Below are 57,671 nucleotides of genomic sequence, written 5' to 3'. Positions count from 1 at the left end.
ATTATAAATTATCATCTATTCAACCATGATCCAGCTGTTCTACTCAATCCCGACCGCTTCCCATCTTCGACTGATAGGGACTCTATTTTTTCTTATTTCCCTCCATTTATCGGCAAATGCTCAAACCGTCCGTTATGTATCTGCTACAGGTACCAACGCCGACCCGGTCACGGCGACCTCCTGGCCAACAGCGACGACTAATTTACAGGGAGCCATCAATGCCAGTGCAATCGGAGATCAGGTGTGGGTGGCTGTGGGCACTTATAACCCTACCAACTCGGCTGACCGCACTATCAGCTTCAGTATGAAGAATAACTTAGCCATTTATGGAGGCTTTCCAGCCGATGGTAGTGGTACACTTGAGAATCGTAACCCCACTAATTTTCCGACTATTCTATCAGGATCTGGCGCCAACAATTACCACGTTATAGCCAACAATGCGTTAAATAGTACAGCTGTATTAGATGGTATTGTTATAACAGGGGGCAATGCTAATGATTTCAATGTTAGTAATGGCTACACTGGAGGAGGCATTTTGAACCAGAGCAGTAGCCCTACTTTCATCAATTGCATTGTAAAGAATAATCATGGCAATACTGGGGGGGGAATAGCTAACTATACTAGCAACCCCACCTTCATTAACTGCATTATTCATAACAATACCTCGCTAACTGCCGGTGGACTATGCAATATTAGTAGCAATCCTACCTTGATCAACTGTGTGCTAGCAAATAATGTGACGAGTGGTCGAGGCTCTGAAATTTTCAATGATGCGCCCAGCGCCCCCAATCTAACTAATTGCATTATATGGCAGGGAATTAGCTCTCCTCCTGTCCCTCCAATTACCAACCTTGGCCCTGGCAGGGTCAAGGCTAATTATTGTTTGATAAGAACAGGTATACCGGATAATGGGCTATTTTATCAAGGCTCCCACAACATTATTTCTTCCCTCTTTCCCTTCGTATCCAATACTGACTTTCGGCTAAAAGACGGCTCATTAGCCATTGATGCCGGCGATAATGAAGCCTACAACAATGCTGTTGGCCCCCAGAAAGATCTTTATAATAATACGCGTATTCAGCATGAGACAATTGACATTGGCGTTTATGAGTCTACACCAGGCCCTGATCTAACACCCATACTTGTTTTGCCTCAGGCCAACTTTCCAGCTCCGGGTAGTGTAGGCGACTTCCTGATCAGCCTTGCCGAAGTCGCTGGCCTACCTACTTCGCTAGGGCTAGTGAATGTTACCGTCACAGCTCCGTTAGGGTATACGCTTACTTTTGATCCAACGTTGACGAGTATGAATGTGTCGGGCGGCACCGACAATCCAGTAACTGTAAGTAATGCCGACTGGTCAGTGAGCAGTAACCTTGACAACCGACAAATTACAGTCACCTTGACTACTGGGCAGTTTATTGATGCCAATGGTCAGTCAGCTTTGGGCTTTAGTATCACGCGCACTAATGCGAACTCAGGTAGCTCCTCCATTATAACCGTGAATGTAGCCGACGATGCTGCACACAACTATGATAGCAACCCTACGAATAATGTGTATGCCCGTGCTATTAGTAGTTTGTAAACAATAAGCCTTGACTCATACAACATCACCTAGTTATAATTCTATCTGGCAATTTATTAACCGCCAACTCAACAGCATAGATACAGTACCATTGGTTTTGTTTACAGAATAGTTGAGCAAGATTAATCTAGCATTAATTGTTGCGAAAAAATATATCCTTGTAGTCACATTGTTCACTTTGGCATGATAAAGCGAACTTAAACAACTATTGAGGCCATTAGTTAACCTTTATTATTAGACTAGCTTTATCCATTATGCGCCCCTATTTTTACTTTCTCTGCTACTTTTTGCTACCTGGTTGCCTCATAGCACAAAACAACTATGTTGCGAACATAACTAACTCCAGCACTCCTGGGGCTAACAATACATTAGTAGGTCCAGGGGCAGGGGTGGCTATAACATCAACAAGCGCTCAGAATACCTTTTTGGGCACATTGGCAGGCTATAAGAATACGACAGGATCCTCTAATACTTTTATGGGTTATCAGGCTGGATTCTCAAATATATCAGCAGAGTCCAATACATTTATAGGGCTTCAAGCTGGCTATAATACTACTACTGGATCATTTAATACTATCCTGGGTCGTGACGCTGGCTTTAACAATACTGTTGGCACCTCAAACACATTCTTAGGCATTCTTTCAGGATACAGTAACACATCTGGTTCGAATAATACATTTGTAGGACGTGAAGCGGGCTGGACAAACAATACGGGACAGGATAATGTATTTGTTGGTCTTCAAACTGCTTTTCAAAACACCACAGGGTCATCGAACGTTATGGTAGGTCGGGAGGCTGGCTTTTATAATACTACGGGTAGACTGAACGTATTTATGGGCACATTGGCAGGCTATAAGAATAATACAGGTCAGATGAACACTTATGTAGGGCATCAGAGTGGCTTTAATGGTACAAGTGCTGCGTCTAATGCATTTTTTGGTTATCAGTCTGGCTTCAACATTACCACCGGTGGCAACAACACATTTGTAGGGTATGAAGCAGGATTCACAAACTCGACTGGCCAGTACAATACTTTCTTAGGTGTAATAGCTGGTCGTACTAACACAACTGGAGATTATAATGTCTTTATAGGTAATTCAGCTGGTGGCAGTAATACTACAGGAGGTAGTAACTTATTTTTAGGTTCTTTTGCCGGGGGCGGTAATACCACAGGCAGTTTAAATCTATTTATGGGTAATTCCTCAGGGCAGAATAACTCCATAGGCGTTGGCAATACAGCTATTGGGGATGGCTCCGCTCTCCATAATACAACTGGACAACGCAACACCGCCATTGGTCAATATTCAGGGCTTAACAATCAGACGGGGACAGACAACGTATTCATTGGCTATGGAGCTAAAGCCGGCACTGTTAACCCCACAAATCTAACTAATGCCGCTGCCATAGGAGCCAATGCCGTTGTCAGTCAGAGTAATTCAATTGTATTGGGCAGTAATGCCAATGTAGGAATTGGCACTTCATCCCCAGCTAACAAGCTGGAAATCACGAAGGGAACTGTAAATCAGTCAGGTTTACGATTAACAAATCTAACTACTAGTTCTCCAGCTAGTGCACTGAATCAGACTAAGTTCCTTACTGTTAATGCGAATGGGGATGTAATTCTAGGAAGTGTGAACAGTTCAGCCCGTATTGGAGCAGATTCCAGCCTATGGATGACCTCAGGGATTCATATGCAAAATATTAATAATGGTGGTGTTATTATCGGGAATGGAATATCTCAAACGCCAACTGGCTATAAACTGTTTGTAGAGGATGGTATTCTAACAGAGAAAGTGAAGATAGCGGTGAAAAGCACAAATGATTGGTCAGATAGAGTGTTTGATTATGGCTATCCTCTGCGAACTTTAAGGTCGGTTGAAACCTATATTAATCGGGAAAAACACCTGCCAGGTGTACCTTCAGCCGATGAAGTAGTAAAAGAAGGTATCGATGTCGGAAAGATGCAGGCGAAATTACTTGAGAAAATCGAAGAACTGACACTATACAATATTGAGCTAAATAAGGTAAATCAAAAGCAACAACAAGAATTGCAGGTCATTAAACAGAATCAAATCAAGATGGAACGAGTTCTTCGTCGTCTACTTAAAGGCAAGTAATTCACTTATTTATGTTTAAGCAAACACACGTTATTACCAAAAAGCGCGGTGCATACTTAAAAATCGATTAATTTTAATGGGTAGTCGCTTGTACATTCGCCCGGCACGATAGCCAATATACTTAGCTATCGTGCGTATAAATTGGATAGGCAGCAGCCATACAACGCCGGTTTTAATTATATACTTGCACTCTTCAATTACATACCGCATACCTTCTGACTCTGCTCGAGTAAATGCGTAAAGAATATCGTATTGTTGTTTATGAAAAACCCCAATGTCAAAATAGCGTTTAAATTCTTCAACAATTGAATAATCATGAGAATGATACACCTGAGCATCAGCACAATAAGCTACTGAAAAATCTTGCAATATAAATTTCGCTGCAACGGTAACATCCTCACCTAATATAGTGTCTTGTGGGAATTGTCCAATTTGCAATAAGCATGATTTTTTGTAAGCTGCAAACGAATTTGAGCAAGAACAAGTTTTAATTCCCAAATGAGGTATCATCGACTTATCTTTTACAACACTATGAATTGGATAATTATTTAATCTAGCAAATTGGCCAAATACATCTGTATGGGGATAAGGCACCTGACGTCCATAAGCCATAGTAATCCGGTTACTTGCCTGTAAGCCAACAATTAATTTTTCAAAAGCATCGTCAGATGCGGGTAAGGCATCCTGTGTCATGAATATAATAGATTCATATTTTGCCAAAGAAACCCCCAGATTTCGAGTCTTACCATGATTAAACTCAGACTTAGGTATTGATATATATTGTATTCCGGCTTGACTTAATATTTGACAAGTAGTGTCTGTTGATTCAGAATCCAGTACAATAAGTTCGTGAGAAATGGTCTGATTATTTAAGGCCGATATTAAAGCAGGCAAATAAGATGCTGCATTATATGTTGGAATAATTACAGATACCATCAGGTTTTTTTATTTACGAAATTATACTAGCCCTCTTTTAAAAATATACCAGAGCATAGATAATCGATTTTGTAACTGCTTTAAAGTACTATAAGTTGTTTTCTCACCAGTAGGTGATGTGTTATGACCATGTCTTACATAACTCATTAAAGGTTTTTCCACGAATTTAATCCGTCCACGAGTTTCAACTAAAAGTCCAATCCACCAATCATGCATATGAATATTCTCTGGAATTGGTAAAACATAATTTAGCACTTCACGCCGAAATCCCATACAACATCCAATATAAGAGTTTTTATATAGATTAAACCAAAACCCCGGTCTACTACCTCTGAAATTAAAAAAAGAAGGAATCAAGATTTTTAGATCTTGATCAACTACCTCACAATTACTTAATACAAGATCATGATCAATAAGCAATTTACATATGGTTGAAATTTTATCCTGCGACCATATATCATCTTGATCAGCAAGAAATATAATATCACCCTTAGCATTGTTTAAAGCGTTCTGAAAATTTCCGACTGGACCAGACTTTAGTTTATTAATAATTATCTTAATTCGCTTATCATTAATAGCATATAACAAATCTAGAGTGCTATCAGTAGAATTATCATCTGAAATTATAATTTCATCATCATTACCGAGTTGAGGTATAATAGAATTTATCTGCCTAATAATATATTTACTACCATTATAAGTGGCCATACATACACTTATCATAATCAAGTTATTTTAAAAGAATATGTAAATTTATTGTCATCTGAAAAATATCCTATCGCAAAGAAGAAGAAGGCCATACACTTATAAGCCATGTGTATATCAATCATTATCATATTAATTGCTAACGTAATTACAATCATTTTCAAAGCTGAATGCATAGCACTCACTTTCATCAAAAACATAATGTATACAACTGATGCAAGAATTCCATTCTCAGTCAAAATTCTTATCCAGCCACCATCAAGCGCGAATCCCCATATACCGGGACCGAGGCCAATTATATATTCAACTCCGGAATTTAGCCAATACTTTATTGCAAAACTCCACTTAGATATTCTGTACAACCAACTCATATCGGAAGTTTCATCGAATGGGGTTTCAGGAAAATCAATAAATCGAGATTCAACTTTTATGCTTTTATAATAGTGTAAAAATTGATCAATATTACTATAGGAGAATAAATTTGCGGAGCGCTGAATGACAGGATTGTTAAACTGACTTATAAAAACTAATAGCAATGGCACAATAAAGAATACACATAATATTAAAAAAAGTTTATTTTTAGATTTGGAAAATAATAATGCACCAATTACAATAAAATAAGAGAGTGTTGGCAAACGGGCACCTGTAATTAAAAGCAAAATTAGCACCAATATAGAAAATAATATTTTTTTGTTGATATTAACTTCTACATATATAATTACGCATAAAGCAAACATTAGTATGGTTCCCACTTCCCAAGGTCCCCCCGTCAATCCTACTGGACGGGTCGACACATTATCAAAATATCCCTCAGATCTAAAGCCCCCAATTAGTGCAAATTTTTGCAAAAAAATAACAAACCCATTAATGAGTATATAGATGTATGAGACCTTTGTAATCGTGATTTTTGTACGGCTAAAATAGCCTATGTAAAAGAATACAAAATATTCAACATTTCGAAATGAGTATAAAAGGTTCGATTGACCATTAAATACTATATTTATAATATTTGAAAAAATACCTAAAAACACAAATATATAAAACAAGAGCTCTAAAGGCGAAAACTTTTTCTTGTATATTGTGCTAAATAACAGGAATGTTGTACCTGCAATACAGCTAATTATTATATCGTCAATACGGATCCCAGCTGATTGATCTGCAAAGGAAATTAAATTTACCTTAGGAGTAAACAACAAAATAATACCTAAATAACAAATAATGCTACTAAGGTTAACCTTAAAATCCCTAACCGGCAAATATCCAGTCATCATATTGAATTATTTAAAAGGGCCCATTCTATTCTGCCAATAGTCGCAAAAGGCTCTATATAATAAAAAAGCTCTATATTTTTTATTATTTTCAAAGGTTAGATTTTTAACTATTTCCTTTGTGAAATCTTTGGCAAAGATAATGAGATAGCCAATTGGTATAATCTTACGATATTTTGTTAGTACGTAAAGAGTGTTTCGAATCTTGTAATAAATACGTATTGGGTTATGTGAAGTCCAAAAAACAGAAACTCCCAAAAGTGAAATTTCTTTTCGGTTACCCAAGCGATGATTAATAGACAAATAATTAAGTTCAATAATTGAAAAATTGTGTTTTTTTAATCGCATACAGTATTCATGATCTACCCAGTCAATAAAGAGTTCTTCTAAAAACGGGCCGCATTGTAAATATGCATTAAGATCAAGTAAACTTCCAGATGTAATAACAAAGTATACATTTGTATAAGAATTCTCAACTAGATTAGGAATATGCTGTGGAGCAATTAATGCTATATTATCTTTTTTATGATTTTTCAAAAAAGACAACATAACATTAATCATATTTTGAGGAACCGATGTATCATCGTCCATGGTTAATAAATAAGAAAATCCATCACAAATTGCTAGATTAGCAGCAATATTTAATGCACAGGCAATCCCTCTATTTCCATTGTTTGAATAATATATAATTTTTTCAAATTGTTGCAATGTATTTATTAATTCTTTGTTCAGGGAGTCTGAATTATCTACAACATATAATACCTCAACTTGATCCATGTATGTATTAATATTATCAATTACATCAAAGTTACTATTATAAAGAATCACTGTACCAGCGATTCTTTCATATGTTGTTATTTGTTTTGTATCATCACATTTCATATTAATAATTAATTAAATACGATGCCCATATAAATAGTATCTAATTCTTTTCTGTGCATAATAAATAACTAAAGCTCCAGATAGAAAGGCACTTTTCCAAGGTGATTTTATATAGTGAGCTCGAATAGCATTGGTTTCTTTAAGAGATTTAGACAAATTGCTACTTGCGCCACCAATCTCGCATCTCGCAATAACTACAGGTATATATAAGTAGGGTTTCTTTTCTAAATATATTTTCAAATTCAGCTCGTAATCAGCTAAAATTCCCAGTTCAGTATTATAAAAAAAATTTAAAAAATTTGATTTATTATAAAAGGCACTTTGATGATGTACTGTATTTTGAAACAAAGTGCGTGCCCCAAAAAATGAGCGCATTCTGTGGCTATTGGTAAATAACACATCTCCAAATACTACAGAATATAGAGAATTTAAATAAGGTTTAATAGTACTAATTACCCCAGGCAATATTACATCATCGGCGCCCAGAAAAAGTATCCATTCCCCTTGCATATTTTTTATCCCTTTATTCATTGCGTCGTAAATACCATTATCTGGCTCACTTCGCCAACCAGCTAGCTGGTTTTCATATTTTTTTATTATATCGATCGACCCATCGGTACTACCACCATCTATAATCCAATATTCAACTAATTCTTTCTCTTGTTCTAGAACGCTACAAATGGTCGCTTCCAATGTTGAATGTGCATTGTAAACGACTGTTATAATAGATATTAATGCTTTTTTCAAAGTAAAGTGTAAGTACTGAGCGAAAATTTATATGTAAATCCTCATATTTTATTAATAGAACGAAACGAGGAAGTTAATTAGATTATTGATTGGTACAGATTAAGTGTTTTGTTTACAGTCCTTTGCCAAGAGAATATATTTAATCTCTCTTTGCCTTTTTGTATTAATGTCTGGCGCAAGTTTGAATTACCTATTATCTGTTCAATAGCAAATGTTATAGAATCGTACGAAGTAGGATCTATGTATAAAGCAGCTTCTCCGGCAACCTCTGAGAGAGAGCTTCCATTACTCACGATACAAGGGCACTCACAGGCAAAAGCTTCTAAAATAGGAATCCCAAAACCCTCATATAGTGAAGGAAAAACAAATGCAATAGCCTTTTGGTATAGCAAAGGTAAGGTTTGATCATTTATTGCACATTGTTCAACAAATGCATCAACTTTTAGTGAATGAATAAACAGTGTTTCGTCTTTAGTAAACCTTCCTCCGCCAGCGCATAAAAGTTTAATTTGATACCGTTTTAAGAGTGGATGAGTAGCTTCTAACAAGCCTTTAAAATTTTTATATGTATCTCGGTTACCAACAAACAGCAGGTAAGGGGGGTGAGAGAATGGGCTGTTTATAGAGATCGATTTTGCAGTTACTGAAGTACCTAAATAAATTACATTAATTTTAGATGGATTAATATCCAATAACTCAACTATATCATGTTTAGTACTTTCTGAGATGGCAATAATTCGATCAGCACGATTAGCTAACAAACGTTTCTGTCTTGTTATTTCACCATCATAAGCTAGCGCTTTAAATCTTTGACCAAATTTTTCATGTATCATATCCAAGAATGTAACCACGAAAGGGCGTCCTTTGAGATAAGGCAAAAAATAGGGATCATAATAAGTTGCATGAAACACGTCAAAAGCCTCTCGTTTTAATGAATTGATACTATAAAGTTTATTTATATAATTAATGAATTTTATTTTTTTTGCTGTTTCAGCCTTAGCAAAAAAAGGTCTCGCCGGTATACCTTTATCTTTTAAGTATATATTGTTTGAGAATATAATTGGTAAGTGAGCACTTGCATTTGAAGTACAGTTTATACCTGCAATCAATTCTGCATAATAGCGCGATATCCCTCCATATGTTTGCTGAGAAAAAGTTTGATGATCAAAAATAATTTTCATATTTTATATACTTTCTAAAAGGCCTGTTCTTGTATTAAAAACTGGAAGGCCTGAAATTTCCTTCATTCTGATTTCCTCTTTTGCAAATGTCAATTTACCCTGATAATCGCGAGCTTCCCTAAAACGAGAGGCTACGAAACCTTCCCTGAGAGACAATTCTGGTATAGGGCCAATTAAGTCTTTTTTAACGAAATAAGCGTTGTTACCAGCTTTATTACAGCCGACAAATGCATAACCTTTTGATTTTGCTAAATCGTAAAGTGCAGGTAGTGATGCCCCAAAATAAAGGCAGGAATAATGGGCGGTTCCCCTAAAAAAATCAGGTATATAGGGAACAGTGATTGCCCGTTCAATACCAAACAGGCTATTGTATTCAATAACTACTATATCAGCATCCGAAACCGTAATGGCTTGCCAAATCCAATAGTCGTTACCGTCGATGTCTATACTAAGTAACCCTATTTTTCCATCAAAACAATTAGCTTCTAAAATCTGATTAATATTTTCAACAGTGATAAATGAATTTACTGGAGTAAGATCATAACGCCAGAAAATCGGTGTTTTTTTTATATAGTCAATATTGGCCTTTGATCCATCAATAATTAACCCCTGCCAGTTGTCGTGCATTAATAGGAACCTAGTATTCGATTCCTTATAGGTCTCAACTCCAAACTCTACAAATTTATCAACCGTCGGCTCTAGGTTTCTAATTAAAAATTGAATAATTCCGTCGTCACCAAATTGTGAAAACACTTTAAATTCAGCATCTTTTATGGTTTTTACAGCACTAATATTTTGAGCGAACATAGAGCCTATTAATAGGCGAGTCTCGTCATTATCTGCTTTTAATCCTTCGATTTCTGCTATTATACTCTTTATTTTTTCAATTAACTTCATGTCATTTTTAGCTTATTTTGCCCAAATTCCTTTAGCACGCCCATTGCTTAATTTTTTTGCCTGTATTGTTCCAGTAACAGTGGCAGGTAATAGAGATAAGCAAGTTGCGATCATAACACTAGCACTACCTATTTCTAATTGTTGTGCTAGATAAATTGATAATGGAATATTAGTAAGTGCGGCAAATATTGAACATAATAATTGTACTTTGACCTTACCCAATCCATTAATTACAGAAACAGTAATATTATTCCAACAAATAATCAATATACTCATGCCCATTACGACGTTGATTACTGTGGGAACTACAACTCTATCCCCTATCCAAAAAGAATATACTATTTTAGCTATAAAAATCATTATTAAAACCGCGACAAATAAGCCTAACCAAAGTTTTTGCAAATAATCATATGAGCGTTTCATCCATTGTATATCATTATTTGCTGCAGCTTCAGTAAATGCAGACCAATAAGGAGTTATTATAATAGAGAATAATATATTAATCGCGTTGAAATAACGGAAAGCAACATTATAAGTGGTAACCTCAGATGGACCGAACAATTGGGCAATAACTAAATTGTCTGTATAAAAGAGAATAAGAACTGCTATTTGAATAAAAAAAAATTTGTAGCCAAGTGATAAGAGACTTCGCCCATATTTAACATTACCTAATCTTATTGAAGGGGTATATTCTTTCAATTGTCCTCCATACATTATAAAGCTACTAATTAACATAATCACAACAGGAATCAAAGAAGTGATCAGAGCTAAATAGACCAAATTTCCACTATTCAAGCGTGATAGCGCATATGTTCCGGCAAGTATGAGTATATTAGATAGAAATGAAATTAGCGCGACTTGACTAGGCTCTTGTAGAGCAAATAGAATATAAGTTAGAATATCAAGAATAAGTTTTATCGCCATCGCAACAATTATTAACCAAATAACTAACCGAAGCTGATCTAGCGGAAGTGTTGTATTAAAAATCTGTTGCCAAGGAATGTATTTTTCTAATAATGAAAATAATAAAATAACGGTTAGCTGTATAGTGCCAAAAATTACATAAGCCGTGCTAATATATGCTCGGGCCAGCATCTTATCCCCCTTTGAAACAGCTTCTGAAATCTTATTACGCAATCCATTGCCAATACCTATATCTAAAAAGCTCATCATAGTTACTACAGAACTAATTGTTAACCAGGTTCCATATGTGTCTTTTGATAAGTAATCTATTGTAAGTGGTAATAATAATAATGAAATAATCATTCCACCTCCTTTAAGAAACAGTCCAATAATAGTATTGAATTGTACCTTACGTGTACGTGGATGAACATTTCGCATTCGCTCCCGTATATAATTCAAAGTAAGAGCTCTCATAAAAATTCTATCTTCGGCTTTCTACGATCAAAAGCCGCTCTTGCACCATCAACTTTCCAACCTCCTCCATCTTATAACGCGCACTCCATCCTAATTGTCTATTAGCTTTAGTTGGATCAGCGTGACCTTCAGCAATGTCTGTCGGTCGAAAAAATGATGAATCTGTACGGACGTGATTCCGCCAATCAAGGCTAAGAGTCTCAAACACGACACGGATAAATTCTCGCAATTTATAGGTTTGGCCTGTAGCAATCACATAATCGTCTTGGTGATCTTGCTGAAGCATAAGCCACATAGCCTCAACATAATCAGGTGCCCAGCCCCAATCACGAGCGATGTCAATGTTACCTAATATTAATGTTTCTGTACCCCCATTAGCAATTCGGCAAGCAGTTGCTACAATTTTCTGTGTTACGAAACGCTCTGGTCGAAGGGGAGATTCGTGATTAAATAAAATTCCTGTACTTGCCTTAAGATTGTAAGCTTCTCGATAATTAGCTACTTGCCAAAATGCTGCTGCTTTTGCTACTCCATAAGGGCTTCTTGGACGAAATGGCGTATTTTCGTTAGCATTTAAACTCCCAGTATCACCAAAACATTCGCTAGAGCCTGCGTTATAGAATTTGATCGGCAAATTACTAAAGCGAATAGCTTCCAATATATTGAGTGTACCTCCACTTATACTTTCAAGAGTCTCGACAGGTTGCTCAAATGACAGCCCTACGGAGCTTTGACCAGCTAAGTTATATACCTCATCTGGCCTAACTTTCAAAAGTGTTTGTAACACGCTCCTGAAATCATTAATACTAATAGAGACAAATTCAACTTTAGAACGGATTTTTAAACGTTCCAGATTACTAAAGGACGACATTTGAGCATCACGTGATCCACCAACTACATGATAGCCCTTTTCGAGTAGTAATTTAGCCAAATAGGCTCCGTCTTGACCCGATATACCACAAATCAAAGCTGTTTTCATGCAGTTTGTTTACTTTTAATATTCCATGGAATATACCTGATTAGTGCAATTATCACACTTATAACTATCCCTACCATACTAAATCCTAACATAATCATTGTTCGCTTCGGCCCACTTTTACGCAAGGGTACGGTTGGGGGCTCTAATATTTTAAAGACGGGTGTTTCATCTTGCACTTTAATTTTAGCTTGCTCTAACTGCTTTGATAATTCATTATATACAGACTGTTCAAGCAAATAATCAGCCTGAAGCCTTTGTTCATCTATCTTGGCTGTATTTAAGAATAAATTCCGATTCCGATCTCTATAATTAGACACGGCATATTCTGCCATCTGATAGCGGGCTTTAGCCTCACTTAAACGTTGTGATAAAAAGTTAACATGCTTGCTGGCTTTTTCAGTACGATAAGTTATTATATAATTTGTGAGGTATTCGAGTGATAAACGAGCTATTGTAGCAGCTACGACAGGATCTTGTTCTACAGCACTCAGTGTCAATATTCCTGTTTTCCTATCATACGCAGCTATTACATTCGCCTGAATTAATTTAATTAATTGTTCCTGTCTCCTTGTTAGCTGTATTGCTTGACTGAAATTTTTTGGATCAAGGTTTTCTACTCTGTCTACTCCATCATTATCGGAAGATAACCTCATCTTATTAATAAAGCTTTTACTTTCTATACGACCTACAAATTCTTGCAATGTCATCCTTTCTTGCAATTTTTGAGAATAAACCGGCTGCTTTAAGAGATGCAAGGCAAATGGAATACTTTGTAAAATATTTGGATACAAATCAGGGCGAATAACATCTTGAGCACCTGCATTATCAATGCCAATCCCAGCTAACCCTACTAATGAGCCTAGGTTCCCTAATCCTCCGGCTCCTATTGCCTGTATTTCAGGCATTACAGTCACCTGAGAGGTATACATATCAGCTTTAGAAAATGCATATAAAGCCCCAATTAACAGCCCTAACAAAGCACCTAACAAAAATTTTCGACGACCATTTTTCAGAAATTGTACAATATCGCTCAGCCGAATTTCAATTTCTTTCTCGTTAATGTCTTTGTTTTTTTTTGTTTCTATAAATGACATAATAAAGTGAGAAAGTATTTCTTAACGAAGTAGAATATTAGCAAGCGCAATAGATACTGTTGTCAACAAAGAAAGTATACCAAGACGCTCTGCAGTACTCAACCGGTTCGTATCTAATGGTTTAAAAGGAATAATTACTGTTGAACCAGGATAAACTTTAGGTCTTGACGAAAAAAAAAGTATTCGATGTGTCCGATCTTTTCGGCCATTCGGGTAAACCACATACGCTTTACTTTTCCGCGCATTATCCGTAAATCCGCCCGCTTCGCTGATGTAATCGTCAAACTTATAGGCCGCTTTGAAGCTAACAGACGATGGATTTAAGACTCCTCCCTGTACGTTAACAATCTCAGACCTCTTAGGAATGTACAATGTATCCTGATCACGAAGTAATAAGTTTTCTTCCGATCCAGAATCCGTAAGGATTTCACTCAGGTCATTAGCAATAATATCACCTTCCCGTTTAAATTGAGCACCTAGTATATATGCCTGAGGCTTTAAGCCACCCGCTCGTTTCAGTAAGTCGCTAATGCGCTCTTCCCGACTAAAAATGGAGTAGTTACCAGGTTGCATAACTTCTCCATACACATATACCTGTTGCTGGTTTTCATAATTTGGCGATGTATGAACATACACAATATCAAACGGTTGAAGTCGAAATTCGCCGGCACTCCCTGAATCACGTTTAACCGATGTAATTTGTAGATTTCGATCAATTGCAAATCGATATATTTCCAGTCTAGTAGCCCGCATACCCGATGAATCCTGACGAATTCGTCGAGATACTTCAATTAGATTTGGCTTAGCTCCCTCCTGGAATCCCCCCGCCTGCGCAATAAGATCTGCTACACTCATATTGGTAACGAAATCAACCGTATCAGGTCTGTTTACGGCTCCCTCAATAGTAACGTAATACTCCTCCCGAAGATCGCGAATCGATAAAACGGTCAGGCTATCCTGCCGCATCAGTGGAATATCGGCAATTTCATTCCGCATCAATTTGCCTAAATCAAAGGATAGGTTCTCTTTATCCATGTCGGGACGTTCACGGATAATAGATGCCCGATTGGTAAATGCGTCTTTGCGGAGACCATCGGCCCTTGTTATGAGTTGACGAACTGTTTCTAATCCAGGTTCGAGGGAATAATCGCCGGGGCGCATGACCGCTCCCGCTACCTGAACGCGGTTTTCATAACGTTCGAGTATTTTTCCTACTTCATATTTGTCTCCTCGCTGGGGTATGAAACTTGCTATTTGCTCTTCGGTAATGGTCACGATACGCCGTTCACGGCTCGTATTTCGCCGAAGGGTGATCGAAGCGCGATAAGCGTCATCAGCAAAACCGCCTGCAAAACCCAACACCGTTTTCAACGTTTCGCCGGGTAATACTTCAAAAATAGCTGGGCGTCGAACCTGTCCGGTCAACTCAACATGCGTTTCGTAGTCCGCTACACGGATCACATCCTGGTCACGCAACTGAATGTTATCGCGCTGATCTGCTCGAAGGATAAAATCGTATAGATCGATAGTACGGATTACCCGATTGCCTCTAATTACGCTGATTTTTCGGAATGACCCCGTTTCTGGATTTGGCCCTCCAGCCAGATACAGAGCATTAAAGGCAGACCCAAGAGAAGAAATGGTGTAGGTTCCCGGACGGACTACTTCCCCGACTAGTGTAACACGAATACTTCGAATATTGGTTAAGGCTATATTGGCACTTGTACCACTACCGGCTGCACCCAGGCCTTGGTAACCACCCTTTCGTAACCGATCAATAATGCGCTGCTCCGCCTGTTCAATGGTAAGACCACTAACAAAAATAGGGGCTAAATCAGGGATTTTTACGGTTCCATCAGGGCTTACTTTCAAGTTAAAGTCACCGGTGGATGCACCTGAAATATCGATTTTAATTTCATCATCTGGCCCCACAACATAATTTCGAGGGGTGGCAATGCGTAGGTTGGGTTCAAATGACAGATTGGCATTCTCAAATAGAGATGCCCCAAAAACACGAAGTTTCTTACTCGTATCTCGACGCATAGTCGTTGAGTCCGTTCTTCGGGAAAGATCAGAAGGCAATGTTCTGCCAGTTTGCTTATCAATTGCTGTCTGGCTTGAGGGGCGAGAGGCTTGTGAACGTAGTGCAGTAATCCGCTTACGCATTTTAGCAATATCATCCAGTGTGTATCCCTGCGACATAGCTGCCTGCTCGATCTGTGCTTCACTAAGACCACTGGCCTGGGCCCGTTGATAAAAGTTCTGAACGTCTTCGTCGCTCAATTGATCCACCCGGGAACGAGGTGTCGTCTGAGCTGATGCCTGATATGACCCTGTCAGTAACAATAGCAGGAAAACAGCTTGATAGGAGCGAATACGGTGGATAAAGTGTGACAATTTGTCCTTAGTACGCATGAACACTGGCGATTGGGCCAAAATTTGAACTGCAAAAGTAATAGATTCCTTTCAAAACTCCGTTCCCTTATAATAAGGCATCGCTGGCGGGCAGGCATTTACCTTGTAGTCCCGCTGTAATGCACTAAATTTGTAGGCAAAACAGTCAGTAGTCAATGGTAAACCTGGAGATTCCGATACGATTGACTGGTGACTAATGACTAAAAAGAAATGATTAATCTCATAGCTAAATTTTTCGGGACCAAATCGCAACGGGACATCAAAGAACTGCTCCCTTATGTCGAAAAAGTCAACACCGAATTTGTCCGATTAAAGGATTTATCCAACGATGAATTGCGGCAGGTTTCGGCCTCGCTTAAAGCTCAGATTGCGGATGAGTTGGCCGATATTGATAACCAGATCGCTGAGTTGAGCGAACAGGCTAGTCACCCTGATGTAGATGTCAACGAGAAAGAACACCTCTTCAATCAGATCGACAAACTAGAGGCCGACCGCAATACAGAGTTAGAGCGTGTCCTTCTTGATATTTTACCTCGTGCTTTCGCGGTTGTAAAAGAAACGGCTCGCCGGTTTACCGAAAATGACCAGTTAACAGTAACTGCTACAGACGTTGATCGTGAAATTGCCTCCCGCAAGAAACACATTACGATTGATGGCGAACAGGCTCATTGGGCTAACCGTTGGGATGCCGCCGGAACCCAGGTTAAATGGGACATGGTTCACTACGATGTTCAGATTATTGGGGGCGTTGTATTGCACCAGGGCAAAATTGCCGAAATGGCCACGGGTGAGGGTAAAACCCTCGTGGCTACTTTCCCAGCCTTCCTGAATGGTCTGGCGGGGCGAGGTGTGCATATTGTAACGGTCAATGATTACCTGGCCAAGCGTGACTCCGAATGGATGGCACCTCTGTTTGAGTTTCATGGCCTTCGGGTAGATTGTATCGACAAGCATCAGCCTAATTCTGACCAGCGGAAAAACGCCTATCTCGCCGATATTACCTATGGTACTAATAACGAGTTCGGTTTTGATTACCTCCGCGATAACATGGCCCGGGAACCAAGCGAACTGGTTCAACGGAAACACCATTATGCCATGGTGGATGAGGTTGACTCAGTCCTGATTGATGATGCCCGTACCCCGCTGATCATTAGCGGTCCTGTACCTCGTGGCGATGAGCAGGATTATATCGAATTGAAACCCCGTGTGGCACGCGTGGTGGAAGCACAACGTAAGTTAGTGTACGATTTCCTGAACGATGCCAAAAAGAAAATTGCGGCTGGTGATGAAAAAGAAGGTGGCCTGTCTTTGTTTAGGGCACATCGCGGTCTACCCAAACATAAGCCCCTTATTAAGTTTCTATCGGAAACAGGTAACAAAGCATTACTTCAAAAAACAGAATCGATTTATCTGGCCGAAAACCAGAAACTGATGCCCGAAGCGGATGCCCCGCTCTATTTTACCATTGATGAGCGCCATAATGGTATCGATTTAACCGAAAAAGGCATCGACTATATTACCGGCTCGGGCGAAGATCCTAACTTCTTCATTCTCCCGGATCTGTCAATCGACCTCAACGTCATTGAAAAAGACGCGGAATTTTCGGAGCAGGAGAAAATTCTCCATAAAGAAGCCGTTATCCGTGACTACGCCGTTAAAACGCAACGGATCAATACGGTTAACCAATTACTGAAAGCATTCACGTTGTTCGAGAAAGACACCGAGTACGTCATCATGGACGGCAAGGTGAAAATTGTTGATGAGCAAACAGGCCGGATTATGGAAGGCCGGCGTTGGTCGGACGGATTGCACCAGGCCGTTGAAGCCAAGGAAAATGTGAAGGTTGAAGATGCCACACAAACCTACGCGACGGTTACACTCCAGAACTACTTCCGTATGTATCACAAGCGGGCAGGTATGACGGGTACAGCTGAGACGGAAGCCTCGGAATTCTGGCAGATTTACAAAATGGACGTTGTCGTCATTCCAACGAACCGGGCTATTAGCCGGGCCGACGAAGAAGACAAAGTATATCGCTCAGTGCGCGAAAAATACAACGCAGTAGTTGACGAAATCGCCAGCCTGGTTGAGAAAGGACGCCCTGTACTCGTTGGTACAACATCGGTTGAAAACTCTGAATTACTGAGCCGTTTTCTGACCATGCGTAAGATACAGCACCAGGTTCTGAACGCGAAGTATCACCAGCGTGAAGCCGAAATTGTAGCCTCCGCAGGTTTTCCTGGCACGGTTACGATTGCAACCAACATGGCTGGCCGGGGTACAGATATTAAGTTAACGCCAGAATCACGTGCCGCTGGTGGCCTGGCCATTATCGGTACTGAACGCCACGAATCACGTCGGGTAGACCGGCAGTTGCGTGGCCGGGCAGGCCGTCAGGGTGACCCTGGGACATCGCAGTTCTTCGTTTCACTTGAAGATAGTCTGATGCGCTTGTTCGGGTCGGAGCGAATTGCCAAAGTGATGGACCGCATGGGTCTCGAAGAAGGCGAGGTTATTCAGCACTCGATGATTACGAAATCGATCGAACGGGCCCAGAAGAAAGTCGAAGAAAATAACTTCGGCATTCGGAAACGGCTGCTTGAATACGATGACGTCATGAATTATCAGCGTGAAGCCATCTACAAACGTCGTCGGAATGCGTTGTTTGGCGACCGTTTGCCACTCGACATTGCCAATACAATGTATGATGTGGTTGAAGAAACCGTCAACAATTCGGAAGGAAACTACGAAGAAGTAAAACTTCAGTTGTTAACCACACTGGGACTTTCACCGACGCTGACTGCTCAAGAGTTTGCTGCCAAGAAAAAACCGGATCAGATTCGGCATCTCTATAACGAAGCAGAAGCCAATTATCAGGCGAAGAATCACGCCATTGCCGATAAAGCGCTGCCGATTTTAACCCAGGTGCTGAATGAGCAGGGCCACCAGATTAAAAACATCGTCGTACCATTTTCGGATGGTATTCATGAATTAACGGTTGTGGCTGATCTGCAAAAGGCTGTTGAAAGTGGTGGTCGCGAAATCGTGACGGAAATGGAAAAAGCCGTAACGCTATCCGTTATTGACCAGGAGTGGAAGGAACACCTCCGCGAAATGGACGATCTGAAGCAATCGGTACAGAATGCCGTGTTTGAGCAGAAAGACCCCTTGCTGGTGTACAAGTTTGAGTCAGTAGAATTGTTCAAGCGATTCCTCAATAAGGTCAATTTTGATACCATCAACTTCCTGACCAAAGCCGACATTCCAGCACAGGAAGCCCAGGAAATACAGCAGGAAATCCGTCAGGCGCCAACGCAACGCCGTCCGCAGCCACAACCGAAGCTTCATACCAATATTGAAGACTTCGATGATGATCACCTGGCTACTGGTCCTGAGGAATACGCCCGTCGTATGGCCGAAAATGACGCGATGGGCGCTGGGGCACCACCAATGCCTGCTCAACGCCAGGCACCGGTACGCGTAGCAAAACTGGACCGCAATGCCCGTGTCAATGTGCAATACGGTGACGGCTCGGTAAAACGGGATGTGAAGTACAAAACAGTAGAAAACGACATACTGAGTGGCAAGGCAATGCTGATTGACTAGCCATATAAATACATTGATTCCCATCCCTCCCATTCGTATCTTAGCTGATACAAATTGGAGGGATAATTTTTTAAGGTAATGATAGCAGAACAACGACAATTCATTACGCAGGAAGCGTATCTGTCCATGGAGCGTGTTGCCCTTGAAAAAAGTGAATATTATCAGGGAGAAATTTTACCAATGGCAGGCGGATCTAAACAACACAATCGTATCAAAGAAAATGTATCGGGTGAAATTTATATTGCATTACGGGGAAGTGACTGTCAATCGTTCTCTTCGGACATGCGCGTTCATTTACCCGAAACGACCCTGTTTGCCTATCCTGATATTGTGATCGTGTGTGGAGAACCACAATTAATAGACGATGAATTCGATAACCTGCTTAATCCGGTCGTGCTCATTGAAGTTTTATCGGATGGGACAGAAGACTATGACCGAGGTCGAAAATTTCAACGATATCGAAAAATTCCTTCGTTTCAAGAGTATATCTTAATTAACTCACAGGCAGTTGAGATCGAGGTCTGGCGAAAAAATGAACTAGGTTTATGGACGCTCACTGAGCAGGTTTCCGAATCTACCGGAAGTTTTACGATCGGTACGATTAGCCTCACGATTTCGTTACTGAAGGTATATGACCGAACTATAGGTCTGTTGGCTTAATGCATTTTTCTCTCCGATTATTTTCGCTATTAATCGGCTTGCTGTTTCTATCGTTTCAGCAACCAGGCTCCTCCATTCGGCTGCGCTCTGAATCGTTGCCCTTTACTCCTAAAGAGTTTTACATTGCTACGATTACGGATCAACGTACAGAAGGAGGTCCCATTGCCCGCTTAGCTTTGGTCCCTAACCAACCTGTTTACCCCGTTGACTTAGAGCGAGGGGTAGCTGCTAGTTTCCAGCAATTTATTAACCAGGGGCTGAAACAAAATAAGAAGTTGCGCCCTATTGCTATGCGAATCCGCCAGTGCCGAGTGAGCGAGACGGCAAAAGGTACTCGTGTAACCGGTCAATTCACCTTTGCAGTTACATTTGAACTATTGGGCAAAGATGACGCAGGAACTGAAACCAGCACCCAGCTAACTGATTATAGAGGGAGTGCAAATTATACACGACCTATTGATCAGACATCGGTGATTGAACAAACTATTCGTCAAGCACTTGTTTCTTCCTTAAAGACCCTAAATGAGTACATGAATCGGGAAAGCGGGCGCAATGAGAAGTTAGCCCGCAGCCTCAAAATTAACTTTATCGATGATACGCGAATTACGGATGATGATACGGTACACTACAATCCTACCCGAAAATTAACCTGGGCCGATTTCCAGGCTGCACCGCGTAAAGGGAGCCATTATGCTGCCGAAGTCTTTACCAGTTTCTCCTACGAGGGTAAAAGCACGGTTAAGGATGGCGTTATTATTCTTAACCTGAATGCAAAAGCGTATATGCTGAAAACTTCATCCTGGGGGCGATCCGATGCCAGAACAGCTTATGCATTAAATCACGAGCAGCGCCATTTTGACATTACAAAAATTATTGTCGAGCGATTTAAACGCAGGCTTCATCCAGATAGTCTGACCCTGGAAGATTACAACAGCATTGCTCAATACCAATTCATTGAGTCCTACCGTGAACTGAACCGCATGCAGACTCAGTACGACGATGAAACGAATCACAGTATCAATCAGGCAGCTCAGGAGCGCTGGAATCAAAAGATTGACGAAGAACTGCGTACTTTTGGCATAATAAAATGATTAGGAGTCAGAATTGCCCCAGCAGTTATGGCCGTGTTTTATGAGAAAAGTTCGTGTTCTGCATGTTAGTACTGCTCACCAACCGCAAGACCCGCGAATAGTCTTCAAACAATGCCAGACCCTTTCTGAACAATACGAGGTATTTTGTGCCCTACCCAATGCTGATCCTACTATTGCTCCCGCAATTCATTTTATCCGGTTACCCTACTTCCGACGTGTTATCTGGCGAATTCTGTTGACCTGCCCGTTTATTCTACTTCGATGCCTATGGTTACGCCCGAAACTTGTGCATGTGTATGTACCCGAATTTCTGCCATTTGCCTATGTATTTCAACTGCTGGGAGCGAAAGTCATTTATGAAGTACAGGAAAATCTACACAAAAAAATGCATCTTAAAACCATCAATAATGGTTTTTTGCTGACAACTGTATTCGCTTGGTTTGACCATCTCGCTCGAAAACAATTCTACCTGATTTTTACTGAACATGGCTATCTGAATACCTATACAACGCTGGCCAAGCCTCACGAAGTGATCTACAATTATCCATTACTTCCCTTTCTTGAACCATTTCAACAGCCCTATAGCCCTAACCTTGCGCAGCCATCGTTTTTCTATATTGGCTGGCTCAGTTTCGAGCGGGCGTTCGATACGCTTGTCGAAGCGCTGGCTCAACTCAAGACAACTTATCCAAATTTCAATCTGCATTTGTTCGGTCAACGTAGGTTTACTGAACGTGATCTGGCTACGCTTCCTTTTTTTAGTGATGTTCAGGATAATATACACTTCTATGGCTATACCGATCAACGGATCGCTTTCAAACAGGCCGTTGGTGCAACAGTGGGGCTAGCATTACTTAAACCCGTAGGTGACTATCCTGAATCGTACCCTACCAAGTTATTTGAATATATGGCCCTGGGTTTACCTGTTATTACCTCAGATTTTACTTTGTATCAGGATATAGTCGAACGTCATCAATGCGGATTCTGTGTTTCGCCTTATAAGCCAGCTCAACTTGCAGAAGCACTCATCTACCTAGCGGATCATCCAGATGCAGCGCGACTCATGGGTCAGCGGGGTTTTAGGGCTGTAGAGCAATTTTACAACTGGACTAGTGAGGCTCGTAAGCTGCTTATTTTTTATGAACGCATACTTTCTGGTGTTTAACAAGCCTGGTATTAGGACAAAAACAAGACATATTGAATAGTTTGTGGTATTGTTCCAATGTTCAATACTACGTTTTCCCGGAAGGATTTAACTTTAGACATTAATTAAGGGTTATCTGAGTGATAGCCCAACTTATTTGGCCTGATGTACATTCACGCAGTAAGCCATTACCTACCAACCCAGGTAGTTGGCAACGAACATTTTACCCAGCTCAATGGCCTGTCCAGCGACTGGATTATCGAACGCACTGGAATTGTGGAGCGACGAAAAGCTGCTCCCGGCGAGAATACGAATACCATGACCATTGAGGTTGTTAAGCAACTTCAGGATAAAGCCGATCTCTCCAAAGTTGATTTGATTGTAGGCGGAACCTATACGCCTTACGATACAATTGTTTCCATTGCTCATGAAGCCCAGCATTATCTCGGTATAGCCGATATTCCAGCGGTTTCAATTTCATCTGCCTGCTCGTCACTTCTTAATGCAATTGAGGTCGTTGAAGGTTACTTTGCCTTAAACAAAGCTAGTTATGCGCTCGTCATCGTATCGGAGCATAATACGCTTTACTATAATGAACAGGATACTATTTCCGGGCATTTATGGGGAGATGGTGCAGCAGCCCTACTGATTACGAAGGAACGGCAGAGCGAAGGGGATTTTTCCATTAAAGGCCTCTTGACAGGTGGAGCTGCACATACACCCAAAGCGACTACGGGTGTGATGATGAAACCTGCCGATGGTGGTGTTACTATGCCCCACGGACGCGATGTCTTTATCAACGCCTGTCAATACATGCCTAAGGCTAGCCTACAAGTGCTTGAACGATGCGGACTGACCCTGGCCGATGTAGATTACATTTTGCCCCACCAGGCTAATCTACGGATATCCAGGAACGTAATGAACACCCTTGGCTTACCAGAAGAGAAACTGATTTCTAATATTCAACGCTACGGAAATACGGGCTGTGCCGGTTGTGCCATCGCACTGTCTGAAAAGTGGGATACATTTCAAAAGGGCCAACGGATCGTCATCACCGTGTTCGGGGGCGGTTATTCGTATGGAGCTATGTTGGTAGAAGTATAAATGGAGGAAGGGGAGGAGAGGGAGTAAAGGGAAAAGGAGCTTTTCACGCCAACCTTTTTTCCTTTACTCCTTCTCTTCCCCTTCCTCCATTTATACTCTCCTACTGCGCTTCTGCCCGCCAAACGTTGTTCTTTTCATTGACATCCGGCAGTTTTTCGTCGGGGTCAATAACAACCGTTTTCAGGGGTGAGGTCGAATTGTATTTAAACGTCCAGGAACCACCCCGCTGCCAGACTTCTACAGGCAGATTCACGCGACCTTTCTTACCGTTGGATTCTGTCACTTCAATAGTAACGGGCATGGCCATTTTTTCGAGGTTTTCAATCGAGATCAGTGATCCTTTATCAGCCGCACCGTCAACGTATTTCACTTCTTTAACGCTTTGGTCTAGTTTCCAGGTCTCGTAGAAGAATCCTCGCCAGAACCAGCCTAAATCTTCACCAGCGCCATCTTCAATGCTGCGGAAGAAATCATAGGGAGTCGGGTGTTTGAACGCCCAGCGATTCACGTAATTTCGGAAGGCAAAGTCGAAGCGATCAGGACCGAGAATTACATCACGTAGAAGTTTCAGCCCCATACCTGGCTTGTAATAGGCCAGAATACCCAAAGCCCTTGCCTGCTGAACATCAGGGATGGTCATGATTGGCTCGGCAGGGTAGAATAAGGCGGGTGCCAGATCGTGCATCGTGCCGCGCTCGCGGTTGTATTCGCCCTTATTGAAATTAGCCGTCGAAAGAGTATTGATAAAGGTATTAAAACCTTCGTCCATCCAGGGAAACTTACGCTCGTTGTTTCCCACAATCATCGGGAACCAGTTATGGCCAAACTCGTGGTCTGTTACTCCCCAAAGTGCATCTTTCTTGTCTTTATGATCACAGAAAATAATTCCGGGATACTCCATACCACCCACTATACCCGCCACATTCGTCGCTACAGGGTAGCTGAATTCGTACAGATACTTGGAATAGAACTCAACGCATCCTTTCACATATTCCGTTGAGCGATTCCAGGAATCATTGGTTGCACTTTCGGCTGGGTAAACTGATTGGGCGAGGGCCGCTTTACCACTTGGCAGATTCATTTTGGCAGCATCCCATACAAAGGCGCGTGACGAAGCCCAGGCTACGTCGCGCGTATTCAGGCAACGGAATTTCCAGGTCAGCGTACCAGACTTTTTCGGGCGGCTATTCGCATTCGTCACCTCATCTTTTCCCCGAATAATCACGGTTTGATCACTTTTACGGGCCTGATCCAGTCGTTTAATCTGTTCGGCAGTCAGCACGTCGTTTGGATTCAGTAATTCACCGGAGCCTACCACAATATGATCCCAGGGAGCCGTAACGGTGTATTCATAATCGCCGTAGTCGAGGTAGAACTCACCTGCACCCAGATAAGGAAGCACGTTCCAGCCTTCGATGTCATCATATACACACATACGTGGGTACCATTGGGCAATCTCATAGATTATTCCATCCTTACGCTGAAGCTGACCCATCCGGTCGGAGCCGTATTCTGGAATTTTGAAGCTATAGGCCACTTTGACCTTTACAACGTCACCCTTTGGTTTTACGGGTTCGGTCAGGCGCACCTGCATACGGGTATCCGTAATTTCGTAAGGAGTTGCCACAAACTTGCCCTTGCCCTCATCGACGGTTACGCTTGAGATAGTCAGTCCACCCGCAAAGCCCAGATTCCCAAATCGGCCACCCGAAACAGGTGTCGTTTTAGCCGCCCGTGAGGTATCGCTAAAGGCATTCTGATCCAATTGAAGCCACAAGTAGGCTAGGGACTCGGGGGAGTTATTTTTGTAGGTAATCGTCACTTCGCCCGTAATGGTATTTTTCTGATCATCGAGCGTAACGTTGATCTGATAATCTGACCGATTCTGCCAGTAATTAGGCCCAGGTGCACCACTACCGGTACGATAGTCATTCCCAGGCTGCATGTTAAATAACGGGTGGAATAGCGCAAGAGGGTCATATTTTGAACCCGGCGCGGGTGTTGATGAAGACGTTTGAGCGAAGGATGGTAAGCTTAACAACCACAATCCAGCCCAGAGAATGATTCTTTTCATGAAGTTCTGGTACGTAACAACTGTATTATTTACTACAAATAACGCGATAAAGCCCTAAAATCAGCTAGTTGCTATAAAGACAGGTGCCAATTGATGCCATGATGAACAAGCAGAAAAAGAAACAAGCCGATCCAAAGGATGTCGACAAAATGCCAATAAAGCGTAATTAGTTTGATTTTAAGCCGGTTTGGTGGATTTACACTATATACAAATGAGTCGATATAGGGTCGGCGGAGTAGGGCTTCTCCCAAAATAATCCCAAGGAAAATCAGACCAACCAGAATGTGAAGCAAATGAATTCCGGATATAATGTAGATGAATCCGCCAGCGGGGTTGCTCTTTAGTCCAATACCAGCCAGAACCATTTGCCGCCAACCCCAGCCTTGTAATAGCATAAAGAGAATCCCCAATCCAAGTGTAGTGGCTAAATTAGTTCGGTAGCTTGCGAAGCGTTCGTGCCGGAATGCCAATGTGGCGTTGTTGAGTGTAAAACTGCTCAACATGATCACGACGGTACTGATTAAAAAGACAGTAGGCAGCTTTATTGTGGCCCACCCTGATCCAGTCCGACGAACTACATAGGCCACCAACAACATCGTGAAAATCATTACACTACTGGCAATACCCATCCAGACCATAAAACGGAACGGCTCTCGCCGTTTGGTCACGAAATTGCTCATAGAGTGCTTAATAGTTGGTAATGCGCTGTTGGTAGTTCCACAAGGCAGCCCGTTTCAGGCTTAGTAGTCCGACATACACTACGAACCACAAACTACAAACTTTTTTTATAATTCTCCTTTCCAAACGCGATAGGCCGAAAATTGGTTTGGGGTAACAATAGGGGTATTGAAAATTCCGTACACCGTTGATCCCGAACCGCTCATGCTAGCGTATACAGCTCCAGCCTCATAAAGCTGCTGCTTAATCTGAGCCAAAACCGGATATCGGGGAAACAGGCTATCTTCAAAATCATTATGCACCGTATCGCGCCAGCTATCAATCGGCATTTGTAATTGCTCGAACAACGAGATTTCAGGTTGGCGAGGTCGAACACCAGCGTAGGCCTCGGCGGTGGAAATAGCCAGATTTGGGTAAACGAGCACGATATGGTAGCCCGTCAGGTCAAGCGGAATCTCCGAAAATACATCGCCTTTTTCTACACAGTACAACGGCCGATTCTGGATAAAAAAAGCGCAGTCACTGCCAAGCTGACGGGCATAATCTTCCAATTGGGAAACACTCAGCCCCAACTCAAATTGTTCATTGAGTGCTCTCAATACAAAAGCTGCATCAGCGGAACCTCCACCTAGTCCAGCCCCAATCGGTACAAGTTTATGGAGGTGCATTTGAACAGGTGGAAGATCAACGTCGGCTTTCAATAGTGAATAAGCCCGAACACAAAGATTGCCCTGGAGATCGCCGGGAATGAGTAAACCGCTACTACTAAAGCTAAATTTATCAGCCGGAATTATTTCCAGCACATCACCCCAGCTAACGGGATAAAAGCACGATTGCAGGTTATGAAAGCCGTCAGACCGCTTTTCAGTGATCCGTAAGCCGAGGTTGATTTTGCAGGAAGGGAATGTAAGCAATGATAAATGATGAATGATGAATGACTAATAATTACACCTGGGCCGACACTAGGTCACGCAAGATAAACGCTGCGAAATAAAATATCATTCATCATTCATCATTCATCATTCATCATTCATCATTCATCATTCCTACTTTATCGCCACAACTTTAAATTCCGTTCGGCGGTTACGCTGGTGCTCCGCTTCGGTACAAATCACGCCATCAGTACAGTTGTTCACTAATTGCGATTCGCCCATGCCCAGGGTGGCCATACGCCGACGGCTGATTCCTTTCGATACTAAGTAGTTAGCCACTGCTTTGGCACGTTGCAAGGACAGCACTTTGTTGCGTTCAGCGTCACCCCGGCTATCGGTATGGGAGCGAATTTCGATAATCAGCGTTGGGTACTTGCGCATGGTTGCTACGACTTTATCTAACTCGCGCGAAGCATCGGGCCGAAGGCTGGACTGGTCAAGGTCGTAGTAAATATTGTCGATCGTTACTACATCCCCCACACTGAGCATCTTCAAATCAGCGGACAGCTCTTTAGGTTTGGCCTTTTTAGGTAACCGCTTTATTTTATTGGTGTTCGTGCCAAATGCAGGCTTCGAGGCTACTAATGTATAATCGCAGCCCTCATTGATATCGAATGTATAGCGCCCATCGGGTCCGGTTACGTACTCAAGCTGGGTGCGGTCGCATTCATTACGGAGTTTGACCGTTACTCCCTCAATTGGGCGATGATCCCGTTCACTCACCACCACTCCACGAACCCGCGAACGGGTTAGCGCAACGGTGGTATTTACCGCCGGAATCGTATCCATAATAACCGTTGGCTTTATCAGGCCAATCTCAAGTCGACTGGGTTGATCGTCTGTTATAGCGCGGTTTGTAAAGCCTACCGTACTGTTAATGTAGCCGTCGCGACTGGCCTGGAAAATAAAGTCATTCGTTCCTTCCAGGCAAATTCTGACGTACCCGTTCTGGTCACTGGTCAGGGTTTTATCTGGACGACCCTCTCCCCGTGATTTAACCAAAACGTTAACACTATCCAGAGGCTGTTCGGTATTTGTATCGTACAGTCGGATGACCAGATCGCGACAACCATATAGTGAGCTTTCCCGCACAAATCGGTAAATATCATCATTGCCATCCCGCCGGTTACTACTAAAATAACCTCCCTGACGGTTCGCATCTGTAATCAACCCAAAGTCATCCTGCGGGGAGTTAATTGGCGCGTCGAGATGCTCCACCGATTGAACGGTGATGCCCTGGCTTAAGGTTGCAAAAAACACATCTAATCCACCCAGACCCTTATGGCCATCCGTCGAGAAATACAGGTTACCGCCTTCATCGACAAAGGGAAATAATTCGTTGCCTTTTGTGTTAATCGTACTCCCCAGATTGACCGGGCGGCTCCATCGCCCATCCTGAAAACGGGTAACGTATAGATCAGTACCCCCAAAGCCACCGGGCATATCCGATGCGAAGTAGAGTAATGCATCATCGTGGCTCAGCGCAGGATGACCAACCGAATATTCATCACTATTGAAAGGTAGCTCAACAATATCTGTCCAGGCACCGTTTTGCTGGATCGCCGTGTAGAGTTTAAGCTTATTTACCCCTTCTGTACTCTTATTTGCCCGACCATTGTTGTAATTATTACGGGTAAAAATAATTTGTGAACCATCCTGTGAGAATGTAGCTGGACCTTCGTGATATTTCGTATTAAGTGTACGACTAAATCGTTTCGACGCATTTTGGGGACTCACTTCGTAGCCTAATCCCGATGAGATGTTAATTCCTTCACTAAAATTTGGAACCCTTGGCGAGTCATTAGCCGTTTGGCGTCCATAGTTGCTATTATCAGTCTGTCGATCGGTTTTAGCCCGTTCATTAGAAGCTTTACTGGTGCTACCATCCGCATTAATGATACTAGCTGCTTTCAGGTTATTTCGGTTGGGTATGTACAGCAGATCCAGATAACCTGATCCTCCCCCACTGCCGGTTGTTTCAATAGCCGAGCCACCTTTTTTCCCGGCCACATACACGAGCCCGTCCTGGTAAAAGGCTGGACTAAACTCTTCTCCAGATGTATTAAACGCCAGATATTCTAACCGATATTTTACCGCTTCTTTTCGGCTACCCGCCTTATTCGTTCCCGGTGGCGAAGTGATGGATTGTCGGGTAGGCTCTTTATCCTTTAGTTGTGTATAGCGTTCAAATTGCTTCTGACCTTCCTGAAATTTACCATTACCCACTAGTGTCTGCGCAAACTGTAGTACCTGTTGTGGATCTTCATTAGCACCATTAGCCAGTGCTTCCCGATAATAACGCTCCGCTTTTTGCCCATCACCAACCTGTTTGTAGGCATACGCTATACGGCTTTGAGCTGTTGATTTTTGTGTAGGCGTGAGCTGATCCGCCTGCTCGGTTAAGATTTGCGAGTAAGCTTCTATTGCTCGTCCATACGCTTTATAGTTGAGCAAACGGTCAGCCTGCTGCAACAGAGAATCGGTCTGTGCCCAAGCCGTTATCGAGCCCAGCCACAGAAATCCTCCCAAAATCCACGTTATCCAATTCTTACTCATTGGTGTCCTACTTAGACCCTACGATCAATCGTTTTACTCCCATTCGGCAAACGAATTTGACCTAAAATCATTGCTAAAAAACTTATCGGGCCAGTGTCAGGAATCGGACAAATTCTCGTCCATCACTCAGTCGAACCTGGTAATAATAGGTGCCATCGGGAAGGCCTTGTTTTGTATCAGCTACTTTGACACCTTGATTTGACGAACCATCCCAATCATTCACATAATTTGTGTTTTGATAAACCAAATTTCCCCATCGATTATAAATGTCCAGTTGAATAGTTACCCCAACAGGCACTCGCTGGATAACGAATCGATCATTAATCCCATCGCCGTTGGGCGAAAAACCCTCGGGAATAAATACCGTTTCACTTTCTTCCGATTGTAACGAGTGAAGTACAATAGTTGTTGGTTCATCATTGTCGGCTGGATTGCCATTCTGATCAGGGTCGGCATCAATACCATTTGTCGAACGGTCACGGCAAAGTCCCCCATTGGCGTCGATAGCCTGAGCCGAGGCTATATTCGTGAAGGTTAGCGTGCTGGCCTGACTCACATTTACCTGTACAGTCAACCAGATGCGTCCATGTCCGTTGGCAGGCAGGCTCCCACCAGTTATTAATGTTGTGTCGACACCACGGCCTGTATAGGCTGGATTAATCGCTAAATTACTATCGGCCCGTACACGTACGGAATGGATTTGCACACCTACACCAGAGAACGCTACGTCTAAGTTATCGGCTACCTGAACATGTTTCAGGGCGTTTTTACCCATATTTGCCACAATAAGTTGGTAAGTGAATTCAACCAAACGTTCTTTCCCGTCAACTACCCAGATTGGTTCACTCGCTTTCTTGCTCAAACCTACCAATTCTCGGGATGGCGCACTCACGGTCTGTTGAGCTGACATACCTACACAGGGACCGCTACCATCGGGGTCAGCTACTGAAAGCATAAAAGTAGTTGTACCCCGTTGCCGGTCGTTTTCTGAGAACAAATAGCGAGCATTTACGCCTGTGTCTGTAAACAGCCCTCCACCATCGCTTTGCCAGGTGGGCTGAGTTGCAGAACCACCCAATTGCCCTTTTAGTTGCACAATACCCTTGGTCCAGTCGAGCGAATCCAGCCGGATAGCCACTGTAGCTGGGTTACTCAAACAAGGTGCAATGCCATTTTTACAAGGTGTGCTTGTTACAGTTATGGGTACAGGTTCCGTATAACAACCTTCTGCGTTACGACCGAAAATATAATAAGTTCCGGCTGTCACCGCCCCTGGCGATTGAACAGCAGGTGCTGAACTAGATGGTGCTGTTCGGAATTCATAGCGTACGACTGAACCAATTTGTCCTGTAATGGCTTTCGACAAATCTGCCGTCTGGAAGGGGCAAACATTGGTAAGTGTCGTTAGCAAATTCAACTTCTGATCCACTAAACGCACTACTACCGATACGGCTTTAGCGCTGTCGCTATGGCATGAACCAACCTGGCATACAGCGCTGTAGTGTATTGTTTTATTAGGGTTTACCGTTCGTACGAGCCCCTCGCTTCCATCCATCCAGCGAACGATACCCACACAGCCAGATGCCCGTAACTGCACAGACTGTCCAGCACAGATTTCAGGTTTGTCGGCCGAAATCGTCGGTGCACTGGGGAGGGCTACCTGTACTGAAACAGGAATAGATGGATTACTAATACAGTTGTTCTGTTCACAGGTGGCCCGGAAGGTAGTTGTTGTCTGTAATTTGCCTGTCCATACAGATCCTGTATCCTGCCTACTTCCATCCTGACTGATCCAGTGGATAGTTCCTTTGCAGGTCGATGCGGTTAATGTGGCAACATCGTTAGGACAGATGAGCTTTGAGGAGGCTGTTACCGTGGGAGCGTTGGGCGTATTAACCGTGACCTTCCAGACGTCGGCAAAGCAACTAATACAACCGGGTTTAGCGCGACAAATAGCCGTGTATTTTGTGGTCTGCTGAGGTTTTAGAGTAATGCTATTGCCAATATCCCCATTTGACCAAATAACGGTGCCTACGCAGCCTGTTGCGGTAAGTGTAACCAATTCATTACGGCAAATAGCTTTGGCCGAGCCCGTAATGACAGGCGGATCGGGATGCTGACATGTATCGGCCAATGGGTAGGACATGGCCATGACGTTTGGCAATGCCATTAGCCAAAACAGCGCCCATCCATAATTTCCAATAAATTTATTTAGTAGTTGTTTCGTCATCAATTCATGTCGCTTACCGGGTTATAAGACGAATTTCATGCCAAGCCTTTTGTTAGTAAATAATATCTACTAATTGGATCATTTAAGGGATTGTTCCTTTTATTTTGTCAACAAACGATCATTTCCCGCTGGTATAGAGAAAGGAAGGCGCATTCCTCATAAACCATGCCAAGGTTGGGCACTTTAATCGATTATTTCGGCCAATACGTGAGCGATCTATCTAATGGCTCTTTTTTTGCCAGCTACATGCTATTGTTTAAATTGAAAAGAGTTTATCGATGCGATCAGGAAGCTCACGCTGATTATGGGTGACGAAAAGAATGGTCTTATTCTGAAAGCTATCAATCAGGTGGCGAGCCAGGTGAACATGAAACGAATCGATTGCCTGGAATGGCTCATCCAGTAACAAGACAGGTGCATTTTTCAGAAAAGCCCGAACTAATAAAACCAATCGTTGCTCGCCCGCCGATAATGTACCAAATGAGCAATTGATCAGATGGGTTAATCCAAAATACGAAAGTAAATTCCATAAATCTTCTTCCGTCTCGGGCGAAATCCGGTTTGGGGGCGTAAGGGTATCCGTCAACCCTGTGAGCGCTACCTGCCGGGCAGATAACCCCTGCGGAAAGTATAAATGTAATTCGGGCGAGACAAATCCAATCCGGCGTTTTACATCCCAGATACTTTCTCCCGATTTGCCGCGTCGATACCCAAAAACACTTACATGATTGGCATATGCCTGCGGATGATCGCCGTAGAGCAAGCTCAACAAAACTGATTTACCGGCCCCGTTTGGACCAAATAAAGCCCAGCGCTCCCCCGCCCTAACGGCCCAATTAATGCCGTTCAGTATCACCGTATCACCATAACGAACAGTTACATCACGGAGCTGAAAAGCTTCCTCAAAATCAGCTACCTGAGCAATTGTTTTCAGTATAGGTAAAGTAATTTCAGGCCAGGTAGGAGCCCCAGGACGATAATTTTCTTTAGAACCTGCCCACCGAATCTGGCCGTTCTCCATTTCAGCTATGTGCGTTATAAAAGAAGGAATATCATCAGGTTCTGTTACTAGTACAAGTGTTAAACCATGTTTCGTAAGTTCGCCTAACCAACCCGTTAATTCGGTCCGAAAAGCGGCATCAAGACCTACAAAAGGGTTATCCAGCAATAAAACCGATGGATGCTTTAGGAGCGCTTTACCAATGCGCGCTTTCCGGGTCTGACCATTCGATAGTTTAATAAATGCCCGATCCAATAAGGGTGTAAGACCTAATCGCTCAATTAGCGCCAGTGACTCTGACGAGTCGGTTAATTGTAAAAAAGTACGAAGTGTTGGAATGGATTTATAAGCGGGATCGCTACCTTCCGGGCTGTCGCTCATAGTAGCCTGGTAGCGTTGCTGGTAGAAATAGCCGTTATAGGAAAACCGGCTGGATTCTTCTTTGAAGGAGACAAATTCTGTAGATACCCGCCGGGATAATACGGCAGGACCAGCGTGAAATTGACCGGCAAGCGCTTGCAAAAACGTAGTTTTCCCGCTGCCCGTTGGCCCAATTACCGCCCAGCACTCGTTTGAATTGAGTTGAAATGAAAGTTCCTGTACTAATGCGCGTCCATTTCTCTGGACGGTTAATTTATTCAGCGAAATCAACGAAGTCTGTTCTACCATAAAAAACTGGGGCCATACCCTTGCAAAGGTATGGCCCCAGCCTCATTATTTCCGTTACGATTAGTCACCTACCTTATTTTCCGGGAGGAATGGTAGCAGGTGTAGTGGTCGTTGCGGGAGTCGTTGTGGTTGTTTTGCTCTTGGTACGACGGCTATTATTACCCGTTGATCCGTTGTTCATCCGGTCTGTTGTATTCTGTAGATCGGGCGGTGTCGTCGTGGTAGTACCGCTATTCATGGTCGGTGTTCCCGTGCTATAGGTTGTACCTGTTGTAGTACCTACAGGCGGGTTAACAGTACCTACCGGAGGATTGTTGATACCCGTTTGTGGTTGGGTCTGGTAGGTGCCTGTGCTTGTATTCACGCCAGTACTCGTACTGGCAGGATTTGGATTTACACCAGTTGGTGTAGTTGTATTGGTGCTGGTTGCAGGCGGCTGAGTCTGAATCGTACCAGGATTTGTCTGGGGACTGGTAGTGTTTACGCCCGTATTCGTCTGCGGCTGAATTGTACCTGAGTTTGTCCGGGGGCTAGTCGAGTAGGTACCAGTCGTTGTGCCGGTCGAACCTGCATTGGTTGTTGTGTTCGTGGATTGTGCATTTGCACTTAGGGCCATGCCGGCTACCAGCATACATCCCATGATCATTATCTTTTTCATCGTTGAGTATTTTACTTGTTATTCTATCATATAACTCTACTAATAGTGGATTGTTTTCAGGTCGTCAATTTTTATCTAAAACTTTTTTTCAAATTTCACCTACGTTGTCATTGATTGTCAGAGGAACTTGTGGCATCAATGACAATCCTCCTAAACAAAAAGAAGCCGTAAGCCCACAGAGCTTACGGCTTCAATCAAAGAATAGTTACCTACAACAGTTCCTTACAACGAACCCTTCTTCATTTCTTTCACAGCGAAATCAGCCGCGCGAGCCGTAAGTGCCATGTACGTTAATGAAGGGTTTACACAAGATGCCGATGTCATACAGGCTCCGTCTGTATTGAAAACATTCTTCACAGCATGCAATTGGTTGTGCGCATTCAGAACAGACGTTTTAGGATCGCGACCCATACGAGCTGTCCCCATTTCGTGGATACCGATGCCTGGGTGTTTCGATTCGTCGTTATAGGGCGTTACATTCTTCAGACCGGCGGCCTGCAGCATTTCGGCAGCATCGTTCATCATGTCAATCCGCATTTTCCGTTCGTTTTCGCCATAAGCTGCATCGAATACGATGAGCGGAAGGCCCCACTTATCTTTTTGGTCAGGCGAGAGCGTCATCCGGTTGTTAGGATCGGCGATCATTTCACCGAAGCCACCCAGACTCATTGTCCACTGACCAGGCGTTGTCAGGCTTTCTTTAAAGTCGGCCCCAAAGCCGTCCATACCGTTTCCACGGCCCCAACCGCCCCGGCCAGCACCACCCTGATAGCCAAACCCACGAACATAATCCCGTTTGTCGCCACCCCAGTTCCGATAGCGCGGTACATACACGCCATTAGCCCGTCGGCCGTAGTAGTATTGGTCTTCCATTCCGTCAAATGTTCCGGAAGCGCCCACTGCCAAATGGTGATCCATAATGTTCCGACCGAGTTGATCGGACTCATTACCCATACCATTCGGGAAACGGTGCGACTTGGAATTCATCAGAATTGACGTACTGGCAAAAGCTGATGCATTCAGGAAGATAATCCGGGCGTAGTACTCCCGCACCTCTTTCGTATTCTGATCAATAACCCGAACACCGGTAGCCTTCCCTTTTTTCTCGTCGTATAGTACTTCCGAAACAATCGAATCGGGCCGTAGCGTCAGCTTGCCTGTTTTCATGGCCGCAGGCAGCGTTGCCGCCTGTGTACTAAAGTAGGCCCCATAAGGACAGCCGCGCATACATTGGTTACGGAATTGGCAAGCCGCCCGTCCCAGATCATAGTGAACCTGTTTGGGAGCCGTTAGGTGAGCCGTACGACCCATCGTAACCGTACGACCAGGAAATGCCTTTTCGATGCGCTTTTTGGCTTCTTTTTCCAGGCAGTTCATCTGCATCGCTGGCAGGAAGTTACCATCTGGTAGTACATCCAGACCGTCCTTACTGCCAGATACGCCTACAAACGCTTCAACACGATCGTACCAGGGAGCCAGGTCTTCATAACGAATTGGCCAGTCAACACCAATACCTTCTTTGCCATTTGCCATGAAGTCTTCTTTGTTCCAACGGTAACTCTGACGGCCCCACATCAGTGAGCGGCCACCTACGTGATAGCCCCGAATCCAGTCAACTTTACGTTTTTCGAGATAAGGGTTTTCTTTATCATTCTCAAAATGGTGCCGCCATTCCTCGTTGGCCGTGTAACCGGTACGCATATTGGCCCAATATTCTTCGGCCGCCAGGGTTGTTATACGCCCCCGATGCGGAAAATCCCAGGGATTATTTGTCGCGGTTACGTAGCCTTCTACGTGTTTGATATCCCGGCCGCGCTCCAGCATTAGCACTTTCAACCCTTTCTGTGTGAGCTCCTTCGCAGCCCATCCACCCGAAATTCCAGACCCAACGACAATTGCATCGTAGGTCATATCTTTTTTAGCGTCGATATTGAGATTCATATTTTTTTCAGGAGTGAGGAGTGAGGAGTAAGGAGTGAGAATGGCTGATGCCGGATGAATTCTCACTCCTCATTACTCGCTCCTAATACTAAATTAAATGGCCCAGGCCTTCTGGCCGGGTTTGAGTGTAACACAACCGTCATAACGACCAGGAACGGCCACGTATTCAAGCGCCTGTGTGCAACCGATTTCAGAAGTGAAATAACCGGTTAAAGTCAAGTCTTTCAGAATGGAGAAGAAGGGCGTATACTGTTTTTTGGCAACCGGCATTTGCAGGTCGGCCTGGGAGTTTTCCACCTTAGCCGCCGTTTTAGCACCGGCCATCTGGGCCCGCTGCGCCTTGTCATCCGCCTGGAGTTTCTTTACAATCTCAATACGCTGTGTTGGATCGAGTTGCACAAAGGCTTTTCCGTAGGCCTCCTGGCTCAGTTTGTTGGTTAAAGCAAGGCCTTCTAAAAAGCGTTGCTGATCATCGGGCTTATAGCAGTCTTTCAGAATAATATCAATCACTTCATTCACCTTAGCAGCTTTAGCACCGGGGGTCTTCGTGGTTGGTATAATCGTATCAGCCAGTTCAGCGACGGTCGCATCCTGATCGGCCGTAAAGAAAAGCGGCTTGCCCGTCAGGGCACGTCGGGCAGCCGAGGCTTCGAGCGTATCAGCTAACGCAGGCAACGTCATTGTCGCACCAGCGAACGCAGCTACCCGCATGAGGGCGTCTCTTCTGTTCATAGGTTTAAAGCAAATTAGACTTTCAAATAGAACGATATAAGGAAGTACAAATGTATAACAATCGGAGAATGGATTGTGTAATTTGGAGACTCAGTTTTGGCGTGCTGATTTTATTTAGAAAGTTACTAATCAACTATAAACAACAAGCGGTTTGAAACCGAACTGATGGTTTCAAACCGCCTGGTTATTAATACGCTACTAAGAAAAAGGCTTACTACGTTGATCACGGATTAAACCATCGCCAATTCCCGTACCGCCAGCCAACTCATCAGGCCTGCACCCGTTTCCAGCGCCGATTCGTCGATGTCAAACGTTGGGGTATGAACGCCCGATATAATTCCACGTTCTTCGTTGCGGGTACCAAGTCGGTAAAAGCAGGAATCGACTACCTGCGAATAGAACGCGAAATCTTCTCCAGCCATCCACAAATCAAGATCAACCACGTTTTCGGCACCCATATACTCAACTGCCTGCGCCCGAACGCGCCGGGTTAATTCTGGATGATTTTTCAGGTATGGATACCCGTGAACAATCGTAAACTCGCACGAGCCCCCCATCGCTTCGGCAATCCCTTCGGCAAGTTTAATCATGCGTTTTTTACCCTCTTCACGCCATTCTTCGTTCATACAGCGAAACGTACCCTGAATGGTCACTTCGTTTGGAATGACGTTGGTAACACCGTCGGCAATGAACCGGCCAAAGGATAATACCGATGGGCTAGCGGGGGGGCGATTACGGCTTATAATCTGCTGTAAGGCCACAATAATATGCGACGCAATCAGGACGGGGTCAACCAGATTATCGGGCATGGCAGCATGGCCACCTTTACCCCAAACAGTAAGATACAACTCATCGGTACTGGCCATGTACATACCTTCGCGGAAACCGATTTTACCTACTGGAATATTAGGAGCTACGTGCTGACCAATCATGCTGGCAGGTGTCGGATTTTCGAGCACACCTTCCTTAATCATGAGCGAAGCGCCACCCGGCGCTTTCTCTTCGCCCGGCTGGAACACCAGCTTTACCGTTCCATCGAACTGATCGCGCAACACGTGCAGAATACGGGCAACACCCAGCAAACTGGCCGTGTGCACATCGTGGCCACAGGCATGCATGACCCCGTCCACGGTCGATTTATAGGGAACATCGTTGGCTTCGTGGATTGGCAATGCGTCCATATCGGCACGCAGGGCAACCACTCGCGAACCAGCCGAATGACTATTTCGGCCTTCGATAATGGCGACTAATCCGGTATCGGCAACCCCTTCCTGCGGAGTTATGCCAATCGCTTTCAGTTGATCAGCCACAAAGCGGGCCGTATTTCGCTCCTGAAAGGAAAGTTCAGGGTGAGCATGCAGATGTCGGCGGGTCTTGATAAGGTCAGCCGCGTATTGATGAGCGAGCGATTTGATTGAGTCGAGCATAAGAGTCTGGGCCAAGCTCCGGCTTAGCCCGTTAAATGTATCCCAGGCCAAGCTCCCACTTGGCCCAGACATTACTGTGCTGTTATAAATTGATAGTCATTGATAACCGTAAGCAGAAACTCCCGGTTTCCGATATCGCTGCGAATACCGGTTACTTCCTTTACTTTATCGGCAGTACGCATCAGAACCTGTTCATCGTTCATGCGTACCACATTGCGAACTACACTAATATCACGATCAGAAAGTAGCCGAACATCGGGAAACTGAACGGCGTAATTCTCAACGAAGGGCCGCAGAATTACATCGTCCAGCGTGACGGCTGGTTTTAGTCGAACAACCGTTGTACCTGCTGCAATATCGCCTAATCGTTGCCCTTTCCCGTTAGCGGCTACGGTGATAATTGGCACAATACCACCCAGAAACGCAACGGACTCTATAATTCGGAGTAACCAGCGAATGAGATAGGCACCCAGGCCTGGCGGTGAGCCATCCAGCATAACCACGCGAATTTTCATCGCTATTTTACCGAGGCTTCGCCCGTTGAGCAGCCATTCGCTGACTAAGTCATAGACAACTACGGGAAAGAGGACCAAAAAGCTATAGAAACTGTTAACCCGAAAACCCATCGAACTCGGCAGGGCCAACGTCAGCATAATCCAGCCAAAAATGACAACGTAATCAATGATGGCTGCCAGAATCCGTTCGCCAATGCTGGCAGGTTCGTACTCTACTAGAACATTTTGGGAAGTGCGGATTGCAACAGACATACCAGAAAGTCGTTAGTCAAACGTCAAAAGTCGTCAGTAAGCTTGGCTCGGCAAAAAAAAATCCCAGAAAACTAATGGCCAACTTGGTTACATCAGTAAATCTTTACTAATTTGACACTAACGGCTACTGACTGACGACTAACTTATGCGTGAAGCCCTTTTTGTTAAACGCAACACCGACAAGTGGCGCGATATAGAACAAAACCCAACAAACGATCCTGATGAACTAACGGATCGATTTGTGGAACTGACCGACGATTTATCCTACGCCCGAACATTCTACCCCGACTCAACCGTAACGCGTTATCTCAACGGGTTAGCTGGACAAATGCATCGGGGCCTGATGCAAAATCGCCGAGCCGAACGTAGCCGATTCCTCACGTTCTGGAAATATGAATTGCCGCTTTTATTTCGGCAATCGCACAAGATGCTGGCACTGTCGGCGGGCATTTTTTTAGTGGCCTGTATTCTTGGCTGGGTATCGGCGGCACACGATGACACGTTTGTGCGGTTAATTCTGGGCGACCAATACGTGAACATGACGCTCGAAAACATCAAAAAAGGTGATCCGCTGGGTGTTTATGACAGCCACGATCAGGCCAGCATGTTCATACAAATTACCCTGAATAATATCTATGTAGCGTTCAGAACGTTCGTGTTCGGCCTATTTGCCTCGTTTGGCACAATGGCCATGCTATTCTACAACGGCGTGATGCTGGGGTCATTTCAGTATTTTTTCTACGAACGGGGACTTTTACTCGACTCGATTCTGAAGATTTGGATTCACGGTACGCTCGAAATTTCAGCCATAGTCATTGCCGGTTGTGCTGGCCTGACAGTTGGCAATAGCCTGCTTTTTCCGGGAACTTACTCCCGGTTGGAGTCCTTTAAGCGGGGCATCAAACAGGGGCTAAAAATTGCGATTGGTCTGGTCCCGATTTTCATTACAGCCGGATTTCTGGAAAGTTTTATTACCCGAATGACCCTACCACCCGTAGTTAGTGGTAGCATTATTCTGATCTCTGCCACCTTTATTGGCTGGTATTTTATTTTTTACCCAATTCACCTAAACCGTACACGTCAACCATGATTCAACTCTTTCAACAACGTGATTTTGGCGATAAAATCAACGTAACGTTTCAATACATAACCCAGAACTTTCGCAGCCTTGGCTTAGCTTTAGTCTATATTGTTGGTCCGGTTGCTTTGGTGGCGGGCATTGCCTCGGGCGTGTTCCAATCGAACATGCTTGATTTGGGTAACATGGCTAAAAGTGGTGATATTGATTCAGATAGTCCCTTTGGTGCTGGCTATGCTATGGCCCTAAGTTTTTTCTCACCCGCCTTCTGGTTTACGATGCTCTTTACGCTGTTGGCCATTCTGGTAGTAAGTCTGGTCACGTATGCACACATGAAGGTGTACGCTCGCAAAACCCAACAGTATACATTAAACCAATCTCAACCGGTTGACATTAGTGTTAACGAGGTTTGGGAAGAAATGCAGCCACTTATTGGCCGGGGTATCGTTATCAGTGTATTGAGTTCGATTATCGCCTTCGCGGCTACCCTATTTTTCGTCATTCCAGGAATTTATGTTGGTATCGTCTTATCGCTTGGGTTGGTCGTTACTACGTTTGAAGGAACTGATTTTGGCCAAACCTGGAACCGATGCTTTGTGCTCATTCGGGATAAATGGTGGTCGACCTTAGGAATAATATTTGTCATGGGACTAATCTCGGGGGTTGTTGGCTTAATCTTCACGCTCCCCGCCGGAATTCTTAGTTTTTTAATTACGGCCAAATTGCTGCCCGATATGTCAGGTTTCTGGCTTGTATTGGGGAATGTAGTGGCCACCGTAGGCAGTACGCTCCTGCGGGCTATTATTTATGTGGCACTTGGTTTTCAATATACGAACCTGGTCGAACGGCAGGAAGGTCGGGGCTTACAATCAGCCATCGACTCTATCGGTACGGCTCCAAGTCAACCACGCGCATCGGATGAAGGAACATTTTGATTTACGATTTACGGTTTACAATTTGCGAGCAGGTCGATTGGGTTGGCTGATCTGTTGGTTGTGTCTCTCGTTAGCCACATTACCAGTGGCTTTTGCTCAATTGCAAAAGTCAGTTCCGCCAGTTGTCGTCCGCGATGATCGTACTCCCCTGACGATCCGCAAGCCGCAAGTCGATCACCTACGCGATCTTCAAACCGACCATGACTATCAATATGGTCGCGACGCACCTCCGCCCGAAAATCCGATAGCGCGCTTTTTTCAGTGGTTATTTCAAAAATTCGGGGAGTTCCTGCGTAGTGAAGCCTACCAGAATGTTTGGCAATATGTCATTCTGGCTGCTGTTGCAGGTTTTGTGATTTATCTGTTGATGAAAGCCGAAGTCATGAAGTTTCTGTTTCCAAAAGGTGCCGAATCGATCAGTCTCGATTATGAGAACCTGGCCGAAAACATCCACGAAATTAATTTCGATGCCGCGGTAGAAGAGGCCGTCACCAATCGAAACTTCCGGCTGGCCACTCGCCTGCTTTACCTGCAAACCCTCAAACGACTAACCGATGCCGGTCGAATTACGTATAAGCCCGACAAAACGAATCGGCAATACGTATATGAGCTGGCCAATTCGCCTTTACAAACCGATTTTGAGACATTAACGCGCCAATTCGAGTTTGTCTGGTACGGTGACTTCCCAATAGATGAATCCCGGTTTGGGCAGCTTCGCCAGCAATTTCGACAGTTTAATCAGCCTGTTGCTCACCAATCCTAATCTGAGAATCTGCTTTGCCGAAACCGAATAAATATCTGCTTATCCTGCTGGCAACCGTAACGGCTTACATGCTCTTCGAGTATTACCGCCCAAAGCCGATTGACTGGAAATCAACGTACCAGAACGATGACAAAATTCCGTTTGGAACGCAGGCTTTATTCGAGTTGCTACCGGATGCGTTGCCGAAGTCGACGGTGAAGACTATTCGTCTGCCAATTTATAATTTCCTGGGCGAGACAAAATTGCCAACGCCCAGCAATTATGTCTTTATCAATGACGACTTTAAAGCCGACAGTATTGAACAGAACCAGCTTCTATCGTACGTTAAACGGGGTAATTCTGTGTTCATTTCCGCCTACAATCTGCCCGATTCGCTTTGCCTTAAATTAGGATTCAAAGCAGAAGTAAAACCGACTAATAAAGCCGATACAACGCTCCGTCAGAACTTCGTCAATCCCCAACTGCATACGGCCAAAGGCTATAATTTTTTTCACGATGATGGCCGAAATTTCATAACCATCAAAAAACCTCAGAACATTACGGTGCTAGGTCGTAATGCCCGCAAAGAGCCGGTTTTCATTCGGGTGCAGTATGGGAAAGGTCAATTTTACATCCAGAACCTACCACTGGCCTTTACAAACTATTACGTGCTGGATACCAAAACCTCCGATTACGCCTTTAAAGCTTTTTCCTATTTACCTGCCCAAACAACGTATTGGGATGAATATCAGAAGCAGGGGCGATTTGATGAGGATCAGCAGTCCATTTTCAGGTATATTCGCTCACAGCCTGCCCTGAACTGGGCATATTATCTGGTCGTATTTGGCTTGATTTTCTACGCCATCTTTGCCGGGAAGCGTACGCAGCGAATTATTCCCGTTGTCGAACCACCAACGAATACGTCGCTCGATTTTGTAAAAACCGTTGGGCGCATGTATTTTCAACAAAGCGACCACGACAACCTCGCTCGAAAGAAAATCCAGTATTTCCTGGCCGACATCCGCGAACGTTATGGATTGAACACAACCGTTTTAGACAAAGAATTTACCGAAACCCTGTCCCGAAAAAGTGGCGCATCTATGGACGAAACGTCAGATCTGGTACGGCTCCTGCGCGATGCGCAACGTAGCATCTCGCTTTCAGAATTTGATTTGCTGACGCTGAATAAGGCAATGGAAACATTTAAACAAACTATCTGAACCGGGATTTAGCTGATTTATGGATCTACAGGATTTTGTTAATCTCTTTTGCTAAAAGCAAAATCAGATTAATCTTTTAATCAGCTAAATCCCGGTTTAGAAACCATCTATGGATTCATTTGAAACTCGTTTAGACCTCACATCCCTCACCGCTGCGGTTGATGCCATCCGCGCCGAAGTCGGGAAAGTTATTATAGGACAACAGCAGACGGTCGATTTGCTGTTAACAGCCTTACTCGCCGATGGTCATGTGCTCATTGAAGGCGTGCCAGGCGTCGCGAAAACGTTAACGGCGAAGCTATTAGCGAAAACCATGTCGGTTGGCTTTAGTCGAATTCAGTTTACGCCTGATCTGATGCCATCCGATGTATTAGGCACATCGGTATTTATGCCTAAAACGGGTGATTTTTCGTTCCGACAAGGGCCGATTTTCTCCAATCTTGTTTTGATCGATGAGATTAACCGCGCTCCGGCCAAAACACAGGCCGCTCTGTTTGAGGTCATGGAAGAGCGTCAGGTCACGAATGATGGCACGACTTATCCACTCGAAGAGCCCTTTATGGTACTGGCGACCCAGAACCCCATTGAACAGGAAGGTACCTATCGGCTACCCGAAGCGCAACTAGATCGTTTTCTGTTCAAAATTGTGGTGAGTTACCCAACCGCTACCGAAGAAGTGGACATTCTGCGAGGGCATCACCAGCGCCGGAATTTGGCTGATGCGCTCGACGCCGTCACAGCTGTGCTTACCGCCGAGCAGTTGGCAACATTACGCGGGCAGGTGCATCAGGTGCATGTGGAAGACAAACTATTAGAGTACATCGCCCAAATTGTGCAGGCAACCCGCGCGAATAAGTCGCTGTATTTAGGCGCATCACCCCGCGCGTCGGTAGCCTTGTTAAACAGTGCCAAAGCCCTTGCCACACTCCGAGGGCGCGATTTCATTACGCCCGAAGATGTACAGGAACTGGCAGCTCCCGTCTTACGCCACCGCGTCTTATTAACGCCCGAGCGTGAAATGGAAGGTGGAACGGCTGATGAAGTTGTGGCACAGCTAGTGCAAAAAATTGACGTGCCTAGGTAAGGGAATGGATAATGCAGAATGTACAATGAATAATGGTGAGCAAGCTAATTGGCAATTCCGTTTTAGAAAAGTGGAAGTTAGTCGCCGTGCCACTTTTTTCATTATCCATTGTGCATTTTTCATTATCCATTACTCACTCCTAACGGCCCAAACTCCTTCTAAAGAACAACTAGTTGGCATCTGGATAGGTGTTCATACCGAATGGGACCTTGACTTTACCTGCCCATTACCTACGTATATTCAGCTAGAGGCTGATAGTAGCTATTATCTTGGCATGGTCGATGGATCGGCCCGTAAGTTAACGTCAACCTGGGGAGTTCATGGAGAGTCGGTCCGATTGGATACCATTCATTTTGCCCCTCGACAGGTTAGTTTGCAGACTGATTTGCTTCGAATTGGCACAAACTATCCAATGGTTTTTCGTCGGTTTAACGATATTCCACTCGATTCGGCCACTGTACATCAGCAGCTGAACGGTCGCGTCTGGCAATCCGATAGCCTGACTATTTCGCTCTTTGCCAACGGCCAGGCGAGTTTAGAAATTACGCGAACCAAACAGCGAACGGCTCACTTCTGGCAACTGGCTAAATTTGGCCAATCTATGTTTCTGATTATTCTGGGCAATCAGAATGGCCGTGATAGTGGATATAAAGCGCTTTGGCAAATTAGCAGTGCATCTCTAAAACAGATGCAGGCCATTGGCTGGAATGGTTGTAAAATAGCTGCTGAACCATTTCGATTCGTCAAAAATATATCCCTGAGCGACTCATGCCGACCCACTGGTTTTCAACCCTGCAATAACTGTTTCCGCAAACTATGGGCTGAATCTATGCTTACTCGCGGACAGAAACGGTATGATATCCTTCAGTTATTCACAAAGTATTATCAGCCTATTAACCAGACCGGCGAATCAGGTCTGGTACGCATTCAGTTTGTGGTGAATTGTTCAGGTGAAAGGGACTCGACTGAAGTTAAAGGCTTCGACGAGGATTATTGTCCAAGGCAATTCGACTCCCGAATTACCAGCCAACTATTGACAATCTGCCATGAGCATGTGGCTACCGATCAATCGATTCGTCAGTCAGATAGCCTTAGAGACCTGTTCCGGGATGTTTTCGTTTCGCTTGCAGTTCGGCTTAAAGATGGTCGTATAACGGATATATTGCCATGATACGACTGAGCTTTTTTTATTTTCTACTGCCAATATCTGTGTTTGCTCAGGATAGTGAACGCATCCTGAAATCCTGTGCTTCGATGCTGGCCGCAAACCGATCAACGCAAACACGATTCTTTTTTGGGGAGAAACGGGAGAAGGTTCGCTCAGATACGCTATCAGCTAACGCGGAGAATTTTCGGCATCGAGCCTTTAATTACGTCTGGTCAAAAGAATACGAGCAGGCTGCTATCTGGCTGGAGAAAACGACGACACTTTCGCCAAAAGAGCATGGCATCGTTGGTGAATTTTACCTGGCTCAATTTCGGGATTATCCTCGTGCGCTAACTCATTTCAATGCGTACGACGCCCTTACTCCCAACTTTGATGACATTGTTGGCTACAATCCGGTGAGTTATATGCGCGGCCTGACCTACCGAAGCATGGGCGATCACGAGAAGGCAATTGAACAATTCTCTATGGCGATTGACCCATTAGCCGCTAAACATGGTGCAGAGTGGGTGAACTATCGGCACTTCGTAAGTAGAGCCGTTAGCTATATTGCGACGAAACAACCTGAAAAAGCCTTAGCCGATCTCGAAAAAGCAGCTAAAAATTTCAACCGGAGTGCACTTGTCCAGTACCACCGAGGTCGCGCCTTCCTCTTGCTAAATCGAACGGCCGAAGCTCGAACAGCGTTTCAGGATGCCTCGTTTTTCTTCAAAGCCCTTCGAGCCGAACGTACCGGTGAATACCAGGAAGATGACTTTAATCCGGTGTACGAACCGGAAATTGACGAGGTGATTAGCCAATTAAGACCTAAACCGTAACACTTGATGGAACCCTTTTATGAACGTATAAAGGTCGTGCTGGACGAGGCTCGCCAGAACGCCTACCGCGCCGTTAATTTCGCTATGGTCGAAGCCTATTGGCACATAGGCCAGCTCATTGTTGACGAAGAACAACAGGGAAATAGCAGAGCCGAATATGGTACCGGCTTGCTCAAATACCTCGCAAAGCGACTAACAAACGATTTTGGAAAAGGATTTGATGAAAGTAATCTCCGGTATATCCGGTTATTTTATCAGGCATTTCCAATTCGTGACGCAGTGCGTCACGAATTAAGCTGGACTCATTATCGACTGCTTTCTAAAATCGAAAACACCGATGCCCGCACTTGGTATATGGCCGAAGCAGCCCAGCAACGTTGGAGTAGCCGGGCGCTGGAGCGGCAAATCAATTCCTTCTACTACGAACGGTTATTAGCGACTCGGGAAGCCGACCGCCCCGATGTTCGACTAGAGGCTGAAGAGAAAACCCGCCCGCTTAAGCTGGAACCTAAAGACATCCTTAAAGACCCGTATATTCTGGAGTTTCTGGATCTGAAGCCAAACTGGAAGGTTTATGAAAAAGAACTGGAACAGGCGTTGCTAGATAATCTGCAAACCTTTATGCTGGAATTGGGTAAGGGATTTGCCTTTGTTGCTCGCCAGCAGCGCATGGTTGAAGGGGAAGACAATTTTCGAGTCGATCTGGTTTTTTACAATTACATCCTCCGATGCTTCGTATTAGTTGACCTTAAAATGGGCAAACTGACCCATCAGGACGTTGGTCAGATGGATATGTATGTCCGCATGTATGAGGAGCAGCATAAGCAACCAGATGACAATCCGACCATTGGCCTGATTCTTTGCACAGAGAAAAACGAAACAGTAGTTAAATACTCTGTTCTGAATGGAAGTCAACAGTTGTTTGCGTCAAAATACAAACTTTATTTACCTACCGAAGAAGAACTAATGGCCGAAATCGAACGCGACAAGCTTTTGCTGGAACAAAACCGCCCAACCGAATGATAGCGATCCGCCCACTCTTTGTTGCCTCTCGGTTATGGTTCGGGTTGATCGCGCTCGTACTTTTATTTGTAGCTGCGTACGCCTTTCCACTCCTGTTCCCGATTGTGAAAGTGGCCTTCGCCGTTTTTATAGTGATGATCGGGATAGATTTCTGGCTACTCTTTTTCAGTAAAAGCCAACCTGCCGGATTAGCCTTCTTCGCCCGTCGTGAAGTACCTGAACGGCTATCGAACGGCGATGAAAACCCACTGACTATTTATCTGGAAAACCGGTATTTGTTCCGAACCGATGTAGAAGTTGTTGATGAAATTCCATTCCAGTTCCAACGGCGCGATGTGCTGTTTCGGGCCAGCCTGAAGCCTCGCGAGACTCAGGCAATCCGTTATGAACTTCGGCCCACGCGCCGGGGAGAATATAGCTTCGGCGCTGTAAATGTATTTGTCTTATCGCCATTGGGCTTACTCAAACGACGCTATCAGTTTGAGCAGGGCAAGATGGTGGCCGTTTATCCCTCCTTTTTACAGATGCGGCAGTTTGAACTCCTGGCAGCCACCAATCGCCTGACCGAAGTTGGTGTCAAACGAATCCGGCGCATCGGTCATAGTATGGAATTCGAACAGGTCCGCCCCTACTCCACTGGCGACGATGTTCGTACCATTAACTGGAAAGCCACATCGCGCCGAAGTGATTCGCAGGGAGCGTCTCTGATGATCAACGCCTTTCAGGATGAACGTTCGCAGCCGGTTTATTGCCTGATCGACAAGGGTCGCGTAATGCAATCGCCGTTTGAGGGGTTGACTCTGCTTGATTATGCCATCAACGCCAGCTTAGTCTTAAGCAACATTGCCCTGATGAAACAGGATCGCGCGGGTGTGCTAACCTTCTCTGATCACATCGGCCAATTACTTCCGGCCGAGCGTCGCACCGGGCAAATGCTGAAGATTCTGGAGTTGCTTTACCGTCAGAAAACGCGCTTCCTGGAATCGGATTACGAGAGCCTATACGCCAGTGTTCGAACGCACATTCGCCAGCGCAGTCTGCTCTTGTTATTTACGAATTTTGAGACGATGAGCGGTATGCAGCGACAATTACCCTATCTCCGTCGGTTAGCTAAAGATCACCTGCTGCTGGTAATCTTCTTCGAGAACACCGAGCTACGCGCTCTGATCGACCAACCGGCAGCCGATACGGAGCATATCTACATGAAAACGATTGGAGAGAAATTTTCCTTCGAGAAAAGGCAGATTGTGAAAGAACTTGGCCAATATGGTATTCAAACAATCTTGACTGCCCCGCAAAACCTGACGGCTAATACCGTGAATAAATATCTGGAGTTGAAGGCACGGGGGCTGATTTAGTCGAAACGGAAGTGGGGAGGTCATATGCCATATCTCTAAGATATGGCATATGACCTCCCCACTTCCGTTTCGACTAAATTATATTTAATTATCTCCCAAGCCGCCTTTTACCGATTCATAATTGGACTTAAGGCGTCCCATTTCTTTAGCCAAAAAGGTTTGCAACTGGCGATTGAAAGCTTCCTTTTCATTGTCCGGCAAGGAGTTATAAAGATCTTTTAGCTCCTGATTGATAGCTGCTCGTTCGGCATCGTCGGCCGCATTAATTGAGCGATAATGGTATTTTCGAAAATCGCATTCCATATCTAATTCTCAGAGTACCCCACTAAATTCCTTCCAAGAAAGTCGGGGTGTTCTCTTAACTAATTTTTTATTATACAAAGCAGCCTCCCCCCAGTAGTTTTTAAATGTTTTTTCAAAGCGAAAACCGACTTTTTCTAGTAAGGCCCGCGAAGCAACATTAGCTTCCAGTGGCTCTGCTCTAGCCTTGAACAGTTTAAAATCTTCAGGAAGTCGACTTAATAACTGTGAAAGTGCCTCATAAGCGTATCCTTGCCTACGGAAAGGTTCAGCAATTGCATAACCACACATACATGGAAATCGCTTCCCTTCCCAAAGTTCAAAACTAACATCATAGAGGTGTAATATGCCTACATAAGTGCCATCAGCTAACCGTAGGAACCAATCGCACATACCCCGTTTGCCACTATATCGTCCGATTGCTAATTGATATGCTACATATTCGTCCAGTTTCTCAGGCTCCTTCAAAGACGACATTACAAATGGATTCGTATCCTGGCTAAACAGATCAAGCAAAACGCGATAGTTGTGCCAGTCCAGCAACTCATACTGTAACCGATTAGAGGGCGGTAGATCCCGATAGCACGCTCGGGTTATTGCGTCAGATCTGCGCATCTCTTCATACGCATCAACCACCTTTCGAGCTTTTGGGTGGAGATCGAAAGGTGGTTGATGCATAGACAATGCAGATTACGCTTTTACGAATTCATCAATTCGCGCTGTGCCTTCAATCGCGCCTTCTCAATTCGGCCTGATACGATGATACTGACTTCATACAACATGGCCAGCGGCAAGGCAACCAAAACCTGACTATAAATATCTGGCGAAGGGGTGATGATACCAGCTACCACCAGAATCACAATCCAGGCATGTTTGCGGTACTCGCGCATGAATTTTGGCGTCAGGACACCTACTTTCGATAGGACATAGGCAATCATTGGCATCTGAAAGATCAATGCGCAACCCAACGATAGGGTAACCAGAATGCCAATATAAGATGTTATGTCAAATTGGTTTTTAATCTCGGGAGTGATCTGGTAATTTGCTAAGAAGTTGATTGCCAGTGGCGATACAATGAAATAACCGAAGAACAAACCAAGCAAAAATAACAGCGACACAAAGAAAACTGCCCCGCGTGCAGCCTCTTTTTCAACATTACGCAATCCTGGCTTGATGAATCGCCATAATTCCCAGAAAGCATAGGGAAAGGCAAAGCAAAGGCCGATAATAGCCGATGAAGTCAACGCCATCGTAAACTGATCGGATACGCCCAGCGCCTGCAACTCGAAATTGAGTTTTGTAACGCACAAATCGGTATAGCCAGAAATTTCTGACAGCTTGCACATCATCCGATAGGTCCAAAAATCAGGATTTTTGGGTCCCATGATGACAATCCGGAATATATCTTCGATATATACGAATGCAATCAGGGCAAACACAAAAATGGACCCAACGGCCCGAATAATGTGCCAGCGTAGTTCTTCCAGATGATCCAGAAAGGACATTTCCTTGCCTTCTTCGGATTCTATCTCTTCGTCAGTCAGTTGGTCGAGTGGCATTTGTTTAAAAAGCGAAAGAGTGAAGGAGCGAAAGACCGGGCCGCCGGAGCGGTGAAAGAAAAAAGTTAACGCGAGTTTTTAACCGCACTTTCATTCTTTCGCTCTTTAATCTTTTAATGGTTAACTTTTATAGAGCGGAAATACTTTCATCCACTCATTAATTTCTTCTTTAACGGTCGAGAGCACGCTTTCGTTATCGTGGTTCATCAACACCTTGTCGATATATACGACAATTTGCTCCATGTCCGATTCTTTCAAACCACGAGTTGTCATAGCCGCCGTTCCAACACGCATACCCGAGGTAACCATCGGCGACTTATCGTCGAACGGAACCATGTTTTTATTGATCGTGATGTCTGCCTTAATAAGCGTATTTTCGGCCAGTTTACCCGTCAACCCTTTCGAACGTAAATCAATCAGCATCAAATGGTTATCGGTACCGCCCGAAATGATCTTGTACCCTAAGTTCAGGAATGAATTGGCCATAGCCTGCGCATTGGCTTTCACCTGAACGGCATAATCGTAAAAGTCATCGCTCAGCGCTTCACCAAACGCAACCGCTTTGGCGGCAATAATATGTTCCAATGGTCCGCCTTGTGTTCCCGGAAACACCCCGGAATCCAGCAACGACGACATCAGGCGAGTTTCACCTTTTGGCGTTTTAATACCATATGGGTTCTCGAAATCATTCCGCATCATAATGATACCGCCCCGCGTACCACGCAGGGTTTTGTGCGTAGTAGTCGTTACGATATGTGCGTGGGCGAGTGGATCGTTCAATAAACCTTTGGCAATCAGACCCGCTGGGTGCGATACGTCGGCCAGAAGCAATGCACCTACCTCATCGGCAATGGCACGAAGCCGGGCATAATCCCAATCGCGGCTATAAGCCGAAGCGCCACAAATAAGCACTTTAGGCCGCTCGCGTTTAGCGGTTTCCTCAACAGTATCGTAATTGATAACGCCTGTTTCCCGTTCCACTCCGTAAAAAGTAGGGCGGAAATATTTACCCGAAATATTGACCGACGAACCGTGCGTTAAGTGACCACCATGCGACAGGTCGAAGCCCAAAATAGTGTCGCCAGGCTGTAAACACGCCAGGAATACCGCTGTGTTTGCGTTGGCACCCGAGTGAGGCTGAACGTTTACCCAGGTAGCACCGAAAAGCTCCTTAGCCCGATCAATAGCGATTTGTTCAACCTGATCAACCACTTCGCAACCGCCATAATACCGTTTGCCGGGCAGGCCTTCCGCATATTTATTAGTCAGAACACTTCCAGCGGCTTCCATCACGGCAGGCGACACAAAGTTTTCGGAAGCAATCAACTCAATACCCGACTCCTGCCGGTGTTGTTCTTTAGCAATCAGGTCAAACACCTGCGTATCGCGGGTGGTGTTGGTGACGGTCGTCATCAGTATGAACGGTTTATTTGATTGATTGTCTGTTTGATTCCTAAAATCGTAGCCAACAAACGGGCAGAAAACCAAACATCTATTTTACGCAAAGGTACGGCAGAAAACCATAGAATAGAATGTCGATTTTCAGGACAATTGCCACAAAATCCGAGCACGTTGTTGCCCACCATAGCTGTATAGAGTTTCTATTATCATTAAACCTTCTTACGACAAGGTTATCTTAAAGAAAAGGCTCATTCTGACACTACGAATGGCTTATTACCTATAATTATCTCGTTTCAGTAAACTTAGTTGTAACGATATGAAAACTCTGAAAATTCAGGCAAACGTATGGGTACTGGCCGGATTGCTAGTTTCCGCTCTTGTTTCAGGATGCACAACAACAGCCACTACAACTGCCCAGGGACCACCTCCTGCACGAGTCGAAGTAATTCCAGCGGCACCATCGGCACGCCATATGTGGATACCGGGCCATTATGTACGTCGGGGACGTAATTATGTCTGGGTCAACGGCTACTATCGGGTGGCTCCAGCCCGCTATAATGCCTGGGTACCTGGTCATTGGCAGCAAACTCGTCGGGGGCCCATGTGGATTGAGGGTCACTGGCGATAAGTTAATGTAGGGCCGACCGTCTCGATCGGCCCTACATTAACTCTTTCCTTTAGCCATTGTCTGGTACTGAAAGGGGGTCATGCCTGTACTGAGCCTGAACTGGCGATGGAAATGAGAACTGTTATTATAGCCACATTCCAATCCAATTTGGCCCACACTGATATCAGCGTTTACTAACAGCTTACGGGCATGCCCTATACGAAGTTCATTAAGGTACTCGACAAAGGTCTTTCTCGTACGGTTTTTGAAATACCGGCAGAAAGCCGCCGGAGCCATTCCTGCAACGGATGCAATTTGTTCAATACGAATCTCATCCCGAAAGTTGAGGAGCATAAATTCCAGCACTCGTTTCATTCGCTCGGTTTCGGCAGCACCGGGTGCTAATTGATAACTATCGCTGGCTAATAACTGCGCTTCTTTATCCGTTTCCAGTTGATTTAAAATAGTGAGCAAACTCACTACCTGCCCTAATCCCGTTTGTTCAGTCAACTGCACCATCAGCAAAGCCACTGATTCACTAACGGCCTGGCTGAAACGAAGTCCAAAACGCCCTCGATGAAGCAACTGTCGTACAGCACCCGCTTCGGGCATAGCCGCCAAAACCTGTTCATCAAAAGAAGCCGGGAACTGTACCACCACCGACTCTGCCTGGACTCCAGGCTTGGCTTGATAGAACTCCTCATCATTCCGCCAGAAGTGCGGCAAATCGGGGCCCAGTAATATCAGATCACCCGCCTGAAACGGCTCTACATGATCGCCAACAAAACGCCGGCCATAGCTGCTAATGATGTACGTCAATTCGTATTCAGGGTGGTAATGCCAGGGCGCATCAAAGTACGGCAACTGAAATCGTCTGACCAGTGCCGAACTCTGTTCATTAATCATTACTTTTTCAAAAAGAGCTTTCACCAGATGCGCTATTTTAACCTATTTAATCTCCTCATAGACTTTATAAGGTCAAAATTAGATACAAATCTGCAAAAACTCTATTCTAATCGCGTAATAATACCAGGTAGTTTTGTGGTGTTAAACTATTCTTAAACCTACTCTATCGAACGAGGCAATTGCACAAAGTCGTACTTGAGTATACTAGTTTGTACTACGGCACGGCTTTGTGCGAGAGCCTTTTACCCATCAATTCATAACTCATTAACACATGGAAGCTACGATTGATAAGGAAACTCTACTCAGCGAATTGAACGCATACTATACCGTTAGCCCTGACGCTATCGCATTTTATCGTAAAAATGGCTACGTAAAACTCAAGCATGTTTTGAGCCCAGAAGTACTGGCGTATTACGGCGACATCATTACAGATCTGGTGTTCCGGCTTAACACGCTCATTAAACCGATGGAAGAACGTACTACCTACGAACGGGCGTTTTTGCAGATTATGAACCTCTGGCGTGAAGATGAGCAAGCTAAAGAGTTCGTCTTTTCAAAACGATTAGCCAGAATTGCCGCTGACTTAATGGGTGTTGAGGGTGTTCGACTCTACCATGATCAGGCCTTATATAAAGAACCATCGGGCGGTATTACGCCCTGGCACGCCGATCAATTTTACTGGCCGCTGGCATCGCCTAACACGGTTACAGTGTGGATTCCCTTGCAGGACACGCCCATGGAAATGGGACCGCTGGCTTTTGCAGAAGGTAGCCAGCATGTGGAGATTGGCCGCGATTTGGAAATAAGTGATGATAGCGAAAAAATCCTGGCCGACACACTTCAAAAACAGAATTTCAATGTTCACGACACGCCCTTCGAACTGGGCGAGGTTAGTTATCACGCAGGCTGGACGTTTCACCGAGCTGGACCTAACCAGTCGGATCGTCCACGAAAAGTGATGACAATGATTTATATGGATAAAGACCAGATTGTGATGCAGCCAAGGAATGAATACCAAATCGCCGACCATGCAACCTGGCTCAACAATGTACCTATCGGTAGTAAGCCACAGGACGAGCTAAATCCAATATTATTTAGCTACTAAACAGTACTTTTCCTGCGTTATAAAGAAACCCTGGCCTAAGCCGGGGTTTTCTCTTGTATAGAGGCTCTAAAAATGGAATATTTTTGCAGTATTTCTGTTCTTCAAACAAACCATCACTTACCCAAAGCGGGATGAAATCAATTCTTACGCTTGCGGTGTGGCTCTTGCTACCCCTCGCTACGTTTGCCCAGATTCTAAAACCAGTCACCTGGACCTATAAGCCGGTCAAATCATCAGCCAACGTTGGCGAGGTCATTGAACTCCGGTTCACCGCTAATGTTCAAACTGGTTATCATATCTACTCGTCGGATGTCAATCCAAAAATTGACGGTCCTCTACCAACGGTCATTAAGCTTACGCCTAACAAAAGCTTTGAGCTGGTGGGGAAGGTAAAACCTGTGAGTAAGGTCGAAACTAAATATGAGGAGGTATTTGAGGGCGATACGTATGTAATGCACGGCGCAGCACAGTTTTCGCAACGTATCAAAATTCTCAGCGATAAGCCAGTTATTGAAGGCAATGTTGATTATCAGGTCTGTACCGATAAGGATGGTCAGTGCATTCCTGGGAATGAAGATTTTTCTATCACGGGCTTAGTGGTTTCTGCACCGGCTACTACAACAGCAGTAGCCTCAACGCCAACAACAGTTTCTACAGTTACCAAACCAACCTCCGAAACAGCAGTTGCAGCTATTACGCCAGCACCCGCACTAACAGCAACGGAAGCAGCTAAACCCGAAGAGACCACAGTTAAGGAAGCGGTCAAAATTCCGGATTTATCGGTAGAAGGGTCCAAGAATACGCCACAGGAATCACTGGGCGGATTTCTGTTAGCCGCTTTTCTGTCAGGTCTGGTTGCTTTGCTCACGCCTTGTGTGTTCCCGATTATTCCAGCAACGGTTAGTTTTTTCACCAACCAGCAGGGCGGCATGTGGAAAGCCTTTCTGTATGGTGCTTTTATTATTGGTATTTACGTGCTGATTGGTACAGTTGTCTCGCGGTTTAACGGCCCGGCTTTTGCCAACTTCGTTAGCACGCACTGGCTGCCGAACGTTTTGTTTTTTGCCACCTTCTTCATTTTTGGACTATCCTTTCTGGGCCTGTTTGAGATTGTATTGCCAAACTCACTCATCAATCAGGCTGATGCAAAGTCGGAGAAAGGCGGCATTACGGGGATTTTCTTCATGGCCTTCACACTGGTACTGGTATCATTTTCCTGCACAGGGCCTATTGTTGGCAGTTTGCTGGTAGCATCGGCTGGTGGCGAGGTTGTTAAACCTATTTTAGGAATGGCCGCGTTTTCGTCGGCTTTTGCCATACCGTTCACCTTATTTGCGGCCTTCCCACAATGGCTCAAAAACTTACCCCGTTCGGGTGGCTGGCTGAACTCGGTAAAGGTGGTTCTGGGCTTTCTGGAGTTAGCGCTTGCCTTCAAGTTCCTAAGTGTGGCCGACCAGGTTTATCACTGGCACCTGCTCGATCGAGAGGTTTTTCTATCGCTATGGATTGTCATTTTCGCGCTGATTGGCTTTTATTTCCTGGGTAAACTTCGTCTTCCTCACGACAGCGAGGTTAAGTTCATCAGTGTACAGAAACTCCTGCTAGCCATCGCGGCATTCTCATTTGTCGTCTACATGATTCCCGGTTTGTGGGGCGCTCCGCTGAAAGCCTTATCAGGTTATTTACCGCCCGAAACGTCGCAGGACTTCAATTTACATGGTCAAACTTCTGGAGGTAACCAGCAGGCAGCGTTAACCGGAAATCCGACGATCAAGCATGCAGATTTATTTCACCTGCCGCACGGCTTACAGGGCTTTTTCGATTACAAACAGGCATTAGCTTACTCTAAACAAGTAAATAAGCCCGTATTTATTGATTTCACTGGTCATGGTTGTGTAAACTGTCGGGAAATGGAAGCCCGCGTTTGGTCGGACCCGGCGGTGATGTCGCGATTACAGAATGATTTCGTGATGTTGGCCCTTTACGTGGACGACAAAACCGAACTTCCCGAAACTGAGTGGTATACCTCCACCTACGATCAAAAAGTTAAAAAAACGATTGGTGCTCAGAATGCCGATTTGCAGATCACGAAATACAATAACAACGCCCAGCCGCATTACTGCCTGGTAAACGGCGATGGCAAACTACTTGTAGCTCCTAAGAACTACGATCGGGATATAGCCAACTTCGTTGCGTTTCTGGATTCAGGAAAAGCGAAATTTTAGAAGTGTAGCGCAGACGTCCTGTCCGCATAATTATACTGAGGCTAAATTATAGCTGAATTCTTAGTAAGTTAAGCGAACAAGATGTCCGCGCTACAACAAAAAATCCCCGCCAGAATCTTCTGGCGGGGATTTTTTATAAGAAAGCAGATTGACTAAGCGGCCGTTTGGGCTGGTGCTTCCTGCGCTTGTATCAACTCCATATCGGGTCTCGATTGATCGGAAACCAGGACACGACCACGTTCCTTACGAACAATTCGCGAAAAAAGCGATATCTCCTGATCGAACAGGAAGAGGAAAAATAGCTTCACAAACGATGTATGATATTTCAGCGACTCGTAATACTCGGGAGCCGATTTCTTAATTTCTGGTAGCTTATTCCAGGGAATAGACGGAAAATCGTGGTGCTCATTGTGGAACCCTACGTTCAGATTAGGCCCGTTAAGGGGACCATAATAACTGTAGGTCTCTTGTTGTGGATCAAGTGTCAGGAAGTGCTCCTGGGCCCAGCGGGCACCCAATGGATGAAGACCCACCGAGAAGAACAGACACAGCACCATAAAGGCCAATGCTTTCCAGCCAAACAGGGTTACAATCAGCACATCAAATGTAATCTGAACAATAAAATTGGCAATTACCCATTTGTCAAAAACGGCTAGTTCTTTCATCCGCAGCGTACGAATACCCTGAAAAATAGGA

At 44.4% G+C, this 57,671-nt stretch carries 47 protein-coding genes (1 of these 47 only partly in view); 19 read left to right on the top strand and 28 right to left on the bottom strand.

The window, feature by feature from the left end; all coding sequences use genetic code 11:
• Nucleotides 1-25: 25 nt before the first annotated feature.
• Both ACYVGO_RS06230 and ACYVGO_RS06225 read left to right on the top strand, forming a co-directional pair.
• On the top strand, nt 26-1,582 hold the full coding sequence (locus tag ACYVGO_RS06230) for a choice-of-anchor Q domain-containing protein (RefSeq protein WP_460968375.1): 1,557 nt from the start codon (nt 26-28) through the stop codon (nt 1,580-1,582).
• Nucleotides 1,583-1,836: 254 nt separating this feature from the next.
• Nucleotides 1,837-3,699, top strand: coding sequence for a beta strand repeat-containing protein (locus tag ACYVGO_RS06225; RefSeq protein WP_460968373.1), 1,863 nt, complete (start codon nt 1,837-1,839; stop codon nt 3,697-3,699).
• A 33-nt stretch (nt 3,700-3,732) separates the two neighbouring features.
• Here the strand turns inward: ACYVGO_RS06225 and ACYVGO_RS06220 are convergent, their stop codons facing one another.
• The 11 genes from ACYVGO_RS06220 to ACYVGO_RS06170 form a co-directional block, all read right to left on the bottom strand.
• Nucleotides 3,733-4,635, bottom strand: coding sequence for a glycosyltransferase family 2 protein (locus tag ACYVGO_RS06220; protein ID WP_460968372.1), 903 nt, complete (start codon nt 4,633-4,635; stop codon nt 3,733-3,735).
• 21 nt (nt 4,636-4,656) lie between these two features.
• Nucleotides 4,657-5,343, bottom strand: coding sequence for a glycosyltransferase family 2 protein (locus ACYVGO_RS06215; protein WP_460968370.1), 687 nt, complete (start codon nt 5,341-5,343; stop codon nt 4,657-4,659).
• A gap of 17 nt (nt 5,344-5,360) precedes the next feature.
• Nucleotides 5,361-6,611, bottom strand: a complete 1,251-nt coding sequence (locus ACYVGO_RS06210) for a hypothetical protein (protein ID WP_460968368.1) — start codon at nt 6,609-6,611, stop codon at nt 5,361-5,363.
• Between the two features lie 6 nt (nt 6,612-6,617).
• Nucleotides 6,618-7,490, bottom strand: coding sequence for a glycosyltransferase family 2 protein (locus ACYVGO_RS06205; RefSeq protein ID WP_460968367.1), 873 nt, complete (start codon nt 7,488-7,490; stop codon nt 6,618-6,620).
• Nucleotides 7,491-7,502: 12 nt separating this feature from the next.
• Nucleotides 7,503-8,237, bottom strand: a complete 735-nt coding sequence (locus ACYVGO_RS06200; protein ID WP_460968365.1) for a glycosyltransferase family 2 protein — start codon at nt 8,235-8,237, stop codon at nt 7,503-7,505.
• 77 nt (nt 8,238-8,314) lie between these two features.
• Nucleotides 8,315-9,418 carry a glycosyltransferase family 4 protein gene (locus ACYVGO_RS06195; protein WP_460968363.1) on the bottom strand — a complete coding sequence of 368 codons (1,104 nt, stop codon included), beginning with the start codon at nt 9,416-9,418 and terminating at the stop codon, nt 8,315-8,317.
• A gap of 3 nt (nt 9,419-9,421) precedes the next feature.
• On the bottom strand, nt 9,422-10,315 hold the full coding sequence (locus ACYVGO_RS06190; RefSeq protein WP_460968361.1) for a hypothetical protein: 894 nt from the start codon (nt 10,313-10,315) through the stop codon (nt 9,422-9,424).
• A gap of 12 nt (nt 10,316-10,327) precedes the next feature.
• Entirely contained in the window at nt 10,328-11,656 is a 1,329-nt protein-coding gene (locus ACYVGO_RS06185) for an oligosaccharide flippase family protein (RefSeq protein ID WP_460968848.1), read from the bottom strand.
• 43 nt (nt 11,657-11,699) lie between these two features.
• Entirely contained in the window at nt 11,700-12,671 is a 972-nt protein-coding gene (locus tag ACYVGO_RS06180) for a GDP-mannose 4,6-dehydratase (RefSeq protein WP_460968359.1), read from the bottom strand.
• A complete protein-coding gene (locus ACYVGO_RS06175) occupies nt 12,668-13,765 on the bottom strand; it encodes a GNVR domain-containing protein (protein ID WP_460968358.1) in 1,098 nt (365 codons plus the stop codon). Before ACYVGO_RS06175 ends, ACYVGO_RS06180 begins: the two co-directional genes overlap by 4 nt.
• A 21-nt stretch (nt 13,766-13,786) precedes the next feature.
• Complete coding sequence (locus ACYVGO_RS06170; protein WP_460968356.1) at nt 13,787-16,180, bottom strand: SLBB domain-containing protein; 2,394 nt, start codon at nt 16,178-16,180, stop codon at nt 13,787-13,789.
• 210 nt (nt 16,181-16,390) lie between these two features.
• Between ACYVGO_RS06170 and secA the strand changes: the two genes are divergently transcribed.
• The 5 genes from secA (at nt 16,391) to ACYVGO_RS06145 (ending at nt 23,785) form a co-directional block, all read left to right on the top strand.
• On the top strand, nt 16,391-19,786 hold the full coding sequence (gene secA / locus ACYVGO_RS06165; RefSeq protein ID WP_460968354.1) for a preprotein translocase subunit SecA: 3,396 nt from the start codon (nt 16,391-16,393) through the stop codon (nt 19,784-19,786).
• A 78-nt stretch (nt 19,787-19,864) separates the two neighbouring features.
• On the top strand, nt 19,865-20,446 hold the full coding sequence (locus ACYVGO_RS06160; protein WP_460968352.1) for a Uma2 family endonuclease: 582 nt from the start codon (nt 19,865-19,867) through the stop codon (nt 20,444-20,446).
• Nucleotides 20,446-21,537: a hypothetical protein gene (locus ACYVGO_RS06155; RefSeq protein WP_460968350.1), complete on the top strand. Its 1,092-nt coding sequence runs from the start codon at nt 20,446-20,448 to the stop codon at nt 21,535-21,537. Before ACYVGO_RS06160 ends, ACYVGO_RS06155 begins: the two co-directional genes overlap by 1 nt.
• Nucleotides 21,538-21,577: 40 nt before the next feature.
• A complete protein-coding gene (locus tag ACYVGO_RS06150) occupies nt 21,578-22,702 on the top strand; it encodes a glycosyltransferase (RefSeq protein WP_460968348.1) in 1,125 nt (374 codons plus the stop codon).
• A 144-nt stretch (nt 22,703-22,846) separates the two neighbouring features.
• On the top strand, nt 22,847-23,785 hold the full coding sequence (locus tag ACYVGO_RS06145) for a 3-oxoacyl-ACP synthase III family protein (protein WP_142776093.1): 939 nt from the start codon (nt 22,847-22,849) through the stop codon (nt 23,783-23,785).
• Nucleotides 23,786-23,885: 100 nt separating this feature from the next.
• Here the strand turns inward: ACYVGO_RS06145 and ACYVGO_RS06140 are convergent, their stop codons facing one another.
• The 11 genes from ACYVGO_RS06140 to ACYVGO_RS06090 all read right to left on the bottom strand — a co-directional run bounded on the left by ACYVGO_RS06140 (nt 23,886) and on the right by ACYVGO_RS06090 (nt 39,449).
• Entirely contained in the window at nt 23,886-25,859 is a 1,974-nt protein-coding gene (locus tag ACYVGO_RS06140) for a M1 family metallopeptidase (RefSeq protein ID WP_460968346.1), read from the bottom strand.
• Between the two features lie 71 nt (nt 25,860-25,930).
• Entirely contained in the window at nt 25,931-26,539 is a 609-nt protein-coding gene (locus ACYVGO_RS06135) for a cytochrome c oxidase subunit 3 (protein ID WP_142776095.1), read from the bottom strand.
• 105 nt (nt 26,540-26,644) lie between these two features.
• Nucleotides 26,645-27,451, bottom strand: coding sequence for a 4-(cytidine 5'-diphospho)-2-C-methyl-D-erythritol kinase (gene ispE, locus ACYVGO_RS06130; protein WP_460968343.1), 807 nt, complete (start codon nt 27,449-27,451; stop codon nt 26,645-26,647).
• 132 nt (nt 27,452-27,583) lie between these two features.
• Nucleotides 27,584-30,025 (bottom strand): OmpA family protein, encoded by a 2,442-nt coding sequence (locus tag ACYVGO_RS06125; protein ID WP_460968341.1) that lies wholly within the window; start codon nt 30,023-30,025, stop codon nt 27,584-27,586.
• Nucleotides 30,026-30,107: 82 nt separating this feature from the next.
• On the bottom strand, nt 30,108-32,255 hold the full coding sequence (locus ACYVGO_RS06120) for a T9SS type B sorting domain-containing protein (protein ID WP_460968339.1): 2,148 nt from the start codon (nt 32,253-32,255) through the stop codon (nt 30,108-30,110).
• A 256-nt stretch (nt 32,256-32,511) separates the two neighbouring features.
• Complete coding sequence (locus tag ACYVGO_RS06115) at nt 32,512-33,924, bottom strand: ATP-binding cassette domain-containing protein (RefSeq protein WP_460968337.1); 1,413 nt, start codon at nt 33,922-33,924, stop codon at nt 32,512-32,514.
• A gap of 73 nt (nt 33,925-33,997) precedes the next feature.
• Complete coding sequence (locus ACYVGO_RS06110) at nt 33,998-34,582, bottom strand: hypothetical protein (protein ID WP_142776103.1); 585 nt, start codon at nt 34,580-34,582, stop codon at nt 33,998-34,000.
• A gap of 222 nt (nt 34,583-34,804) precedes the next feature.
• Nucleotides 34,805-36,523, bottom strand: coding sequence for a GMC oxidoreductase (locus ACYVGO_RS06105; RefSeq protein WP_142776104.1), 1,719 nt, complete (start codon nt 36,521-36,523; stop codon nt 34,805-34,807).
• A 93-nt stretch (nt 36,524-36,616) separates the two neighbouring features.
• On the bottom strand, nt 36,617-37,255 hold the full coding sequence (locus tag ACYVGO_RS06100; RefSeq protein WP_246859347.1) for a gluconate 2-dehydrogenase subunit 3 family protein: 639 nt from the start codon (nt 37,253-37,255) through the stop codon (nt 36,617-36,619).
• 230 nt (nt 37,256-37,485) lie between these two features.
• Entirely contained in the window at nt 37,486-38,682 is a 1,197-nt protein-coding gene (locus ACYVGO_RS06095) for a M20 metallopeptidase family protein (RefSeq protein WP_142776105.1), read from the bottom strand.
• Between the two features lie 71 nt (nt 38,683-38,753).
• On the bottom strand, nt 38,754-39,449 hold the full coding sequence (locus ACYVGO_RS06090; protein WP_142776106.1) for an RDD family protein: 696 nt from the start codon (nt 39,447-39,449) through the stop codon (nt 38,754-38,756).
• 145 nt (nt 39,450-39,594) lie between these two features.
• Between ACYVGO_RS06090 and ACYVGO_RS06085 the strand changes: the two genes are divergently transcribed.
• The 9 genes from ACYVGO_RS06085 (at nt 39,595) to ACYVGO_RS06045 (ending at nt 48,872) form a co-directional block, all read left to right on the top strand.
• Nucleotides 39,595-40,539, top strand: a complete 945-nt coding sequence (locus tag ACYVGO_RS06085; RefSeq protein WP_142776107.1) for a stage II sporulation protein M — start codon at nt 39,595-39,597, stop codon at nt 40,537-40,539.
• Nucleotides 40,536-41,462, top strand: a complete 927-nt coding sequence (locus ACYVGO_RS06080; RefSeq protein WP_142776108.1) for a hypothetical protein — start codon at nt 40,536-40,538, stop codon at nt 41,460-41,462. The genes ACYVGO_RS06085 and ACYVGO_RS06080 overlap by 4 nt, the downstream gene beginning before the upstream one ends.
• Entirely contained in the window at nt 41,446-42,225 is a 780-nt protein-coding gene (locus tag ACYVGO_RS06075) for a DUF4129 domain-containing protein (protein WP_142776109.1), read from the top strand. The genes ACYVGO_RS06080 and ACYVGO_RS06075 overlap by 17 nt, the downstream gene beginning before the upstream one ends.
• Nucleotides 42,226-42,239: 14 nt before the next feature.
• A complete protein-coding gene (locus ACYVGO_RS06070; RefSeq protein WP_142776110.1) occupies nt 42,240-43,424 on the top strand; it encodes a DUF4350 domain-containing protein in 1,185 nt (394 codons plus the stop codon).
• A gap of 109 nt (nt 43,425-43,533) precedes the next feature.
• Entirely contained in the window at nt 43,534-44,508 is a 975-nt protein-coding gene (locus tag ACYVGO_RS06065; RefSeq protein WP_460968332.1) for an AAA family ATPase, read from the top strand.
• Between the two features lie 70 nt (nt 44,509-44,578).
• Nucleotides 44,579-45,679: a hypothetical protein gene (locus tag ACYVGO_RS06060; RefSeq protein WP_460968330.1), complete on the top strand. Its 1,101-nt coding sequence runs from the start codon at nt 44,579-44,581 to the stop codon at nt 45,677-45,679.
• Entirely contained in the window at nt 45,676-46,491 is an 816-nt protein-coding gene (locus ACYVGO_RS06055) for a tetratricopeptide repeat protein (RefSeq protein ID WP_460968328.1), read from the top strand. The genes ACYVGO_RS06060 and ACYVGO_RS06055 overlap by 4 nt, the downstream gene beginning before the upstream one ends.
• 6 nt (nt 46,492-46,497) lie before the next feature.
• Complete coding sequence (locus ACYVGO_RS06050) at nt 46,498-47,514, top strand: PDDEXK nuclease domain-containing protein (protein WP_460968326.1); 1,017 nt, start codon at nt 46,498-46,500, stop codon at nt 47,512-47,514.
• Entirely contained in the window at nt 47,511-48,872 is a 1,362-nt protein-coding gene (locus ACYVGO_RS06045) for a DUF58 domain-containing protein (RefSeq protein WP_460968324.1), read from the top strand. Before ACYVGO_RS06050 ends, ACYVGO_RS06045 begins: the two co-directional genes overlap by 4 nt.
• Nucleotides 48,873-48,956: 84 nt before the next feature.
• Here the strand turns inward: ACYVGO_RS06045 and ACYVGO_RS06040 are convergent, their stop codons facing one another.
• The 4 genes from ACYVGO_RS06040 to ACYVGO_RS06025 form a co-directional block, all read right to left on the bottom strand.
• On the bottom strand, nt 48,957-49,175 hold the full coding sequence (locus tag ACYVGO_RS06040) for a hypothetical protein (RefSeq protein ID WP_460968322.1): 219 nt from the start codon (nt 49,173-49,175) through the stop codon (nt 48,957-48,959).
• Between the two features lie 9 nt (nt 49,176-49,184).
• A complete protein-coding gene (locus tag ACYVGO_RS06035) occupies nt 49,185-49,850 on the bottom strand; it encodes a GNAT family N-acetyltransferase (RefSeq protein WP_460968320.1) in 666 nt (221 codons plus the stop codon).
• A gap of 20 nt (nt 49,851-49,870) precedes the next feature.
• Nucleotides 49,871-50,731: a twin-arginine translocase subunit TatC gene (tatC, locus tag ACYVGO_RS06030; RefSeq protein ID WP_157583839.1), complete on the bottom strand. Its 861-nt coding sequence runs from the start codon at nt 50,729-50,731 to the stop codon at nt 49,871-49,873.
• Nucleotides 50,732-50,851: 120 nt separating this feature from the next.
• The gene (locus ACYVGO_RS06025; protein ID WP_460968318.1) at nt 50,852-52,144 is read right to left on the bottom strand and encodes a serine hydroxymethyltransferase; all 1,293 of its coding nucleotides are present in this window, start codon (nt 52,142-52,144) and stop codon (nt 50,852-50,854) included.
• A 304-nt stretch (nt 52,145-52,448) separates the two neighbouring features.
• On the opposite strand from ACYVGO_RS06025, the gene ACYVGO_RS06020 reads away from it, so the two are divergent.
• A complete protein-coding gene (locus tag ACYVGO_RS06020; protein ID WP_460968316.1) occupies nt 52,449-52,760 on the top strand; it encodes a hypothetical protein in 312 nt (103 codons plus the stop codon).
• A 36-nt stretch (nt 52,761-52,796) separates the two neighbouring features.
• On the opposite strand, the gene ACYVGO_RS06015 is transcribed toward ACYVGO_RS06020, so the two are convergent.
• A complete protein-coding gene (locus ACYVGO_RS06015; RefSeq protein WP_460968314.1) occupies nt 52,797-53,669 on the bottom strand; it encodes an AraC family transcriptional regulator in 873 nt (290 codons plus the stop codon).
• A gap of 247 nt (nt 53,670-53,916) precedes the next feature.
• On the opposite strand from ACYVGO_RS06015, the gene ACYVGO_RS06010 reads away from it, so the two are divergent.
• A complete protein-coding gene (locus ACYVGO_RS06010; RefSeq protein WP_460968312.1) occupies nt 53,917-54,750 on the top strand; it encodes a phytanoyl-CoA dioxygenase family protein in 834 nt (277 codons plus the stop codon).
• A gap of 131 nt (nt 54,751-54,881) precedes the next feature.
• On the top strand, nt 54,882-56,975 hold the full coding sequence (locus ACYVGO_RS06005) for a protein-disulfide reductase DsbD family protein (protein ID WP_460968310.1): 2,094 nt from the start codon (nt 54,882-54,884) through the stop codon (nt 56,973-56,975).
• A 152-nt stretch (nt 56,976-57,127) separates the two neighbouring features.
• Here the strand turns inward: ACYVGO_RS06005 and ACYVGO_RS06000 are convergent, their stop codons facing one another.
• Nucleotides 57,128-57,671, bottom strand: the 3' portion of a protein-coding gene (locus ACYVGO_RS06000; protein WP_460968308.1) for a fatty acid desaturase. 488 nt of this gene lie beyond the right edge of the window; 544 of the gene's 1,032 nt are visible here — the last part of the coding sequence; the start codon falls outside the window, past its right edge; the stop codon is at nt 57,128-57,130.

This window comes from Spirosoma migulaei (assembly GCF_054776855.1).
This window is presented reverse-complemented; position numbering and strand designations above follow the sequence as displayed.

What these genes read in the sequence shown, in the direction of transcription:
- ACYVGO_RS06230 (WP_460968375.1), top strand. Translation starts at nt 26, where the DNA reads ATGATCCAGCTGTTCTACTCAATCCCGACCGCTTCCCATCTTCGACTG.
- ACYVGO_RS06225 (WP_460968373.1), top strand. Translation starts at nt 1,837, where the DNA reads ATGCGCCCCTATTTTTACTTTCTCTGCTACTTTTTGCTACCTGGTTGC.
- ACYVGO_RS06220 (WP_460968372.1), bottom strand. Translation starts at nt 4,635, where the DNA reads ATGGTATCTGTAATTATTCCAACATATAATGCAGCATCTTATTTGCCT.
- ACYVGO_RS06215 (WP_460968370.1), bottom strand. Translation starts at nt 5,343, where the DNA reads ATGGCCACTTATAATGGTAGTAAATATATTATTAGGCAGATAAATTCT.
- ACYVGO_RS06210 (WP_460968368.1), bottom strand. Translation starts at nt 6,611, where the DNA reads ATGATGACTGGATATTTGCCGGTTAGGGATTTTAAGGTTAACCTTAGT.
- ACYVGO_RS06205 (WP_460968367.1), bottom strand. Translation starts at nt 7,490, where the DNA reads ATGAAATGTGATGATACAAAACAAATAACAACATATGAAAGAATCGCT.
- ACYVGO_RS06195 (WP_460968363.1), bottom strand. Translation starts at nt 9,418, where the DNA reads ATGAAAATTATTTTTGATCATCAAACTTTTTCTCAGCAAACATATGGA.
- ACYVGO_RS06190 (WP_460968361.1), bottom strand. Translation starts at nt 10,315, where the DNA reads ATGAAGTTAATTGAAAAAATAAAGAGTATAATAGCAGAAATCGAAGGA.
- ACYVGO_RS06185 (WP_460968848.1), bottom strand. Translation starts at nt 11,656, where the DNA reads ATGCGAAATGTTCATCCACGTACACGTAAGGTACAATTCAATACTATT.
- ACYVGO_RS06180 (WP_460968359.1), bottom strand. Translation starts at nt 12,671, where the DNA reads ATGAAAACAGCTTTGATTTGTGGTATATCGGGTCAAGACGGAGCCTAT.
- ACYVGO_RS06175 (WP_460968358.1), bottom strand. Translation starts at nt 13,765, where the DNA reads ATGTCATTTATAGAAACAAAAAAAAACAAAGACATTAACGAGAAAGAA.
- ACYVGO_RS06170 (WP_460968356.1), bottom strand. Translation starts at nt 16,180, where the DNA reads ATGCGTACTAAGGACAAATTGTCACACTTTATCCACCGTATTCGCTCC.
- secA (WP_460968354.1), top strand. Translation starts at nt 16,391, where the DNA reads ATGATTAATCTCATAGCTAAATTTTTCGGGACCAAATCGCAACGGGAC.
- ACYVGO_RS06160 (WP_460968352.1), top strand. Translation starts at nt 19,865, where the DNA reads ATGATAGCAGAACAACGACAATTCATTACGCAGGAAGCGTATCTGTCC.
- ACYVGO_RS06155 (WP_460968350.1), top strand. Translation starts at nt 20,446, where the DNA reads ATGCATTTTTCTCTCCGATTATTTTCGCTATTAATCGGCTTGCTGTTT.
- ACYVGO_RS06150 (WP_460968348.1), top strand. Translation starts at nt 21,578, where the DNA reads ATGAGAAAAGTTCGTGTTCTGCATGTTAGTACTGCTCACCAACCGCAA.
- ACYVGO_RS06145 (WP_142776093.1), top strand. Translation starts at nt 22,847, where the DNA reads ATGTACATTCACGCAGTAAGCCATTACCTACCAACCCAGGTAGTTGGC.
- ACYVGO_RS06140 (WP_460968346.1), bottom strand. Translation starts at nt 25,859, where the DNA reads ATGAAAAGAATCATTCTCTGGGCTGGATTGTGGTTGTTAAGCTTACCA.
- ACYVGO_RS06135 (WP_142776095.1), bottom strand. Translation starts at nt 26,539, where the DNA reads ATGAGCAATTTCGTGACCAAACGGCGAGAGCCGTTCCGTTTTATGGTC.
- ACYVGO_RS06125 (WP_460968341.1), bottom strand. Translation starts at nt 30,025, where the DNA reads ATGAGTAAGAATTGGATAACGTGGATTTTGGGAGGATTTCTGTGGCTG.
- ACYVGO_RS06120 (WP_460968339.1), bottom strand. Translation starts at nt 32,255, where the DNA reads ATGACGAAACAACTACTAAATAAATTTATTGGAAATTATGGATGGGCG.
- ACYVGO_RS06115 (WP_460968337.1), bottom strand. Translation starts at nt 33,924, where the DNA reads ATGGTAGAACAGACTTCGTTGATTTCGCTGAATAAATTAACCGTCCAG.
- ACYVGO_RS06110 (WP_142776103.1), bottom strand. Translation starts at nt 34,582, where the DNA reads ATGAAAAAGATAATGATCATGGGATGTATGCTGGTAGCCGGCATGGCC.
- ACYVGO_RS06105 (WP_142776104.1), bottom strand. Translation starts at nt 36,523, where the DNA reads ATGAATCTCAATATCGACGCTAAAAAAGATATGACCTACGATGCAATT.
- ACYVGO_RS06100 (WP_246859347.1), bottom strand. Translation starts at nt 37,255, where the DNA reads ATGAACAGAAGAGACGCCCTCATGCGGGTAGCTGCGTTCGCTGGTGCG.
- ACYVGO_RS06095 (WP_142776105.1), bottom strand. Translation starts at nt 38,682, where the DNA reads ATGCTCGACTCAATCAAATCGCTCGCTCATCAATACGCGGCTGACCTT.
- ACYVGO_RS06090 (WP_142776106.1), bottom strand. Translation starts at nt 39,449, where the DNA reads ATGTCTGTTGCAATCCGCACTTCCCAAAATGTTCTAGTAGAGTACGAA.
- ACYVGO_RS06085 (WP_142776107.1), top strand. Translation starts at nt 39,595, where the DNA reads ATGCGTGAAGCCCTTTTTGTTAAACGCAACACCGACAAGTGGCGCGAT.
- ACYVGO_RS06080 (WP_142776108.1), top strand. Translation starts at nt 40,536, where the DNA reads ATGATTCAACTCTTTCAACAACGTGATTTTGGCGATAAAATCAACGTA.
- ACYVGO_RS06075 (WP_142776109.1), top strand. Translation starts at nt 41,446, where the DNA reads ATGAAGGAACATTTTGATTTACGATTTACGGTTTACAATTTGCGAGCA.
- ACYVGO_RS06065 (WP_460968332.1), top strand. Translation starts at nt 43,534, where the DNA reads ATGGATTCATTTGAAACTCGTTTAGACCTCACATCCCTCACCGCTGCG.
- ACYVGO_RS06055 (WP_460968328.1), top strand. Translation starts at nt 45,676, where the DNA reads ATGATACGACTGAGCTTTTTTTATTTTCTACTGCCAATATCTGTGTTT.
- ACYVGO_RS06050 (WP_460968326.1), top strand. Translation starts at nt 46,498, where the DNA reads ATGGAACCCTTTTATGAACGTATAAAGGTCGTGCTGGACGAGGCTCGC.
- ACYVGO_RS06045 (WP_460968324.1), top strand. Translation starts at nt 47,511, where the DNA reads ATGATAGCGATCCGCCCACTCTTTGTTGCCTCTCGGTTATGGTTCGGG.
- ACYVGO_RS06040 (WP_460968322.1), bottom strand. Translation starts at nt 49,175, where the DNA reads ATGGAATGCGATTTTCGAAAATACCATTATCGCTCAATTAATGCGGCC.
- ACYVGO_RS06035 (WP_460968320.1), bottom strand. Translation starts at nt 49,850, where the DNA reads ATGCATCAACCACCTTTCGATCTCCACCCAAAAGCTCGAAAGGTGGTT.
- tatC (WP_157583839.1), bottom strand. Translation starts at nt 50,731, where the DNA reads ATGCCACTCGACCAACTGACTGACGAAGAGATAGAATCCGAAGAAGGC.
- ACYVGO_RS06025 (WP_460968318.1), bottom strand. Translation starts at nt 52,144, where the DNA reads ATGACGACCGTCACCAACACCACCCGCGATACGCAGGTGTTTGACCTG.
- ACYVGO_RS06020 (WP_460968316.1), top strand. Translation starts at nt 52,449, where the DNA reads ATGAAAACTCTGAAAATTCAGGCAAACGTATGGGTACTGGCCGGATTG.
- ACYVGO_RS06010 (WP_460968312.1), top strand. Translation starts at nt 53,917, where the DNA reads ATGGAAGCTACGATTGATAAGGAAACTCTACTCAGCGAATTGAACGCA.
- ACYVGO_RS06005 (WP_460968310.1), top strand. Translation starts at nt 54,882, where the DNA reads ATGAAATCAATTCTTACGCTTGCGGTGTGGCTCTTGCTACCCCTCGCT.